49 protein-coding genes (1 of these 49 only partly in view) are annotated in these 57,671 nt (G+C 65.5%); 26 read left to right on the forward strand and 23 right to left on the reverse strand.

Annotated features, from left to right (window positions below; translation table 11 throughout):
* The 3 genes from NAM01S_RS24265 to NAM01S_RS24275 form a co-directional block, all read right to left on the reverse strand.
* On the reverse strand, positions 1-683 hold the 5' end (the start) of the coding sequence (locus NAM01S_RS24265; RefSeq protein WP_067789024.1) for a CocE/NonD family hydrolase. 1,072 nt of this gene lie to the left of the window's left edge; the window shows 683 of its 1,755 coding nt (coding positions 1-683); the start codon lies at positions 681-683; its stop codon lies beyond the left edge, outside the window.
* Between the two features lie 20 nt (positions 684-703).
* Positions 704-2,002, reverse strand: coding sequence for an amidohydrolase family protein (locus NAM01S_RS24270; protein WP_084483248.1), 1,299 nt, complete (start codon positions 2,000-2,002; stop codon positions 704-706).
* A 220-nt stretch (positions 2,003-2,222) separates the two neighbouring features.
* Positions 2,223-3,485 (reverse strand): MFS transporter, encoded by a 1,263-nt coding sequence (locus NAM01S_RS24275; RefSeq protein ID WP_067789030.1) that lies wholly within the window; start codon positions 3,483-3,485, stop codon positions 2,223-2,225.
* Positions 3,486-4,128: 643 nt separating this feature from the next.
* Between NAM01S_RS24275 and NAM01S_RS24285 the strand changes: the two genes are divergently transcribed.
* The 4 genes from NAM01S_RS24285 (at position 4,129) to NAM01S_RS24300 (ending at position 8,567) form a co-directional block, all read left to right on the forward strand.
* Positions 4,129-4,890 (forward strand): IclR family transcriptional regulator, encoded by a 762-nt coding sequence (locus NAM01S_RS24285; protein ID WP_084483249.1) that lies wholly within the window; start codon positions 4,129-4,131, stop codon positions 4,888-4,890.
* Between the two features lie 321 nt (positions 4,891-5,211).
* Positions 5,212-5,913 (forward strand): GntR family transcriptional regulator, encoded by a 702-nt coding sequence (locus tag NAM01S_RS24290; protein ID WP_067789036.1) that lies wholly within the window; start codon positions 5,212-5,214, stop codon positions 5,911-5,913.
* A gap of 906 nt (positions 5,914-6,819) precedes the next feature.
* The gene (locus tag NAM01S_RS24295) at positions 6,820-7,737 is read left to right on the forward strand and encodes a UTP--glucose-1-phosphate uridylyltransferase (RefSeq protein ID WP_067789038.1); all 918 of its coding nucleotides are present in this window, start codon (positions 6,820-6,822) and stop codon (positions 7,735-7,737) included.
* 182 nt (positions 7,738-7,919) lie between these two features.
* Complete coding sequence (locus NAM01S_RS24300) at positions 7,920-8,567, forward strand: MspA family porin (RefSeq protein WP_169810896.1); 648 nt, start codon at positions 7,920-7,922, stop codon at positions 8,565-8,567.
* A 444-nt stretch (positions 8,568-9,011) separates the two neighbouring features.
* Here the strand turns inward: NAM01S_RS24300 and NAM01S_RS24305 are convergent, their stop codons facing one another.
* Positions 9,012-9,215, reverse strand: coding sequence for a hypothetical protein (locus NAM01S_RS24305; protein ID WP_067789043.1), 204 nt, complete (start codon positions 9,213-9,215; stop codon positions 9,012-9,014).
* A gap of 457 nt (positions 9,216-9,672) precedes the next feature.
* On the opposite strand from NAM01S_RS24305, the gene NAM01S_RS37400 reads away from it, so the two are divergent.
* The 4 genes from NAM01S_RS37400 to NAM01S_RS24325 all read left to right on the forward strand — a co-directional run bounded on the left by NAM01S_RS37400 (position 9,673) and on the right by NAM01S_RS24325 (position 12,905).
* Positions 9,673-9,783, forward strand: a complete 111-nt coding sequence (locus NAM01S_RS37400; RefSeq protein WP_373862693.1) for a helix-turn-helix domain-containing protein — start codon at positions 9,673-9,675, stop codon at positions 9,781-9,783.
* Positions 9,784-10,360: 577 nt separating this feature from the next.
* A complete protein-coding gene (locus NAM01S_RS24315; protein ID WP_067789049.1) occupies positions 10,361-10,924 on the forward strand; it encodes a UbiX family flavin prenyltransferase in 564 nt (187 codons plus the stop codon).
* Positions 10,921-11,370 (forward strand): hypothetical protein, encoded by a 450-nt coding sequence (locus tag NAM01S_RS24320; RefSeq protein ID WP_067789052.1) that lies wholly within the window; start codon positions 10,921-10,923, stop codon positions 11,368-11,370. Before NAM01S_RS24315 ends, NAM01S_RS24320 begins: the two co-directional genes overlap by 4 nt.
* 17 nt (positions 11,371-11,387) lie before the next feature.
* Positions 11,388-12,905, forward strand: a complete 1,518-nt coding sequence (locus NAM01S_RS24325) for a UbiD family decarboxylase (protein WP_067789053.1) — start codon at positions 11,388-11,390, stop codon at positions 12,903-12,905.
* Between the two features lie 98 nt (positions 12,906-13,003).
* Here the strand turns inward: NAM01S_RS24325 and mhpA (NAM01S_RS24330) are convergent, their stop codons facing one another.
* From mhpA (NAM01S_RS24330) to NAM01S_RS24345, 4 genes are all read right to left on the reverse strand, one after another.
* Complete coding sequence (gene mhpA / locus NAM01S_RS24330) at positions 13,004-14,560, reverse strand: bifunctional 3-(3-hydroxy-phenyl)propionate/3-hydroxycinnamic acid hydroxylase MhpA (RefSeq protein ID WP_067789056.1); 1,557 nt, start codon at positions 14,558-14,560, stop codon at positions 13,004-13,006.
* Positions 14,561-14,574: 14 nt separating this feature from the next.
* Complete coding sequence (locus NAM01S_RS24335; protein WP_067789059.1) at positions 14,575-15,498, reverse strand: VOC family protein; 924 nt, start codon at positions 15,496-15,498, stop codon at positions 14,575-14,577.
* A gap of 31 nt (positions 15,499-15,529) precedes the next feature.
* Positions 15,530-16,384 carry a fumarylacetoacetate hydrolase family protein gene (locus tag NAM01S_RS24340; protein WP_067789061.1) on the reverse strand — a complete coding sequence of 285 codons (855 nt, stop codon included), beginning with the start codon at positions 16,382-16,384 and terminating at the stop codon, positions 15,530-15,532.
* 259 nt (positions 16,385-16,643) lie between these two features.
* Complete coding sequence (locus tag NAM01S_RS24345; RefSeq protein WP_157107884.1) at positions 16,644-17,870, reverse strand: PucR family transcriptional regulator; 1,227 nt, start codon at positions 17,868-17,870, stop codon at positions 16,644-16,646.
* A gap of 136 nt (positions 17,871-18,006) precedes the next feature.
* On the opposite strand from NAM01S_RS24345, the gene NAM01S_RS24350 reads away from it, so the two are divergent.
* From NAM01S_RS24350 to NAM01S_RS24390, 7 genes are all read left to right on the forward strand, one after another.
* On the forward strand, positions 18,007-19,494 hold the full coding sequence (locus NAM01S_RS24350) for a flavin-containing monooxygenase (protein WP_067789067.1): 1,488 nt from the start codon (positions 18,007-18,009) through the stop codon (positions 19,492-19,494).
* Complete coding sequence (locus NAM01S_RS24355) at positions 19,491-20,396, forward strand: alpha/beta fold hydrolase (protein ID WP_067789070.1); 906 nt, start codon at positions 19,491-19,493, stop codon at positions 20,394-20,396. Before NAM01S_RS24350 ends, NAM01S_RS24355 begins: the two co-directional genes overlap by 4 nt.
* 389 nt (positions 20,397-20,785) lie before the next feature.
* Complete coding sequence (locus NAM01S_RS24360) at positions 20,786-22,393, forward strand: AMP-binding protein (RefSeq protein WP_067789073.1); 1,608 nt, start codon at positions 20,786-20,788, stop codon at positions 22,391-22,393.
* Positions 22,394-22,709: 316 nt separating this feature from the next.
* Positions 22,710-24,269, forward strand: a complete 1,560-nt coding sequence (locus tag NAM01S_RS24365; protein ID WP_067789272.1) for an aldehyde dehydrogenase family protein — start codon at positions 22,710-22,712, stop codon at positions 24,267-24,269.
* Positions 24,270-24,741: 472 nt separating this feature from the next.
* Positions 24,742-26,280 (forward strand): aldehyde dehydrogenase, encoded by a 1,539-nt coding sequence (locus tag NAM01S_RS24375; protein ID WP_253799275.1) that lies wholly within the window; start codon positions 24,742-24,744, stop codon positions 26,278-26,280.
* 26 nt (positions 26,281-26,306) lie between these two features.
* Positions 26,307-27,101, forward strand: coding sequence for an oxygenase MpaB family protein (locus NAM01S_RS24380; protein ID WP_157107885.1), 795 nt, complete (start codon positions 26,307-26,309; stop codon positions 27,099-27,101).
* A gap of 604 nt (positions 27,102-27,705) precedes the next feature.
* Positions 27,706-28,878 (forward strand): PucR family transcriptional regulator, encoded by a 1,173-nt coding sequence (locus NAM01S_RS24390; RefSeq protein WP_067789086.1) that lies wholly within the window; start codon positions 27,706-27,708, stop codon positions 28,876-28,878.
* A gap of 318 nt (positions 28,879-29,196) precedes the next feature.
* On the opposite strand, the gene NAM01S_RS24395 is transcribed toward NAM01S_RS24390, so the two are convergent.
* The gene (locus tag NAM01S_RS24395; protein ID WP_067789089.1) at positions 29,197-29,433 is read right to left on the reverse strand and encodes an aldo/keto reductase; all 237 of its coding nucleotides are present in this window, start codon (positions 29,431-29,433) and stop codon (positions 29,197-29,199) included.
* Positions 29,434-29,776: 343 nt separating this feature from the next.
* Between NAM01S_RS24395 and NAM01S_RS24400 the strand changes: the two genes are divergently transcribed.
* Entirely contained in the window at positions 29,777-30,499 is a 723-nt protein-coding gene (locus NAM01S_RS24400; protein WP_067789092.1) for a response regulator transcription factor, read from the forward strand.
* Positions 30,500-31,143: 644 nt separating this feature from the next.
* Here NAM01S_RS24400 and NAM01S_RS24410 read toward each other — a convergent pair.
* Together NAM01S_RS24410 and NAM01S_RS24415 are read right to left on the reverse strand one after the other, a co-directional pair.
* Entirely contained in the window at positions 31,144-32,727 is a 1,584-nt protein-coding gene (locus tag NAM01S_RS24410; RefSeq protein WP_067789098.1) for a flavin-containing monooxygenase, read from the reverse strand.
* A gap of 20 nt (positions 32,728-32,747) precedes the next feature.
* Entirely contained in the window at positions 32,748-33,704 is a 957-nt protein-coding gene (locus tag NAM01S_RS24415; RefSeq protein ID WP_067789100.1) for an alpha/beta hydrolase, read from the reverse strand.
* Between the two features lie 669 nt (positions 33,705-34,373).
* On the opposite strand from NAM01S_RS24415, the gene NAM01S_RS35290 reads away from it, so the two are divergent.
* The 3 genes from NAM01S_RS35290 to NAM01S_RS35295 all read left to right on the forward strand — a co-directional run bounded on the left by NAM01S_RS35290 (position 34,374) and on the right by NAM01S_RS35295 (position 36,820).
* Positions 34,374-34,574 (forward strand): hypothetical protein, encoded by a 201-nt coding sequence (locus tag NAM01S_RS35290; RefSeq protein WP_157107886.1) that lies wholly within the window; start codon positions 34,374-34,376, stop codon positions 34,572-34,574.
* Positions 34,575-34,895: 321 nt separating this feature from the next.
* Positions 34,896-36,554 (forward strand): FUSC family protein, encoded by a 1,659-nt coding sequence (locus NAM01S_RS24420; RefSeq protein WP_067789274.1) that lies wholly within the window; start codon positions 34,896-34,898, stop codon positions 36,552-36,554.
* Positions 36,555-36,616: 62 nt separating this feature from the next.
* On the forward strand, positions 36,617-36,820 hold the full coding sequence (locus NAM01S_RS35295) for a hypothetical protein (RefSeq protein WP_157107887.1): 204 nt from the start codon (positions 36,617-36,619) through the stop codon (positions 36,818-36,820).
* A gap of 207 nt (positions 36,821-37,027) precedes the next feature.
* Here NAM01S_RS35295 and NAM01S_RS24425 read toward each other — a convergent pair whose 3' ends face one another.
* Positions 37,028-39,058: an ArnT family glycosyltransferase gene (locus tag NAM01S_RS24425; RefSeq protein ID WP_067789275.1), complete on the reverse strand. Its 2,031-nt coding sequence runs from the start codon at positions 39,056-39,058 to the stop codon at positions 37,028-37,030.
* A 432-nt stretch (positions 39,059-39,490) separates the two neighbouring features.
* On the opposite strand from NAM01S_RS24425, the gene NAM01S_RS24430 reads away from it, so the two are divergent.
* Positions 39,491-41,437: an ArnT family glycosyltransferase gene (locus NAM01S_RS24430; RefSeq protein ID WP_372511726.1), complete on the forward strand. Its 1,947-nt coding sequence runs from the start codon at positions 39,491-39,493 to the stop codon at positions 41,435-41,437.
* Between the two features lie 72 nt (positions 41,438-41,509).
* On the opposite strand, the gene NAM01S_RS36745 is transcribed toward NAM01S_RS24430, so the two are convergent.
* Positions 41,510-41,644 carry a hypothetical protein gene (locus NAM01S_RS36745; protein ID WP_255284331.1) on the reverse strand — a complete coding sequence of 45 codons (135 nt, stop codon included), beginning with the start codon at positions 41,642-41,644 and terminating at the stop codon, positions 41,510-41,512.
* Between the two features lies 1 nt (position 41,645).
* Positions 41,646-42,269, reverse strand: coding sequence for a DedA family protein (locus tag NAM01S_RS24435; RefSeq protein WP_067789103.1), 624 nt, complete (start codon positions 42,267-42,269; stop codon positions 41,646-41,648).
* 187 nt (positions 42,270-42,456) lie between these two features.
* Here NAM01S_RS24435 and NAM01S_RS24440 point away from each other — a divergent pair, with 187 nt between their 5' ends.
* Positions 42,457-43,374 carry a LysR family transcriptional regulator gene (locus NAM01S_RS24440; RefSeq protein WP_157107888.1) on the forward strand — a complete coding sequence of 306 codons (918 nt, stop codon included), beginning with the start codon at positions 42,457-42,459 and terminating at the stop codon, positions 43,372-43,374.
* A 311-nt stretch (positions 43,375-43,685) separates the two neighbouring features.
* Here NAM01S_RS24440 and NAM01S_RS24445 read toward each other — a convergent pair whose 3' ends face one another.
* From NAM01S_RS24445 to NAM01S_RS24485, 9 genes are all read right to left on the reverse strand, one after another.
* A complete protein-coding gene (locus NAM01S_RS24445; protein ID WP_157107889.1) occupies positions 43,686-44,435 on the reverse strand; it encodes a DUF8020 domain-containing protein in 750 nt (249 codons plus the stop codon).
* Between the two features lie 898 nt (positions 44,436-45,333).
* Positions 45,334-45,900 carry a carboxymuconolactone decarboxylase family protein gene (locus tag NAM01S_RS24450; RefSeq protein ID WP_067789109.1) on the reverse strand — a complete coding sequence of 189 codons (567 nt, stop codon included), beginning with the start codon at positions 45,898-45,900 and terminating at the stop codon, positions 45,334-45,336.
* Positions 45,897-46,340 carry a nuclear transport factor 2 family protein gene (locus tag NAM01S_RS24455; RefSeq protein ID WP_067789112.1) on the reverse strand — a complete coding sequence of 148 codons (444 nt, stop codon included), beginning with the start codon at positions 46,338-46,340 and terminating at the stop codon, positions 45,897-45,899. The genes NAM01S_RS24450 and NAM01S_RS24455 overlap by 4 nt, the downstream gene beginning before the upstream one ends.
* Before the next feature lie 10 nt (positions 46,341-46,350).
* Entirely contained in the window at positions 46,351-47,904 is a 1,554-nt protein-coding gene (locus tag NAM01S_RS24460; protein WP_067789115.1) for an FAD-dependent monooxygenase, read from the reverse strand.
* On the reverse strand, positions 47,901-49,031 hold the full coding sequence (locus NAM01S_RS24465; protein ID WP_067789117.1) for an alpha/beta hydrolase family protein: 1,131 nt from the start codon (positions 49,029-49,031) through the stop codon (positions 47,901-47,903). The genes NAM01S_RS24460 and NAM01S_RS24465 overlap by 4 nt, the downstream gene beginning before the upstream one ends.
* Complete coding sequence (gene mhpA / locus NAM01S_RS24470) at positions 49,028-50,617, reverse strand: bifunctional 3-(3-hydroxy-phenyl)propionate/3-hydroxycinnamic acid hydroxylase MhpA (protein ID WP_067789120.1); 1,590 nt, start codon at positions 50,615-50,617, stop codon at positions 49,028-49,030. The genes NAM01S_RS24465 and mhpA (NAM01S_RS24470) overlap by 4 nt, the downstream gene beginning before the upstream one ends.
* A 23-nt stretch (positions 50,618-50,640) precedes the next feature.
* Positions 50,641-51,165, reverse strand: a complete 525-nt coding sequence (locus NAM01S_RS24475) for an FAD-dependent monooxygenase (protein ID WP_067789122.1) — start codon at positions 51,163-51,165, stop codon at positions 50,641-50,643.
* A gap of 12 nt (positions 51,166-51,177) precedes the next feature.
* Positions 51,178-51,498 (reverse strand): VOC family protein, encoded by a 321-nt coding sequence (locus NAM01S_RS24480; protein ID WP_067789125.1) that lies wholly within the window; start codon positions 51,496-51,498, stop codon positions 51,178-51,180.
* A 28-nt stretch (positions 51,499-51,526) separates the two neighbouring features.
* Positions 51,527-51,838: a hypothetical protein gene (locus tag NAM01S_RS24485; RefSeq protein WP_067789128.1), complete on the reverse strand. Its 312-nt coding sequence runs from the start codon at positions 51,836-51,838 to the stop codon at positions 51,527-51,529.
* Between the two features lie 683 nt (positions 51,839-52,521).
* On the opposite strand from NAM01S_RS24485, the gene NAM01S_RS24490 reads away from it, so the two are divergent.
* The 5 genes from NAM01S_RS24490 (at position 52,522) to NAM01S_RS24510 (ending at position 57,650) form a co-directional block, all read left to right on the forward strand.
* Positions 52,522-54,321, forward strand: a complete 1,800-nt coding sequence (locus NAM01S_RS24490) for a bifunctional 3-(3-hydroxy-phenyl)propionate/3-hydroxycinnamic acid hydroxylase (protein ID WP_218018453.1) — start codon at positions 52,522-52,524, stop codon at positions 54,319-54,321.
* Positions 54,318-54,890, forward strand: coding sequence for a VOC family protein (locus NAM01S_RS24495; protein WP_067789132.1), 573 nt, complete (start codon positions 54,318-54,320; stop codon positions 54,888-54,890). The genes NAM01S_RS24490 and NAM01S_RS24495 overlap by 4 nt, the downstream gene beginning before the upstream one ends.
* Positions 54,887-55,822 (forward strand): fumarylacetoacetate hydrolase family protein, encoded by a 936-nt coding sequence (locus tag NAM01S_RS24500; RefSeq protein ID WP_218018454.1) that lies wholly within the window; start codon positions 54,887-54,889, stop codon positions 55,820-55,822. Before NAM01S_RS24495 ends, NAM01S_RS24500 begins: the two co-directional genes overlap by 4 nt.
* A gap of 365 nt (positions 55,823-56,187) precedes the next feature.
* Entirely contained in the window at positions 56,188-56,943 is a 756-nt protein-coding gene (locus tag NAM01S_RS24505) for a CoA transferase subunit A (RefSeq protein WP_174554854.1), read from the forward strand.
* Positions 56,944-56,993: 50 nt separating this feature from the next.
* Entirely contained in the window at positions 56,994-57,650 is a 657-nt protein-coding gene (locus NAM01S_RS24510; RefSeq protein ID WP_067789138.1) for a CoA transferase subunit B, read from the forward strand.
* The last annotated feature ends 21 nt before the right edge of the window (positions 57,651-57,671 follow it).

The raw sequence follows: 57,671 nt of genomic DNA on the forward strand, positions 1-57,671 counted from the left end.
TCGGAGAACTGGTCGTAGGTGCCCTCCCAAGGTGCGATGGCGGCCAGATGCGGCGGTTGCTGTGCGGCGATGGCCCACTGCGAGACCGCAGGGCCGGAGTTTCCGGCCATGCCGATCTTGCCGTTGCACCAGGGCCGTGCTGCCAGCCATTCCACGACGTCGTAGCCATCTCGGGCGTCCTGTGAGCCGTGGAAACAGATATCGCCCTCGGAATGGCCCACACCGCGGGGGTCCACGTTGGCGACCGCGTAACCGTGATGGCACCAGTAGCCGGGATCGGCGGACTCGAACTTGGCCATCAGCGAGATCGTGGTCGCCGGCACGCCTTGCACGTCCCAGTGGTCGAATCCGTCACCGGGGCGCTTGCCGAAGTAGCTCCAGGCGATGATCACCGGCACCGGAGTGGTGGTGTCTGGACGGTAGACATCGGTGTAGATCGTGGTGCCGTCCCGCAGCACCACGGGCTGATCCTGCTCGCAGATGATGCCGGGCGCGGCCTCGTAGGTGCGGGTGTGCAGCGGCGGGCAGTAGCCGAGATAGCCGTTCTTGATCAAGGCGTCGTCGCTGCCCTCACCGGGTGTCGCGGGTCGGCGCGCGGACCGGTAGACGACTTCTATCTGTTCGCCGTCGAATGTTTGTGCGGCCGTCGTGAATCGAGGTTCCTGCTCGATATCGGTCGACATTGCGTGTGTGCTCCCTTTTGCTAGTTCGTCCGCGAGTGGTCGATGACTACGGCGCCGTCTTGGATGACGTAGTGAGTGGCCTGGATGGTAGTGATGTCGGTGAGTGGGTTGCCGTCGACAACGAGCAGATCGGCGATCTTGCCCGGCTCCACCGTGCCCAGTCGCTCGCCGATGCCGAGCAACTCGGCATTGGTCTTCGTGGCAGCGGACAGCGCGGCCAGGGCGGGGATGCGTTGGCCGTGTACCAGCATCACGAGCTCGTGCAGGAGTTTCCACCCGTGCAGGCCAGCGGAGTGCGCGTCGGAGCCGACGCCGAGCGTCACGCCGAGCTCGAAGGCCCGGCCGATCAACCGATTGCCGTATTCCAGTGTCCGAGCGTCGGTTTCAGGTGTGGACGAGTGCTGATGCGCCGCCAGGGTGGGCACCAGGTAGGTGCCCTGCTGGACCATCAGCTCGAAGAGTTCGTCGAAAGCGTCCGCGTCTTGCGGCTCGTGGGCGCGCATGAGCAGGTGCTCGATATCATCCACGCCGCGCAAGACCGCCTGTCGGCAGTCGTAGAGATTCTCGACGTGGGCGGCCACCCGCAGGCCGTGCCGATGTGCTGCCTCGATCACCGCCTCTGTGATATGCCAGGGCATCTTCAACTCAGGATCCGGCGGGCGGCCGAAGAACGCGTTGTTGGAGATGATGATCTTGATTAGATCGACGCCTGCGGTGGCGAGTTCGTCGACCGATCGGGTGGCCTGTTCGGGTGTGGTGGGCATGCGGGCGGCTTCGGTAGCCGCGCATCGGTCTCCGCCCCAGACCGTGCCGTTGGGGTGACCGCCTTCGACCTGAAAGCTTGGTCCGCTGGTGAGAATCCTCGGCCCGATGAGGGCGCCGCGGGCGGTCTCGTCTCGCAGCCACAGCGCATCGTGCAGAAAATCGCCGAGGCTGCGCTGGGTGGTGACGCCGAAGCGCAAGGCTGACGCTCGCGCATCGGCGTAGTCATCGGTCGCGGTACGTCCGCCGAACGGCGGAGTGGCGCCGAGGCCAAGGCCCCCGAGATGTACGTGGGCATCGATCAGCCCGGGGAGCACCGTTAGCCCCCGCAGGTCGAGGATTTCCGCACCGGTCGGTGGTGTGGACTCTGGCCCAGCGGACACGATCCGGCCATCGGCGATCACGATGGTGGCGTTGTCGATCGCGGGACCGCCGGTGCCGTCGATCAACAACGCGTTGGTGAGCACGAGGCTGGCTGGTTCGGGCGTATGGGTCATACGTAGATCCCTTTCATCGGATCGCTTTTCCGGGTTCCAGTCTTGGCACCGGATCCGCATATAGGAAATCGATAATCAATATCGGGGTATAAACCAGACTGATACTGTGAGTCGCGAACTCCAGCCCGCCTCCACCGGCTCGTCGCGTTGCGGGCGTGGCGAGAGAAGCAGCAGGTGAATTGGGCGGTGAAGCCATGCGGCGTGATTCAGCTGCCCCAAACACACACTGTCACGGTTGTGGCGGCATTTCGGGGGCCAAGTGGCCGGTTGCGGGTCTCCGTCACGCGCGTGTCGCGATCGGCGCGATCGCGGTTTCGGGCGCGACCAAGGCGGGCAGGAACGCTAGGACGGCGACACCTGCGACTGCTGGTACGACAAGGGCGTAGAAACCAGCGCCCGATGCGGTGGCCGCACCGGTGACGGCGGCGACGAATCCGGGACCCACGATCGCGCCGATCCGCCCGATCCCGATGGTGACGCCGAGTGCGCTGCCACGCAGTTGCGTCGGATATGAACCGGCGATGTAGCCGTTGAGCAGGTTCTGGGTGCCGAATGAGCCCACTCCCGCCAGTGCCGACAAGGCGAGGATCAGCCACGGTACGCCCGCTACGCTCAAGGCCAGCAACGCGATACACGCACACAGCAGGCATGCGACGGTCGCGGCCTTGGTGCGACCCCGGTCGGCGATCACGGTCGCGGCCAACGTTCCCACGATGGCTCCGCCATTGAAGGCGATCGTGAACTCGAGTGCCGAGCGCAGGTCGAAGCCACGCTGCACCAGCAGCGTCGGCAGCCACACGGCGACCGCGGACACGAGCATGAGGACGAAGAAGCTGGTGCCGGAGAACAACGCGGTGGTCCGCCGCCACCTGGTTGTCCGCAGCGCCCGGAGCGGGCTTGCGGTGGGGCCCGCGCTTGGCTCGTGCCGGATCGTACTGTCGTCCAACACCTTCCAGCAGAACGGAATCAGGACCAATGCCAGTGCGCCGACCAGGTAGAGCGACTGGAACGGCCATGAGGGGAGTACCAGCCTGCCGACGAAGGGAACGATGATGCCGCCGAGGGCGACGCCGCATTGCGCGGTTCCGACATAGAGGGCCGCGCGATGCGACGGGGCGGTATCGGCTACGAACGTGACGGTGAGTGCGGTGAGGGCGCCGATGGCGACCCCGGTCAGCCCAAGTCCAAGAGCGAAGATCGCCAGGGTGGGTGCGCAAGCACTGATCAACATGCTCAGTGCCGCCCAGGTCAGGCCTGCAACCACCGGCTTGCGTCTGCCCCACGTGTCTGCGGCGCGTCCTGCGAGGAACGCGCCGAGCGGCATACCGGCCGCGAGAATGCTACCGAGCACCCCGATGGTGCCGGATGTGGTCGCCCACGGCTGGTAGTCGAGCAGTTTCGGGCCGACGGTGCCGAGCGTGCCGAGATCCCATCCTTCGATGAGCATGATCGCCACGCCCAGTGGCAGCACCCACGGCCGCGATAGCGGCCGATGGCTCGGGTCGGGCGAAGTGTCGAGTCTGGGTTCCCGATCGGTGTCCATGATCGAAATGCCTCTCTGGATAGGGAACACGTCGTCGTGTTCGCCATGTAGAGCTGAACACCGAAGGGCGCGGCAGGGAGGTCCGGCCGAGCGGCGAAGGAGAAGTGTGATTCAGTGTGATGCGATACGGTGTTCTGCACCACAGAACATAAACCTATGGACAGAACATTTCAAGCAACTTTCGAAAGTTGACTGAGGTTCGCTCTCTTCACCAAGGGCAGACCCAGGCGTCGTCTCGCGTGGTGCCGCGGCCGAGGTCGACGTGGTCGTCGTGGAGGGCAACCCGTCGACGAGTGATGAGGCGAAAGCTATCAGCATGGACGCCGGAATCTTCGCGCGTGTTGCACCGGCTGAGCCTCGGCGCGAGCTCCGACGCGGCGATGGCGCCGAGCATGGGCGTGCGATTCCACGAGCGCGGGGGCTGTCGCCCTCGAAGCGCGAGGCGCCTCGCCCTGCCCTTACGAAAAGCTTCGCTCCGACAATAGGATCGCGCGCCATATCGACGCGGGCCGGAATGTTCTGGAAGGTGGTGAGACATCTGCTCTGCAGACCTGGATTTCCGACCCGCCGGGGTAGCCTGTTCTGGCTAGCAGAACATCCGGCAATGGGTTGCGATCGCGCGGCCCGGGAGTGAGGAAGCGCCGTGGCAACACCCGCGAACTACCCGATCGAGTCGGTGGACAACGCCGTGCGGATTCTGTTGATGCTCAGGCATCGGCGGTCGCTGCGTGCGGCGCGGGTCGCCGACGAACTGGGGGTGGCCCGCTCCACGGCGTATCGCATGCTCACGACGCTGCAGGCTCGTGACATGCTTCGGCAGGACGTCGTGTCCAAGGAGTTCGGACCAGGGCCGGCCCTGGTGGAGTTGGGGATCGCCGTGATCGGCGCTGCGGATTTGAAGGCGGAAGCACGGCCGACTCTCGAGCGTCTGGCTGAGCGGACGGGAGAAACTGTTCATCTGTGTGCTTTGGAGGGCGCCTACACGCTGTTTCTGGACGGTGTCGAAGGCAGCCATGTCATCCGCGCAGGTCTGCGCATTGGGCAGCGGCTTCCGGCTCACTCGACATCGGCGGGCAAGGTGCTGCTCGCCGCGCTGGACCCGGCGGAAATCCTTCAGCGTTTTCCCAAGGCCAAGCTCACCGGCGGAACCGACCGTGCGCTGAAGACTCGCCGCGCCCTGGAAGTCGAATTGGAGGAGGTCCGGCAGCGCGGGATCGCGCTCAATCTGTCGGAGTCCGAGTCCGATCTCAATGCCCTGAGCGTGGCGATCCGCGACAGCCGTGGCGTCGCGCGTGGGGCGCTGACCATCTCGGGTCCCGCGTATCGCCTTCCCGCCGAACGGCTCTCGGAGCTGACAGCGGATCTGTTGTCTGGAGAGCGGGAGATCGCCGCCCGCCTCGGCTGAGGCGATGCTTCGAGCCCTGCCTGGCCCTTGGGTATGCGCAGTAACGGCAGGGGCGGCAGTCGCGATCTCGCGCTGACGTCCGTTCGGCGCGGTTCGGTATTCGACATCTGATGCCATGACATCGGAGTAGTTGAGTCCGACTATCTCCGCGTTCCTAGGACTCGCGGATCTGCTGCTCATGATCAGCTCGGTGGCTGGGCGATCAGGGCCCGAGCGGACGCGATACCTGACGAGTCGGGTATGCGTCTCGGGTAAAGTTTCGAAAGTAATGGACAATTTTCGCAAATGCAATGAGTTTTCGTATAGTGCTACCGTGGGTGCATGGTGAAGAGTGGCGGTACGACCCGCACCGACGGCATCTACCAGGCGATGCGCGCCGATATCCTCGGCGGGCGTCTGGTTCCCGGGGCGCGGCTGAAGTTTCCGGAGCTGTCGGAGCGGTACAAGGTCAGCGTGGGCGCGACCCGCGAGGCATTGACCAAACTGGCAGCCGAAGGGCTGGTCACGGCGAAGGCGCACCAGGGCTATCTGGTGCGCCCGTTGTCGCATGAGGATCTCGCCGACTTGACGCAAGCGCGGGTTGAGATCGAGTCGCTCGTGTTGAAGCTGTCCGTGCTCGAAGGTGACGTGCGCTGGGAGGCAGACGCCATTGCGGCTCATCATCTTCTGGAACGGACGACCTACCGCGACCCGGCCGACCCGAACCACCCGACCGACGAGTGGTCGGCGGCGCACCGGTCCTTTCACCAGGCCCTGCTGGCCGGGTGCCGCAACCGGCGGCTGCTGGATACCGCGCTGGCCCTGCGTCAGGAGGCCGAACTGTATCTGCAGTGGTCGGTGTCGTTCGGCAACGAGCCCGACCGCGACGTGCCCGGAGAGCATCGCGCGCTGCTGGAGGCGGCGGTCGCTCGTGACGCCGGGTGCGCGCAGGAGTTGCTGCGGGATCACATCGCGCATACCGCGCAACTGTTGATCAGTTGCGCACCGGATGAGCCGAATTCGGCGGAGGTCGCTAACGAGTAAAAAGTCATGACGGCGACCGATTCGGCCACCGCCATCGCGGACCTCACGTGGTGTATTCGCGTGTCCGGAAACCTCGACACACTCGGGCAGCCGGCTACCGATGTCGACGTCGTTTTGTGTGCCTGTCTTACAACTGATCGTCCCCTAAATCATCCTCGCGGTCCACATCGGAGGTCAGAGAAAACGTGGGGCACAATCGACGATTCTTCGGGACCGCGGAAACGGCACATGCCGTGAACAAGTCGTTCGCCGGTCAGGCCGGTGCAACTTTGAACCCGCTGCGCCAGTCGGCCGAGGTCTGCGGTCGTCAGGTCGCAGTCCGCATCAATGGGGACTGCCAAGGTCATTGCCTTGGTCCATAGCGTCTCCCTCTTCGGGACCGCCGAATGAAGCCCAGCCGTAGCGGGATCGCCGTTCCCGTATGAACGGCTCTACCGCTCGAGCCTCTGACCGGCCGACTCAACGACATCGCGAGAGTACCATTGTGCCCCAGCTAATTTCGGCGAGCCATCAACGCTGGAAGCGCAAGACTTCAGCCGCGCCCAAGCCTCCGCACTGGCTTGCACCAGGCCGGCTGGCCTGTTCGGCTCGGGAGCTGGCAGGCAATCACCGTATCGGCCCGATCAGGCTGACTCTGCAGTGGCCGATCACTGGGCTATTTCGATCCGAAATGGCCGTCCGCGGGGAACTTGCAGTGGCCGCTGTCACGACAACCGACAGTCGACCAGCGTAATCTCTGCGTATACCACTGTCGAGGCTGGCGAGTTCCTGATATTTCCTAGTGCCCGCTGTGTGGTTCACGTCCGATCCCGAGGTGATTCAAAAGGTCACCACAGGTTGCCTTCCTAGCGTCACTTGTGTAGATCGCAACGCGCTCAGGGAGCGCCCATCCGGAAGGACATTTGCATGGAGATGACCTCATCCAACATACAGCGGCAGTTCCGTACGGCGGTGGTCCCGGCAGCCGGGCTGGGTACCCGGTTCCTGCCGTTGACCAAGACAGTGCCGAAAGAGTTACTCCCGGTGGTGGATACGCCCGGTATCGAGCTGGTCGCCGAAGAGGCCGCGCAGGCGGGTGCAGATCGGATGGTGCTGGTGACTGCTCCCGGAAAACACAGTGTCGCCGCGCATTTCGAAGAGGATCGGGACCTCGAAGACCTGCTCGCTCGGCGCGGCAAGTTCGACCTGCTGGAAAAGGTGCGCAACGCGCCCAAGCTGCTCGACGTCGACACCGTCATGCAAGAACGCCCGCTGGGTCTGGGACACGCCGTCCTGCAAGCCGAATCGGCTTTGGCTGCCGACGAGTCGGCGATCGCGGTTCTGTTGCCGGATGATCTGGTGTTGCCTCGCGGGGTTCTGGAGACAATGGCTGGGGTGCGTCGGCGCTATGGCGGCAGCGTGCTGTGCGCGATCGACGTGCCGCGCGAGGCAGTAAGCGCCTACGGTGTGTTCGATGTCGCCCCGGTCACTGATATGGACCCTGATGTGTTGCGCGTCAGGGGAATGGTCGAGAAACCGGACGCGGCGGACGCGCCCTCCACCCTGGCCGCTGCGGGTCGCTATCTGCTCGACCGCGCGGTCTTCGACGCGCTGCGCCGTATCGAGCCAGGTGCAGGCGGAGAACTGCAGCTCACCGATGCCATCGCTGCGCTGATCAGTCAAGGGCACACCGTGCACGTGGTGGTGCACCGTGGCGGCCGCCACGACATCGGCAATCCGATGGGATTTCTGCGTGCGTCGATCGAGCTGGCGTTGCAGCGCGAGCAATACGCCGACTCGCTTCGGGACTGGCTGCGCACCCGCCTGGACTCCCCGGCACGATGAATTCGCGTCCATGCGGTTGTCGGCCGAGCGGGCAACCGCATGTGCGTTACCAGCTTCGCCAGAGGTTCGCCAGAGAGTAGGCGATCAGAATGCTTGCGACACGAGTTCGTCCGCTTTCGATCGTTCCAGCGTTCCAGCGGCGTCGGCTGCTCTGCCCGGCGAGCGCACCCCTGTGGAGCTTGATGATGACTTCCAAACATGTTCTGATAACGGCCGCCCTGTGCACGCTGGGTGCCGTTACGGTAGCGCCGCTGCCGTCCGCGGAGGCGGCCGAGCCGCACGAGAGGAATTATCGCATCGACGGCGGTCCCGAATACAGCGTGGGTCAGCGGGACACGGTGACGCGGCTAATGCCCGCTCTGAACGGGATGCCTACGAATCGGGAACTGATGGTGGACAGCACCTTCTACGGCAGGGTGGAGGACTCGGCGGCGGGCACGCTGAAAGCGGGCTACCTGGTGGCCTGTGTGATGGAGGCGGAGCCAAAGGCCAATGCCGATGCCGAGGGCACGGTGGAAGGTAATGGGGAGGTGGGCGTAAATGTCGACCCCGACGAGGTGACACCAAGCCTCGATGTGAAGCTCAAACCATCGGTGAGCGGCGGCGTGGGCGTAGAGATCTCGCTGACGCCTGGCAAGATCGCCGATGTCGGCTCCGGCTCGAAGGACCTGCGCGGGGGTTCGAGGGGATCATTGGTGAACCGAGACTTCTACATCCAGGTTTCCGGTTGTGCGGGACCGTTGCTGGTGCGCCCCTACGCGAAGACTGAAGTCCATTCACCGGATGTGGATGCAAGCGGAGCTGTGTTCGGCGACCCGATCATATTGTGAGCGAGGGAGTCGTATCCATCCGATCTCGCCGTTGGCGACTGCTGCTGGAACTGCCCGCCGGCGAGCTGTCTGTGCAACCCGAACCCGCCGATCGACATCACCGACGTGTCTGAGCTCGAGGCGAGAGGTGCGACGGCGAATGGCCCGACAGCGGCCGTCGGCAAACGAATGCTGCTGCGCTGCAATGGGTCTCGCAGTTCGGTGTTCTTCGACAAGTCCGACAAACCAGAGTCGGCGCCCATCGACGGAAGGTCGGGTGTACCAGTGGCACCGTCAGACATCGCCGCCGAGGGCTCCCCGCCGGAGGGCATTCCGTCCGCGGCCGGGCCGTTGAAGACCCAACTGGAGGGGCCGGAGGGCGGCGCCGCTGTGGCTGTGAGCCGCGGCTTTCGGCCGCGTACGCCCCTGCACCCACGAGACCGAAGAGTGCTGCGGCGATGGCGATCATTGTGGTCGTACGGCCGGTCGATGCCAACGGACCAGCCCGAGCGCTATCACCATCGCACCGAACGCGATCGTCCAGCGCAGCCACGGCTGCCAGTCAGGTGTGCGGTCGAGCAGCACGACCGACCGACCCGCCGCCTTCTGGGAAGCCCCGAGGCGCAGCATGTGCGGGTCTGGGGCGGTCGCTTTCGCGGCTGTCGTCATCGGTGTCCCTTCGGTCGCCCGGTGTCCTGGCGCCGGCATCGGTCGCGGGATCGAGACAAGGAGTCTGGAACGGGGTGCGCAGCCGCCGGGAAGCGGAATTGGGCGGTTCGGCCTCTCCCGGCGGCTGCGCGGCCTTCGGGCAGGTTCGAGGGCTCTGCTCGCTGGTCTGCCGCCCGCATCGACGACCCTGGCCGGCACATTCAGCGTCCAGGCCGCAACATGGTAGAACCTCGGGTGACCCTGTGAATCATCTGTGAGCAGACGTGCGCCGTTGGGTATCGCAGCTGTTCGGAGACGTAGTCCAGGGCGGTGGCAATTCGGTGCTCGAAGTAGATGCCGTGGCAGAGCAGGAAGGACCGGACCGGGCACACCATGGCCAGGAACTCCAACGGCGTCGGCCTTCTCGCGAAAGTCTCGCCTCTACAAGGTGTTCGGCCCGGAATCGCAGGCGTCGACCGTGTCGGAGCTGTCCAAGCGAGCTGGCCTACCGATGCCGACGGTGTCGCGCATGATTTCAGAGCTGGTCGAACACGCTGGGAGGGTGCGTGATGGCGATACACGGGGGTAGGAATCGGATTCGGGTGTGGAAACTGATGATGACGCGTACGGCGCGACATCACTCCAAGTCTTGTGATGCGTTATGGCAATCGTCGACGGTTGCGAGTGAACTCAGACGCGTAGGTGTTCACAGTCAATTTTGAAGTTATTTGCAGCCATTGGTCAGTGTTATTGCGAAGAAATCGATGCAGAATGGACTCGTCGATATGACTTGGGATGTATCGACGGGAATTCACCAACGGAAAGGGTTGTTTGCTATGGGATCCGCTGTACTCGACTTGGGGAGTGCTGTTCTCAACGGTGCTTTGTGGACCGGAAGCGGCGTGGTGCACGGGCTGCTTGGGGCGCTCTTCTCTGGGTCCGCTGGACTCTGATGCAACACTGATCGGGAGTCTCGTAGCTGCATACGGGCTCGCTTCAACCCCGCCGAATCTCTTCGGCGGGGTTGTTCTCGGTATGCAGACTGACCTCGTTCACCCTCTGATTCTGGTTGTTTTGACCAGGCGTGGGCTGGGTGTACAGCGCTATTGTCGCCACGGAAGCACCGGACGGACAATGCAGTCTGCGGCTGTGTCGAGGAGCGGCTCATGGATACCAAACGCTTAATCGTGGGTGTATCAGGCTCCAGCGCACCGCAGTTGGCGTACAAGCTACTGCAAACTCTCGCCACCAGAGACGATGTCGAAACGCACTTGGTCCTGACTCGGGGTGCGGAGCTGTCGATCAAGCTCGAAATGGGCATGTCCGCAGGTGAATTCGAGGCACTGGCCGATGTCGTGCACGATGCCTCCAACCTCGGAGCTTCGATCTCTTCGGGCTCGTTCACGACGTGCGGAATGGTGATCATGCCGTGCTCGATGAAGACCCTCGCGGCCATCGCCTCGGGTGTGAGCGCGGATCTCGTCGCGCGTGCCGCGGACGTCTGCTTGAAGGAACGCCGACGGCTGGTGCTGGTCACCCGCGAGACACCACTCAATCTGATCCATATCCGCAACATGGAGACGGTTACCCTCGCCGGGGCGACGGTGCTCCCACCCGTGCCGGCGTTCTACCACAAGCCGCGCACCATCGATGATCTGCTGGCGCAGACCACGGGAAAGGTGCTGGATCAATTCGGCATAGAGCACAACCTGTTCCAGCGGTGGACATGAGCATACCCGAGGAGGTGCAGCAGGCCATCGCCGGACTGCCCGCCATCGGAGCCTGGAATCCGATGTTCTCGTTCCTCACTATAGACGCGGGCGGGTTCCCGCATGTGTGCCTGTTGTCTCGGGCGGAACTGGACACCGACGGTGAGCATGTCTTCGCCGTGCTGGCGAGCCGCGGCTCCATCGGCAACATCGAGCGCACGGAGACGGCCACCCTCATGGTCGTCGGTGAGGAGACCGCGCTCTATCTGAAGTTGAGGGTCCACAAGCGTTTCGAGGAGGACGACCGTCGAGGATTCGTCCTCGTGCCCGACTCGATCAAGCGCGACACCCTGCACACCCCGTTGCGATCGCCTGGCTATCTGGCGACCGAAGCCGTGGCGGCGAGCGAGAAATGGGACCGCACGGCCCGGCTTCTCGCCCGCATGATCGCGGTGCTCGAAGTCTGAACGAAAGGGAACTCGACATGAAGCGCTTTCCAGACCTGCGGTCGTTCTTGGACGCACTGGACAAGATCGGCGATGTCAAACGCATCAATCGCATAGTCAGCGCCGATCTCGAGGCCGCCGCGATAACCCGTCGATGCCTCGAAACCGATTCCCCGGCACCTCTGTTCGAGAGCATCGAAGGCGTGGCTCCGGGATTCCGACTGCTCGGTGCGTCCGCGGCGCTGTCCTCGGTCCCGGGTAAGCCGTTCGCTCGCCTTGCACTGGCGCTGGGGCTGCCTGCGGAAGCTACCGCAGCCGAACTGGTCGAACACGTGCTCGCCACCGCGGAAAGGCCGCCTGTCGCACCGAAGCTGGTGGAGTCGGATGCGGCGCCGTGTAAGCAGAACATCCTGCTGGGCGACGAGGCCACCCTCGACAAGTTCCCCATCCCCAAGTTGCACCAGCACGATGGAGGCAAATACCTGAACACCTGGGGCATCGTCATCACCCGCACTCCGGATGGGAGCTGGACCAACTGGGGCATCTCTCGCATGATGATGATCGACGGCCGACATTTCACCGGGCAGGTCGCGGTCCCACAGCACCTCGGTTTGATCTACGAGCAGTGGGCTGCACTGGGCAGGCCGATGCCCTTCGCCATCGTCCAGGGCGGCGACCCGGCAATCCCCTTCTCCGGCGGAATCCCGCTCGGGGACACCGGCGTTCCGCTTGCCCAGCGACGACTGGGCACGTTCTCCGCCCCTGTCGACGAGGCCGGGTGGGTTGGCGCCCTTACCGGTGAACCAGTCGAACTCGTCAAATGTGAGACCGTCGAACTCGAGGTGCCGGCCACCGCCGAAGTGGTGATCGAAGGCTTCGTTGCCCCGGAGCGGACGGAACCGGAAGGCCCGTTCGGTGAGTTTCCCGGCTACGCGGACTGGAGTGCGCCGGTCGCCGAACAGCTCAAACCTCGGTTCACGATCACCGCGATCACCCATCGCGACGATCCGATCTGGCCGATCGTGCCGGAGGGCCGCCCGGTCGATGAAGACCACACCGTGACCGGGGTCGGCTACTCGGCGGAAATCCTCGGCGCGCTGCGGAAAGCTGGCCTTCCCATCACCACGGTCTGGATGCCGCTGCGCATGGCCGCGCACTGGGCGATCGTGATCGTGCCGCGCGACTGGCGAACGACTCTGCCCGGCACTGACTCCGGTCAGCTGGCGCAGCGCGTGGCCGAAGTACTGAACACTGTGCGCTCGGGACGGTTCGTCGCCCAGGTCGTCCTCTTCGACGATGACATCGATCCCTCCGACGACACCGATCTGCTGTGGGCGATAGGAACCCGCATGCATCCGCTGCTCCGCACCTACGAATCACAGGGACTGGTGTATCCGATGCTCACCTGCTACACCGCGGAAGAGCGCGCGACCCTGCTCGGCTCGGTCGTCGTTCGAGACGCCCTACTGCCGAACGGGCCCATCGAGCACAGTTCGTTCGCGCAGGCGTATCCTCTCGAGATCCAGCAGCGGGTGCTCGCGCATTGGGACGACTGAACAGGAGCGCTCGCGGTCAGCGAGTGGCTGTCGCGCAGAACGAAATTGCCGACGCTTCGGGCGTCGGCAATTCCTTGCTGTCGGGGTCCGGTGAGTTGTCAGTGTGCGATCCGGAGCTGAACCCGCAGTTGATCGATGAGATCGGCGAGCTCAGTGGCGTCGTGGGCGGTACCGAAGAGGTAGAAGTCCGGCCTGACGATCGCCGCGACGTGGCGGTGTTCCCGCATGTGTGGCAGGTAGCCGTGGTCGATGTCGGTATATCCGGTGTCGCTCGGGTCGCTCGTCAGTGGCACCAACGTCGCACCGATATCGTCGAGGAACAGTCGGTGCTCGGGACTGAGCACCGACAGATCGAGACCGTCGATGAGGACGGTGAACCCGAAGCCGGTGAGATCGTCGAGCGGGGCGGTCGTGTCACCGTGGCGAACCCGGTACTGCGGGCTGAGATGCCCAACCGCCCCCGCCCTCCGGCCGTCCGGAAGACATTGCAGCACACCGTCTCCGAGCACCGGTGGGGCCCCGGCGGGTAACACCTGCGCCGGATCCGCCCCACCCGCGATCATGCGCCGATCCCGTTGCGCTGCCGCCTGTTCATCGAGAACGCAGATCACCTCGCCCAGTGCGATGGACATGTCGATCGCATGGCGCACATGAGCGCTGCGCTCGCTGCTGTAGGTGTCGAGCAGGTCTGGATGAGCCGTGCCCCGCAGGACCAGATCCAGCTTCCACGACAGGTTCAGTGCGTCACGCAGTCCGGAGCACATGCCTTGACCCGCGAACGGGGGCATCAGGTGGGCGGCGTCGCCGGCCAGCAAGAGCCGGCCGGCGCGCCAGGTGTCGACCCAGCGGGCCTGGAAGGTGTAGACGGTGTGTCGCTCGAGTGTCGTGTTGCCGGGATGCCGACCCCACGGCTCGAGCAACTTCCACGCCGTCTCGACGGTGTCGAGATCGGCGACGGTTTCGCCAGGGAGCCTCATGAACTCCCAGCGGCGCCTGCCAGGTCCGCCCGACACGATTGTGGTCGGCCGGGCCGGGTCGCACAGCTGCCAGTTCATCGGAGACCAGTCACGCTGCTCGTGCGGGACGGTGTCGACGATCAGCCAGTCGAAGAAGAAGCCGAGGTCGGTGGTGGCGGTCGGCATATGGCGGCGCACGAGACTGTTCGCCCCGTCCGCGCCGATCACCCAGCGAGCCGCAATTCGTGTGCCGTCGCAGGCGGTGAGATCGACATGACCGGGGTGTTCGGAGACTTCGCTGACTTCGGTCCCGCGACGCACCGTGACGGTCGGCAGCGCCTCGGCGGCTTTGGCCAGGACGCGCTCCAGTTCGGGCTGCGAAAAGAAGTTCGCTGTCGGCCAGCCGCTTTCGCCGGTCCCGCTCCAGTCGATGCGCACCAGTGCGTCGCCCTCACGGTTGCGCCATTCGTAGAAGTCGGGCACCGGATCGGTGATGGCCATGACTTCGTCGGATATCCCGGCTGCTTGGAAGATACGACCGATCTCGTGATCGAAGTGCACCGCGCGTGGTTTGTCGTAGGGCTGCGGCCAGCGTTCGAGCACGACCACATCATGTCCGCGGCGGCCGAGCAGAATGGCCAGGAGTTGCCCGACGGGGCCGAATCCGACGATAGCGACGTCGTGAATCTTGTTCGACATGAGCGAATCTCCTGCTAACCGGCGTGGTGGGCGCCGGTCATCAGCGCAGCGAGGTCTTCGGGGTGCAGAAAGGAGGGCGGGGGCGGTGGACCCCAGTTGAACAGGCCCTGAGCGCCTTCGAATGCTTCGGGCGTCCAAAGTTGGTCGTCGATGATGCAGTCCATGTCGGAGTAGTACTCGGAGAAATTGCCGGCGGGATCCTTCAGATACCAGAAGAAGTTCGAACCGGCGTGATGGCGTCCGAGTCCCCAGACATGGCGTTCGGGATTGCCTTCCAGCATCGCGGTCGCGCCGCGGCCGACCTCGTCGACGTCGTCGACCTGCCAGGAGGTGTGGTGCAGGAAGTTCACCGGGGCTTGCAGGACCAGGACGTTGTGATGGTCGGTGGAGCAGCGCAGAAACGCACCGTGACCGGCGATCTCATCGGAGAGCTTGAAACCAAGGCCCTCGGTGAAGAATCGGCGCGTGGCGTCGAGGTCGACGGTGCCCACCACGGCGTGTCCAAGCTTGCGTGGCCGCACTGAGCCGGTACGCAGAACGCCTGGGGCCCGGGCACCTTGCCGTGCCAGGCGGCCCGGCCCGTTGTAGGCGGTGGCGGGCACGGCGGGCTGGTGGATGCGGTCGGCTATGCGTACGGCCGCGCGGAATCCCGCGATCGGTTCGTGCGCCGCGACTGTGTCAGCGGTGCGTACCAGCGGCACGCCGAGCGCGGTCAGTCGCGCCTGCACCGCGTCGAGATCGTCGGAATCGTCCGCGCCGACGACGAGTTCGATCAGCCGCCGGGAGGGTGCGGGGACCACACGCAGCTGATTTCCGCCGTCGGTGGTCGCGAGCCAGCCGTCGGCCGTGGGGGAAAGCCCGAATTCGGTGTAGTAGTCGTGCGTCGCGGTCGGGTCGGGTACCCCGATCGTGACCGAGGACAGTCGGTGCAGCGCCATTGCGGCTCCTCGTCGAGATCTTCTGTGGGACTTAGCGGTCGGTGACCATGAGGTGGCGCATCTCGCCGATGCCGCGCACGTAGCTGACGAGTTCGTCGCCGGGGGCGAGGAACCGCTGCGGAGTGCGGCCTATGCCGACGCCTTCAGGGGTGCCGGTGAAGATGACATCACCGGGCACCAGGGGAGTGATGGCCGAGAGCCGGGCGATGAGCTCGGGAACCGGGAAGATCATGTCGGCGGTTTTGCCCTTCTGCATCTGCTCGCCGTTGATCAGGCAGCCCAGCTCGAGGTCATCCGGGTTGTCGAACTCGTCGGGCGTGACCAGCAGTGGGCCGATCGGGCCGAAGCCGGGGAAGGACTTGCCCATACTGAACTGCGGAGCCGGGCCGACCCGCTGACGGTTGCGCTCGGAAATATCCTGTCCCACAGAGACTCCGGCGACGTGGCTCCACGCGTTCCCCGCCGCGATCCGGTGGCCGCCGCGGCCGATCACGACGACCAGTTCGACCTCCCAGTCCACATTGCCGGGCGGTAGGACGATGGTGCCGTAGGGCTTGCCGAGCGAGGTAGCGAACTTGGTGAAGACCGGCGGCTCCTCGGGTACCGCGAAATTGGATTCCGCGGCGTGATCGGCGTAGTTCAGCCCGATGGCGAAGGTCTGCCGCGGCTGGGGCGCGGGATTGCCGAAGTCCTCCGGGGCGATCTCGGCCAGCGGTGTGCCCACGCAGTCCGTGAGTCCCGCAGCAAATTCGCGCAGTTCGTCCCAGCGGTCGTACGCGCCCTGGACTCGCGCGCCGAACCTGCCTTCGCTGGCTCGCTCGACATCGACCGCCAGATCGGACGGGGTGACGAGGGTTAGCCGGTCGGAGATGTTGGCGAATCGCACGATGTGTACTCCCTGACTGTAAAGAGGCGGGCCGAGATCGGGCCCGATGTGGCGAGGAACACTTTCGAAAGTAGCTGACATGTTTCGATAGTGCAATCTTCTTTCGTAAGATCGCCCTGGGTCGCGAGCTATCGCGAGACACGAGCCCGGATGTCACCCGCGTCAGGGGATGCGCCCAGGACGCGGGTCCCACCGGCGAAGCGGTACCGAGAGTCCGACGCATGCGAGGAGATTATCTGCGCCACAATGAGATTTGTGATCAGTCTGTGGTCGCTTGCCAGCGCAGGACCTCCAGGGCGACAGCGATCCGCAAGGGGTCCGTTTCCAGCGGGCGCGGGAGTAGCTCGTCGGCGCGGGCCAAGCGGCGCACGATCGTATTGCGGTGGGTGAACAATGCGGCGGCCGCTGCCGACGCATTGCCCAAATGCTGGAGATACGTCCGTACCGTCTCGCGTAGTTCGCTCGACGCGTGAGCGAGATCTCCGAGGACCCGGCCGACGTACTCCTCGGCGCGGGTTTGGTCCTGGGTGACCAGCGACGCCAGCTGAATCTCCTCGAAGGTGGCCAGCGGGGCGGGCGCGCCGATTCGGGCGACGAATCGGCGGACTTCGAGGGCGTCGCGGTGAGTGCGCCGGAAGCCTTCCACGCCTCGGGCCGGTGTGCCGACCGCCACCCGGATCTCTGGAAACGTGTGCAGCGCGGCCGCCAGTTTCTGATGATCCGGCAGGGTGTCGACGGGAAGCCATACCCATAATGTCGTCGCGCTTGCCACGACGGTGAGTCGCTGCAAGGCTCCGCACGCACGCATCAGCGTCTCTGCGGCCTGTTCGAGGTAGCCGAGATCGGCGTCGCGGTCGGCAGTCCACACCAGTGCCGCAAGGTGTTTGCCTCCGAGGCGGTACCCCAGCACGCCTTCCGCGCGGGTGAGTGGCACCGGTGCGCCCTCGAGGATCAACGCCACCATTTCACGTCGATCGGCCTGCGAACCCCGGGTCAGCTCGTCGCGCTCGGCATCCATGTGCTCCGTGACCGCCTTGACGGTGTCGTTGACGAACGTCGCGATCGAGGCCGCGGTAATCGACAGCAATTCCGCCAGTTCGTCCGGGTCTCGGGTCAGCCCGAAACACAGCTGCATCCACTGCTGCCATGCGGTGTTCTGGCCAGTTCGGTAAAAGTCGAGCGCCGCTTGGTCGACGCCACGGCGGACGAGATCGCGGGCCACGGAGAGCTGGGGCGTGCTGGCATTGGCGGGCACTGGTTGGCCGGGTGCGCGGATATTGGCGGTGGCCCAGGCGAGCACGTTGTCATAGTTGGACCGGCGCATCGCCGCGACAAGGTCGGGGTCCGTCGTGATCTGGGTGAGTGCGCGGGTGGCCGGCTCTGCCTCGTTCATCAGCTGCACCCAGTCGTCCGGTGCCCGCGCGATCAGCTCGGCACCCTGCCGGATGAGATCTGCGACGCGGGCGGACGGAGCGGGCCACCTCATGCTCGGAAGCATACCGAGGCGAAGTGCACTGTGCACCATTCAGAGGCTGAAATCGAGCACGTACGCCCTTCACTGCCTGGGCTTTGCCAACCACCATGGACAGCGACCGAACTCAGCTCAACGAGGAGCGCTCTATATGACTTCGATTTCCGAGGAACACGTCGATGTCCTCGTCGTCGGTGCCGGGATCTCCGGCATCGGTGTCGCGCGCTACCTGCTCACCGACCAACCCGGGACGACTTTCGTGGTGCTGGAAGGACGAGCCGCCTTGGGTGGCACGTGGGATCTCTTTCGTTATCCCGGGATTCGCTCCGATTCCGACCTGTACACGTTCGGCTACCGATTCAAGCCGTGGACGGACGCGAAATCGATCGCGGGCGCGGACCGCATCCTGGCGTACCTGTACGACACCGTGCAGGAGTACGGCATCGACCGCTATATCCGTTACCACCACAACGTGATCGCCGCGGCGTGGTCCACTGCCGACGCACGGTGGACTGTTCAGGTAGAGCGCTCCGACACCGGGGAGCAGCTGACGCTCACCGCCAACTGGGTCTTCGGGGCCACGGGCTACTACGACTACGACGCAGGCTACACACCACATTTCGAAGGGCAGGAGCGGTTTCGGGGCCCGATCGTCCATCCACAGCACTGGCCCGAGGATCTCGACTACACGGGCAAGAAGGTCGTGGTGATCGGCTCGGGCGCGACCGCGGTGACACTCGCGCCGACCATGGCCGACACCGGCGCCGAGCACGTGACCGTATTGCAGCGCACCCCGACCTACGTCCTCCCCGTGCCGTCGGTCGACAAGATCGCCAGCATGCTGAGCAGGCTCCTCGGCGCCGAGCGCGGCTTCGCGGCCACGCGCGCGAAGAACATCCGGATGCAGCGTGTGATCTGGAGTGTCTGCCAGCGATTTCCGGCCTTGGCGCGCCGGCTGATCCGGTCGGCCAACAGAAGGGCTCTGCCCGAGGGCTTCGATGTGGACACCCACTTCAATCCCCCCTACAACCCCTGGGACCAGCGCCTCTGCAGTGTTCCGGACGGTGATTTCTTCCGAGCCATCCGCGACGGACGAGCCTCGGTCGTCACCGACCGCATTCGTACGTTCACCGAGAACGGCATTCTGCTCGACTCCGGTCAGGAGGTCGAGGCGGACTTGATCGTCACGGCGACCGGTCTCAACCTGAAACTGCTCGGCGGCATCGCGATCAGCGTCGACGGTGAACCGCTGCAGGCGCGGGACCACATCGTCTATCGGGGCATGATGCTGAGCGGCGTACCGAACCTCGCCTTCGCCATCGGCTACACGAACTCCTCCTGGACGCTCAAGGTCGATCTGCTCTGTGAGCACTTCTGCGCCGTGTTGGCCTATATGCAGCGGTACCGATACAACCTGTGCGTGCCAGAGGCTCCAAACATGCAGACACGGCCGATGCTCGACTTCGCAGCAGGATACGTTCAGCGAGCACTCGACAAACTGCCCCGCCAGGGCGACAAGTTTCCGTGGAATATGTCGATGAACTACCTGGACGACGCACGGCACATGCGTCGTCACCCGGTCACCAACGAGCACCTCCGCTTCGCGCGCGTGCCGGTTCGAGAGGAGATGTCGGCATGACCGACCAGACCTGTGATGCCGGCCGCGGCATCACCCTGTGCTTCCGCACCTACGGCGACCCCGCCGACGAGCCGCTGATGCTGGTCGCCGGGCTCGGCTTGGATCTCACGGCGTGGCCAGTCGGCATCGTCGATGGGTTGACGCGCAACGGCTTTCATGTCGTTGCCTTCGACAACCGCGACGCCGGCGCGTCGACCCGCATGGCCACCCCGCCGCCTGGCTTGCTGCGACAACTATGCGCCCGCCCCCGCCCCGACGCCTACGATCTGGGCGATATGGCCGCCGATACGCTAGCACTGCTCGACCACCTCGAGATCGGGCGAGTTCACCTGGTCGGCATGTCCATGGGTGGGATGATCGCCCAGACGCTCGCCGCCCGGTATCCGCACCGGGTGCGGTCGCTGACCTCGATCTTCTCGACCACCGGGGACCGGCATGTGGGCCAACCGGCGCGCTCGACGCTGCTCCGGTTGCTCAGGCCACCGGTGCGAACGGTCGAGCGATCCGTCGCCCGGTACGTCAGCATGCTCGACCACATCGCCTCGGCCACATACCCGTACGACCGTGCGCGTGAGGAGGCGTGGGCGACCGACCTCTGGTATCGCAGCGGCGTCGGTGCGAGCGGACAGCACCAGGAGAGTACCGCCCGCCAGATCAGCGCCATTCAAAAATCGGGTGACCGCACCGACGAGGTCCGCACGATCGACGCACCCACACTGGTCGTGCACGGCGACAGGGATCTGATGGTTCACCCCAGCGGCGGGGAGGCCACGGCCGCGGCCATCAATGGTGCGCGCCACGTGGTCATCGCGGGTATGGGCCACCATCTCCCGCCAGGTTTGGATCAACGACTAGTCGAGCTGATCACCGACCACGCGAAATCCGGACCTGTCGCGAGATGAGCGGGGTACCGCTTCCGCGTGCTGTAGGCGTCTGGTTTGTCGCGAACTACCCGGTCGAAATCGCTGCGTACGCGTGCGTCCATTGGTGACACCCGCCCGTACAAGATGGGCCTTACTCGTATTGGATCCGACAGCGGCTGCCGGACGCGATAGTTGATCGAGTAGCCAGGGCTGCTCCAACTCGATCCGCCGACGCTGTGCAGATCGACCATCCCGGTGTCATATGAGTGGGCGATGCATACTTTCGATGAAGTGTCGACTCGCCGAAGAATCATGATTCGAACCACAACCCTTCTGCTCGACGTCGAAGTCGCGGCCGAATCGACCGGGAGTGAAAGCTCCGGTCGCGACCCGTGCGCGATTCGTTCGGGTAGCGCGTCGGAGGAATCATGAGCTTTGCAAGTCCGTTCCCTGGTATCGATATTCCCGATGTCGGTATCTTCGATTGTCTGTTCGGCGACCTCGGCCCAAGTGATCTCGAACGGGTCGCGCTGATCGACGGCGCGTCCAGCGCGAGGCTGACCTATGGCGAACTGATCGAGCGTATCGAAGGATTTGCTGGAGGGCTGAGCTGCATCGGATTCGGTATCGGTGACGTCGTCGGTGTGCTGTGTCCGAACATCCCCGCGTTCGCGGTCGCGTTCCATGGCATTCTGCGTGCGGGCGCGACAGCCACCACCATCAATGTGCTGTTCACTGCCCCGGAGATCGCCAAGCAGTTGCAGGCGTCCGGTGCCAAGGGACTGATCACGGTGAGCGTATTCCTGCCGCAGGCGAAAGAAGCGGCAAGATTGGCCGGTATCACAGACGATGCATTGATCGTCCTCGACGGTGGCGTGGGGCATCGCTCGGCAGTCGATCTGCTCGCGCTCGGTGCGCTACCGCCGAAACAATCCTTCGATCCCGCAACGCATGTGGCGGTGCTGCCGTTCAGCTCGGGAACCACCGGAAGCCCGAAGGGGGTGATGCTGACACACCGGAATCTGGTCGCGAACGTGTGTCAGATCGACTCGATGCAGGACATCGGCTCCGGTGATGTGATTATCGCGGTTCTGCCGTTCTTCCATATTTATGGCATGACGGTATTGCTGAACGCAGCACTGAAGGCCCGTGCCCGATTGGTCACCATGGTGCGATTCGAGTTGGCAGACTTTTTGGCAGCGATCGAGAAATACCGGGTGACGCACCTTTTCATCGCGCCTCCGGTCGCACTCGCGCTGGCGAAGCATCCGATGATCGACGCCTTCGACCTGTCCTCCGTGCGTAAGGTGGTCAGTGGCGCCGCGCCGCTGGATCAGGAGCTGGGGGAGGCGGTGGCCGAGCGGTTGGACGCCGCGGTCGTGCAGGGCTTCGGGATGACCGAACTCAGTCCCGTGAGCCATGGTGTTCCCACCGATCTGGGTGTCTCGATCGCCGGCCGACCGGCACCGATCAGCGCGAGTGGCTGGCCGGTTGCCAACACCGAGAACAAACTCATCGATCCCGCCACTGGGGCCGAGATCGCCCTCCCGGCAGACGGGTTGAGCCGGCCTGGTGAATTGCTGGTCCGTGGTCCGAACGTCATGGCCGGATACCTGAACAATCCGAGCGAAACCGCCGCCACGATCGAGCCCGACGGCTTCCTACGCACCGGAGATCTGGCCTGTGTCGACTCGACGGGGTGTGTGTTCATCGTCGACCGCATCAAAGAGCTCATCAAATACAAGGGCTACCAGGTACCGCCGGCGGAACTGGAGGCATTGCTGCTGACCCATCCCAGCATCGCCGACGCCGCGGTGGTCGCCGCCGTGGATGGCGACGGAGAGGAGATCCCGATGGCGTTCGTAGTCACCCAGCCGGGCGCGCAGCTCGGCGAGGATGAGGTGATCCGGTTCGTCGCCGACCAGGTCGCTCCGTACAAGAAGGTACGCCGCGTGGCGTTCATCACCGAGATCCCGAAGTCCGCGGCCGGAAAGATATTGCGAAAGGATTTGCGGCAGAGCGTCATTCAGTCATGAGGTGGATCATGGGTCCCGATTCACGCTGCGAATCCTGACGCAACCACCGATGGTGTTTTGAGCGATCCGGACGACATCGAGTGATAAAAGCGACCGGTCGGCGGCAACCTCCCACACCCATGTGCCTCCGGCGCAACGGACTTCGACGTGATGTGCGCGACGCACTTGTCGGTCGAAGTCGCTCGGAGCGGCTATCTCGAAATCACTGGCGATGCGGGCTCCCGACAACATCGCCGCATCATCCCGCTGCGACGCCGAACCCGGTGCCAGCTGCCCGACTAGAGCCCCATGACCAAAGGAGATCGGTGTGACCGCGATGGATCGAGATGTTCGAAGCGCACACAGCGTCGACAATTCCCGTGCGGATTCCGAAATCGAGGTGCGCAACCCGGCCGATGGCCGCGTCGTGAACCGGGTGCCCGTGCGGTCCGCGCTGTCGGTCGCCGCGGCAGCCGCGCAGTTGCGGGAGCAGCAGGTGCACTGGGAAGCGATCGGACCTCGGAAGCGGGCCGAGTGGCTGTTCCGATTGCAGGACTGGCTGATCGACAACTCCTCCCGGATCACCGATGTCCTGCAGTCCGAAACCGGGAAGTCCCGCTATGACGCGGCAGCCGAAGTGCCGACCACCGTCGACCTGATCAGGTACTGGGGCACTCGGGCGGCAGGCTTCCTCGCCGATGAACGTCCGAAATCGTTCAGCGGCCTCGGTATGACCAAACACCTCACCACCACCTACCGACCCTATCCGGTGGTCGGTGTCATCACGCCGTGGAACTTCCCGCTGGCCATGATCAGCCTTGACGCGATACCGGCGCTCATGGCCGGTGCCGCGGTGCTCGTCAAACCGTCGGAGGTCACCCCGCTGAGCGCCCTGGAATTGGCCCGAGGGTGGAGAGAAATCGGGGCGCCGGCGGTGCTGTCTGTAATGACCGGACTCGGTGATACCGGCCGTGCGGTTGTGGAGAACGTCGACTACGTGCAGTTCACCGGGTCGACCCCGACAGGCAGGGCGATCGCGCAAGCCTGTGCGCAGAAACTGACGCCGTACAGCTTGGAAATGGGCGGCAAGGATCCCGCGATCGTGTTGGCCGACGCCGATATCGAGCACGCCGCGCGGGGAATCGCATTCGGCGGAATGTTCAATTCCGGTCAGGTCTGTGTGTCGGTCGAACGTGTCTATGTGGAGGCGCCGATCCACGACCAGTTCGTCGCCGCCCTCACCGAACAGGTTCGATCCCTGCGTCAGGGACACGACGGTGTGAAGTTCGCCTACGATGTCGGTGCCATGGCCACCGCGGCACAACGTGACATCGTGCAGCGCCACGTCGACGACGCGATCGCACACGGTGCTACCCCGACCGTCGGCGGAAAGGCTGGGCCTGCAACCTTTTTCGAGCCGACCGTGTTGGTCGACATCGATCAGTCGATGGTCTGCGTACGCGAGGAGACCTTCGGTCCGACGCTGCCGGTGATCAAGGTCGCCGACGAAGAAGAAGCGGTTCGGCTGGCCAACGACTCGGCCTACGGCCTGTCGGCATCTGTCTGGACGCGTGACCGGGAGCGCGGCGAGCGGATCGCCCGACAGTTGCAGAGCGGCGCGGTCAACATCAACGACGTCATGACGAACGCATTCATTCCGGCGGTTCCGATGGGCGGCTGGAAGGATTCCGGCGTCGGCGCTCGATCCGGAGGCGCGGCCGGGATCCGCAAATACTGCCGCCCCCAGACCATTACGGTTCCGCGCGGACCAGCGAGGAAACGTGAACTCCAGTGGTATCCCGCCTCGCGGTGGCGGCACCGAGCCGTGTTCGGATTCGGGCAGGCCCTGGCTGCCCGCGGAGCACGGCGGCTCGCACTGCTGCTTCGACGGCCGTGAGCAGCGATCGCGTCAGCAAACGACGACAACGTCCTCGCCTAGGTCGCGGTTCGCCAAAGGGCCGATCGCGGAATCGTTCGCCCAGACAGACCGGGAGCCTGTGGTCTTCGATGCGAAAGCGCACGAGGTCGTCGTTCTCGATCACTGTGGAAGTCGGTGAATGGCCATGAAGGGGGCCGGGTGGTCCCTCGGTCTGTCCGAGGAAATGGGTGGCGCCCCCGCGCCGATGCCGATGGTGTGGGCCATCCGCGAGATGATTCATGCGGCCAACTCGGCTGCCAGCGTCTTCGATCTCAGGCCCGCTATGGCGCAGGTCCTGTTCGAAATCGGGAATTGTGCCCAGTGCTCGAGTTAGGTCCGTACAGTCTCGCGTAGTTCGCTCGACGCATGGCGAGATTCCCGAGAACCGCACCTAACCGCCAGCAGGATTGCGGAACGCATACCGAAGCGATGATCGCTGTGCACTCTGCCCATGGCAACTGATCTCGATCGGAGACATAGTCGTTCACCGATGGAACACCAAATAGATTCGACAGTGGCTCCGCCGCCCGATGTAGCCGAGTTCGACCAGCTCTACATCGGCGGCCGCATGACCGCTCCCGCGGGTGCCGACACCATCGAGGTGGTCTCCCCGCACACCGAAAAGCTGATCGGCCGTGTCCCGCATGCCTCGCGTGAGGACGTCGACCGAGCGGTGGCGACAGCGCGCGCGGCATTCGACGAGGGGCCATGGCCCCGAATGACCGTCGATGAGCGCCTTGGCGTCTGCCAGCGTTTTCGCGATGCGTTCGCGGCACGCATCGAGCAGTTCGCCCGGCTCATCACCGCTCAGAACGGCGCGCCCTACAACGTGAGCATGGCGTTCCACACTCGCGCGGCCGTCCTGCTGTGGGATGCGCAGATCGCGATCGCCCGCGACTTCCCGTTCGAGGAGCGTCGCCGCGGCGGGCGCAATCCGCTGCTGGTGCGCCAGGAGCCCGTTGGTGTTGTCGCCGCGATCATTCCGTGGAACTCCCCGCAATTCCTCGCGGCGGGAAAGCTTGCTCCCGCTCTGCTCTCCGGTTGTAGCGTTGTTCTCAAGGCGTCACCGGAAACACCCTTGGATGCTTACCTCCTCGCGGAGGTCGCCGACGAGGCCGGGCTCCCGCCGGGAGTTCTGAGCATCCTGCCCGCCGATCGTGAGGTCAGCGAATACCTGGTCGGACATCCCGGTGTCGACAAGGTGTCGTTCACCGGTTCGGTCGCCGCGGGCAAGCGGGTCATGGAGGTCGCGTCCCGCAACCTTACCCGGGTGACGCTGGAGTTGGGCGGGAAGTCCGCGGCCATTGTGTTGCCCGACGCCGATCTCGATGCTGCGGTGGCGGATCTGATGATCGCGTCGTACGGCAACAACGGTCAAGCGTGTATCGCGCGCTCCCGTGTCCTCGCGCCGCGCTCGCACTACGACCAGATCGCCGAACGTCTCACCGCGGCCGTCGGTTCGCTGATGGTCGGTGACCCGAACGAGCGGAGCACGCAGATCGGCCCGCTGGTGACGCAGCGGCAGCAGCGGCGCAATCTCGACTATATCCGCATCGGCCGAGACGAAGGCGCGAAAGTGCTGGCCGGTGGCGGCATTCCCGCTGGGCAGCCGACGGGCTGGTACGTGGAGCCGACGCTGCTCGGCAATGTCGACAACAGCATGCGGGTCGCCCGCGAGGAGATCTTCGGTCCGGTGATCTGCTTGCTGTCCTATGAGGACGAGGCCGATGCCGTGCGCATCGCCAACGACTCCGAATTCGGCCTGTCGGGCAGTGTCTACACCGGCGACATCGAGCACGGCATCGAGATCGCGCGCCGGGTGCGGACCGGAACCTTCGCCGTGAATGGATTCAGCCTCGACGTGAACGGTCCCTTCGGCGGGTTCAAGAACTCCGGTATCGGCCGCGAATACGGACCCGAGGGCTTCGCTGCCTACCTGGAACCCCAAACGGTGTATCTGCCGGTCGGCTACGACGTTTCCGCTCGGTAGCCATGCAGCGGGAACAAGGAGGAGACGTGAGTCGAAATACAGACCCGGCCGCTGCCGGTACGACCGAAGTTCGCCCGGCGAAGCGGTCGACCGTCAGCGCCGTTGTCGACAACGCGATGTACACCATCGGATTGATGAGAGTCTGTGGGGGAGTGGAGGATTCCGCTGCCGTAGATCGCGGCGGCACCGGCAAGATCCATCGACGCGCCGACAACAGGGCCGATGCGACGACCGACCATTTCCGTTTGTGGATGAAGCATGGCGCCGACAGTCCGGAGACCCGGGCAGCGGTGGCGAAGGTCGCGCGGATGCACGAGCACTATGCGCAGTCCTATTCGATGTCCAACGAGACCTTCGTGCGCGGGATCGCGTTGTTCGCAACCATTTTCGACGAGGTGACCCAGACCGTGGGCCTGAACATGGTAACCGAGAAGCGCAAGGCGGCCCTGGTCACACACTGGCTGGCCATCGGTGAACAACTCGGGGTAAAGGATATGCCCCGCACCTGGGCGGACATGCAGCGTGTCAACTTCGAGTACGAGCACGATCCCCGGCATTTCCGGGCAACACCGGAGGGTCGCCGGTGTGCGGATTCACTGATCGACCAGTTCAACGATCGATGGCTGCCGCGGCCGTTGCACCCGGTCGGCCGTGCGATCCTGCTGTCCCTGCAGCCCGATCACGTCTTGGAAGCTGTCGGGCAGAAGAAACCGCCTGCACCCGTGGTGGGCCTTGTTCGTCGCACCATCCGGTTGTCGGCACAGGCGGGGATGCGTGCGGCGAAACGACGACGACGGCGATCGGCGGCGACCGGACGCTGAAAGGGCTTGTGGAGGTGTCATTTCGGCGTTGCCGTGGTGCGCACATCCGACGGCGTGACCCCAATGCGGCACGAAAGCGCGCGGGTGAAATGGGGTGCGTCGAAGAAGCACCGGCAGGTGGCGATCCTGAGATGACTCAGGCCCGGATGTAGCAGCTCGCGGCGGCGCCGGACAAGCGCTGGCGCCGGACGAAACCGGAGACGGTGGTCCCGCCGTCGACAAGCGCGCCTTGCAGGGTCTGCGGCGACACGGGGTGGACGGCCGCGACGGACTCGGCGGTGCGGGGTCCGGACCGAAATATGCTCGTGGTTTCCCGGCTGAGTACGACCGGGTCTGCCACGTCGAGTTCATCGCGGCTTTTCCGAAGTACTCGGCCGGAAGATCCCGTGCGGGGACCTGCGCGCGCACGTCGCGTTGAATGCGGACACGCGGAGGGACCGAGCGGTGTGGGCTTGCGGGTGCGGTAGCGTGCCCCAAGACACCGTTTCCATCCGTGACCGGTATTCGAGGCGAAGTGCAGATCAAACCCCCCAGGAAAGTGCCTAGGTACTGGGAACCCCCGTCGGAGCGAATCGCCGAGCTCATTCGCACCGGGGTAGGCCGCATGCTCGACAACCCGAAGGAGGTCTACCGGGCTGTCGACGAGGCTGTGCTTTCCTCATCGGGCTCGCAGTCGGCGGCCTCGGAACCAGGGCTGCTGGAGGCGTTGCTGGCTTCGATTCGCGCCAACTTCAGCCATTGGGCCACCGCCAACTTCAAGACGCCCGGTATGCCCGTGACGCCGAACCTCGGCCCAGAGAACGTTGATCTGGCCCGGGAGTTCGTCCGGCACGGATTCGACAGCGGGATATTGACCAATTTCCACGCCGGCCAGAACGCCGCTGTCCAGACCTGGACCACCATGGCATTCGAGCTGACCAGCGATCCGGACGAACTGCGTGAGCTGATCGCCGTGGTGAACCGGTCGATCTTCGCATACATCGACGACACGCTCGCCGCGCTGTACGAACTGATCGACAACGAACGCGGTCAGAACCCCGATGTCGACCATGCCGCGCGTATGGAGGCCGTGGAGTTGGTGTTGCAGGGCGCGCCGATCAGCCTCAAGCGTGCTAGTCAGCGTATTCGCTATGACCTGGGCCGCCGTCACCTGGCAGCTGTCGTCTGGACCGACGACGCCGGGACCGACCCGGGCCCGCTCGAGCGAGCCGTGACCGCCCTGGCGCAGGCCACCGGCTCCGTGCGGCCGCTGACGATCCTGGCCAGCTCCACAACTATGTGGGTGTGGGTGTCGAGCACGGAAGAGTTCCGGATAGCCGACATTCTCGAGCGCCTCGACGTTGGACCTGGTGCGAGGGTGGCGATTGGCTCTACCGGTGCCGGGCTACAGGGCTTCCGGCGCAGCCATCTCGACGCCGTCACCACGCAGCGCCTCATGCGGCGGCTGTCCGTCGATACCCGAATCGCCACCTATGACGAGATCGAGGTGGTCGCTCTCGCGACCGCCGACATGGAACGCGCGATGGAGTTCGTCGGCCGGACCCTCGGGTCGCTGGCGACCGACGATCCGGAATTGCGTGAGACGCTGCGGATGTATCTGCGCGTGGGATCGAGCACCACACACGCAGCGAAAGCCCTCTTCGCGCATCGCAATACGATCGTCAACCGGCTCGAGCGTGCCCGTGGGCTGTTACCCCAGCCGCTCGAGGGGCGCACTCTGCAGGTCGCGCTCGCGCTCGAGATCATGCAAGTGATCGGCGGTCCGCCGAGCGACTGAGGCTGCGGCCCGGCCGGATGTAAGTCGGCACAGCGATTGGATGCTCGCGGCCATTACGCACTCGCCGCCGCCACCGTAGCCGTGACGCATTACGGCCTCAGCGGTGGCGCCGACTACCTCGGGAGCGTTATGGATCGAGTTTGCCGGATACCCGGAGCGGATTCGGCAGTTGTCGCCCACATCGGAATTCGTCGAACCGTAGCTCCGCTTGAAGGGTCGATCGCGCCAAACAGTACACGCGCCGCGCAACATCCGACACGGAGCGGCGAATCGTACTGCGGTTCCTATGTGAGCCGGGCGAGATCCGAGGATCGGAGCTCAGCCTCGCGGCATATGCGCGGCGGGATAACGTTCGTTCCACGCGCCGCGGGGCAGGATCTCCTGGATTCGGTCCAGGTGAGGCTGGTCGAGTGTGACCTCTGCGGCGGCAACATCTTCCTCGAGCCGCACGGGGCTGCGGGTGCCCGGGATCGGAACGATGTCGCGGCCCTGAGTGAGCAGCCAGGCCAGTGCCAGCTGAGCGACGGTGCTCGCCGAACTCGACGCAGGTTCCAACGTCGCGCAGGGCGTACCAAGGCCAACGTCGAGCTGGACGGCACCCGCCGTCGAGCCGCACGCGATAGTGTCGAAGACTGTGCCGTTTCCGCGGCCGACTCCCCCTGGCGCCTACGTCGCCAGCTGGATAAATGCGGTCCCCGCGGCTACCAACAAGGTGTGCGTCCGCGAAATCGTCAGCCGGTGAAGTTCGCCATGATCGAAAATATCATCGCCGCCGCAGACTGGCGGCAGCCGTGATGCTCAGGCGAACCTCTGGCGGATCTGACAGTTTCCTGTGAGCTGGGGTTGTACCGTGGATGTGGGTGCATAGGGACGCGGCGGGGGCGCCTATCCTGAAGCTGTGAACTCACGTGTCACGTCAACCAGCCCGACTGTTCTGGTTGTCGACGACGAACCGGACATCCTCGATCTGCTCTCCTCCGTCCTGCACATGAGCGGCTTCGAGGTCCGTGTCGCCACCACCGGCGCGGACGCTGTGACCTCGGCAGCCGAGTGCCGTCCCGACATCGTGGTGTTGGACGTAATGCTTCCCGACAGCGATGGATATTCCGTCGCGCGGCGACTTCGCCAGCAGTGCGATTCCATTCCGGTGCTGTTCCTGACCGCCCGCGACTCCGTCGAGGACCGGATCGAGGGTCTGCGCGCGGGAGGCGACGACTACGTGTGCAAACCGTTCAGCCTCGAGGAGGTGCTGCTGCGCGTGCAGGCCGTCCTGCGGCGAACCCAGGACCACGGGTCGACGGATCCCGATTTGCTGCGCTACGCCGACCTGCATTTGAATGCCGATGCGCACACCGTCACACGTGCGGGGCAAGAAATCTGGTTGTCCGCCACCGAGTTCCGTTTGCTGCACTATCTGATGCTGAACGCCGATCGGGTCGTGAGCAAACAACAGATCATCGACCGGGTGTGGGGCTCGGAGGACGGCCGTGACGGGCGAGTGGTGGAGACGTTCATGAGTCAATTGCGCCGCAAGATCGATATCCGCGATCCCGCGCTCATCCATACGGTCCGCAACGTCGGCTACACGCTGCGGTCGGGCGGGTTCCGATCGGCGTCGTGACGGTCCGGACGGGGGTCGGTTCGTTGCCAACTCCTCACACGAACTCTGTACGCCGTTGTCATCGGTGCGTGGCTACTCGGAGCTGTAACGGCACGACGGTGCCCGCACCCAGGCGCGCACACGTGAGCTCATGAGCCGGATCCGAGCCGAGTCCATGCGTATTCGAGAGCTCGTCGACGATCTGCTGTTGCCGAGGTGATTCGACGGAGGGACGTCCGCTTGATCTGACCGAGGTGGATCTTGCGGCTGTGGCCGCAGGCGTGGTGCGCTCGTCGGTTTCCGGACGGTCGGATTACGCGCGCCAGCGCCGACGAGCGAATCCGAATCCGAATCCGGCGATCAGAATCGAATTCGGCAGGTCGCCACGAAACTCGTCAACAGTGCGCCCATGCACACACCGAGCGATGCCGACATAGCAGTCGTTGTCGGCATCGACGAAACTCATCGCGATCGATTGTTCGACCGCGTTCATCGAGCGAGCAGACGGTCTCGCGCAAGCAGTTTCGGTCTCGGTTCGGCCATCGTGGCGGCATGGGGGAGGGCACACCCGGCACGCGTGCATTCTTCACCGGCGCGGTCAACGGGAGTGTCTCCCGTGCTGTCTCGCCTGCGCGAGGATTCAGGGCACCGGCGGTCGGATCTCGTTATGTTCGGGCGGCCGCGCCTTTACGCTTGCCTGCACGACGAGTGCTGGTCTCGTTGACGTCGGCGGCCTCGGTCGTGGTCGGCCTCCATCGGTCGAAACGGTAATCATTCAAGTCGAAATGACCGCTACGCCAATATGTTTCGATGGTGGTGACTGGTCTCAGCGGGACGTCTCCGTTCCTGTCGTAGTAGTAGCTGTTGGCTCCTCGACAGCTGTCTTGCCAGAAGACCTGCCGCTTGCGGCGGCGCATCATTTCCTCGAAGTAGCGTGAATTGGCGTCGCCGGTGATCTCGACGCGGGTGGCGCCGACTCGGCGGGCCTGATCCAACGCACGCACGATGTGCTTGGCGCACACCTCGACCAGCGTGAAGTACGACGAGCCGTTGTAGCCGTAGGGCGCGAACATGGCGAACAGGTTGGGGAAGTGCGGAATGCTGACACCTTCGTAAGCCTGTACGCGCTCCTTGGCCCAGAAGGCATCGAGGTCGATGCCGTCGGTCCCCACGCATTCGTAGGGGACGCCGGGCGTGTACGGCAGTTTGAAGCCGGTAGCCAAGATGATCACGTCCAGTTCGTGCTCCACCCCGTCGACGGTGCGGACCCCCGTCGGGGTGATCCGGTCGATCCCCGCGGTCTCCAGATGCACGTTGGTCCGGTTGAACGCGGGCAGGTAATCATTGGAGAAACTGGGTCGCTTGCAGCCGAAACCGTACTGGGGCGTGAGCTTTTCGCGCACGCCAGGATCATGGACCTGCCGGGCGAGCATGCGCCTGGCGGACCATTCGGCGTACTTCGTGATGGGGAAGAGCGTGTGGTAATGCACGGCCAGCGGCAGAATGGTTTCCACGAATCCCTGGCTGATGATCCGCGCGAGCATCTCGGTGCCGGGCAAATGCGCCAGCGTCCACTGCATCCGCGGCGACAGCGGCCGGTCGTGCTTCGCGATACACCAGATCGGCGTGCGTTGAAAGACGGTCAGCTGCGTCACTTCCGGCGCAACGGCCGGAACCACCTGGACCGAGGAAGCGCCGGTGCCGATCACACCGACGCGCTTACCCTTCAAGTCGAGCGTGTGGTCCCAGCGCGCCGTGTGCACGATCGGCCCTGTGAAATCGTCGATACCGTTGAAGCGCACCTCATTCGGCTCGGAGAGCACGCCGGTGGCGTTGATGACGTATCGAGCGGTGAACTCACGCCCGTCGGTGCTGGACAACCGCCAGCGGTGCGCGGCCTCTTCGAAGTGGATCCGCGCGATCTTCGTGTCGAAAATGAATCGTGATCGAAGGCTGTACTTGTCGACGCAGTGTTCGGCGTAGGCTTTCAGTTCCGCACCCTTGGCATAGACGTGCGACCAGTCCGGCTTCTTCTCGAACGAGAACTGATAGCTGAAGGATGGAATGTCCACGCCGATACCGGGATAGGTGTTCCAATGCCAAGTGCCGCCGGCGCCGTCACCGGCTTCGATGATTCGGAAGTCGTGCATTCCGGCCTCGTCCAGCTTGATTGCCACGCCGATGCCGGAGAACCCCGCGCCGATGATCAGGATTTCGTGATCTACCGGTGGTAGAGCTGAGTTCGTCATTGATTTGCTCCTTGGATTGCTTACTTGGCGGCCAGTGTGCGGCTGAAGAAGTCGATGTCTGCGGCGGCCGTGCGTTCGAACCATTCACCGCTGAACGAGTCGAAGTGCCCGGTGGGCATATTGCGGAACTCGACGTGCGGGGCTCGTGAGAGCAAACGGCGCTGAATCCAGGCGGGCGCCACGCGGTCCTGGCTGGCGATCTGGGCGAGCAACGGCGCGGTGATGCGGTCGGCGCGGCGGCCCGGTCGGAACAGCGGCAGGGTGATCAGCTCGGCCGCTGTCACGTCGTTGCGCCACTCGCCCAGTTCGGAATGGCTTGCGACACTGTGTGGTTCGAGCCATTCGAGGCCGTCGACGCCCTCGAAGATGGAGAAGAACGATCGATAGTCCGCCTCGCCGACGATCAGCGCACCGCTGCCGGGCAGCCCTACCGCCGGAACCGGGATCGGAGGTCGGCCGAGCCGACGACCAACGAGATCGCGGAGTATCGCCGAGGCTGAGCGCAGCCGGTCTGCCACCGGCGTACCCGGTGTAACGAACAGTCCGTCGACGAGCGGCACGATCACATCCACCGCCGCGATGCGGGAGTCGCGCGCGGCAACCTCCAGCGCCAACCCGCCACCGAGCGACGAGCCGAACAACCCGATTCGTTCAGGGTCGATACCGGACAGCCCGCGGGCATAGCTTACGGCGGCTTCGAGATCGGCGATCCAGTCGGCCAACCGCAGCCGACCGCGCGGTGAACCAGGGCTGGCGCCGAATCCGCGCGGGTCGAAATCCAATACGGCGCAGCCTGATTCGACGATCCGCATCGCGCGGCGACCATACTGGCTGAGATGTGTTCCGCCGAAGCCGTGCGCGATGACGACCAGGCCGAGGGATTGACCGTTCGTGGTGGGGGGCCGGTACAACCAACCACGGCATTCACCGTCGCCGGATGGAAAGCTCACACCTTCTTCGATGTACTGCAACCTCATGTCATTCCATTGGTCGAGGAGAGTTTCCGACCTGAAGGTGAGTATCGACGCGACGCTTCCAGGCCGATTCCTTGGCGTCGAGATTGGTTAGCGCGATTTCGAGGACCCTGCGGGGGCATCAGGCGCTCGGTGGCTGCGCTGATACCGTGCCCGCCGCCCATGTGCGCGACCACGGTGTCGCTGATAGAGGACATACTGGGCGACGGTAGTCACCAAACCTCACCGACCGAATGGACCGAATGCACAGAAGTCGAAAGATCGATGTGCAGAATAGCCATCGAGAGAAGACCCGGGTGGCTCGATTACGGTTCCTCATTGCATCGGCCGGTCTGCTGCCGGAGTCGCTGTGGGATTGTCCAGCATTGCCGCCGATCGCGTGACTACACAACTGCACCGAAGGCCTTCGCCGCTTCTGCCCGCCGGACTGGTAATGCGTGGCGTGTCCTGCCCCGTGGTGATGGTGGACAATTGGGCAGGCGGTTGGACGGCATGGGAAGCGGCGCGACAAGGTCGCGCCAGCTCTGTCGTGTCCCGGGGTCCGGCCGGTCTCTGGGTGCCGGGGGAGGACGCGAGACCGATGCTGCGCGGGATCGCGGAGGGCGCCGGATCGCGGCCACGACAGCGGCCGTCGATCGTAAGAGATTGGATGGCGGCCAGACGATCGCAATTATGGTGACGATTGCGTTCGACAGTAATAAAACGATTCATTTCCACAATATGGCGCACGGTAGCATCGGCATGTCGATGGATATGTGGTCGTCCACCGTGACCGAATACCGCACAGAACTCTGCGATAGTTGCGCTGCGACGTCGGCGATCTGGTCAGCGCTGCCCTGGAAGTCCACTTTGAAGGCGCCGGATTCGATGTGAAGATGGCGAAAAGGTTTGGGCTGATGCTGCGCTGTCATTCGTATCACGGCTCTGTAATATCTTGCGGGTGAGGGCCTTTCGCGGAGGCCGAGCGACGGCATGCGTCATCGACGATGATCGGCTTCCCGATGAACCTCACGAGATGGCTGGCGTCTTCCGTGTGTCGCGTCGCGTGACTTCGGACCAAGGTTGATTGATTCTGCCTCGGGGGTGGCCGCGCAGGAAGGGCGCAATTGCCATATCGAAGACTTCTGCTGGGGCAATGTGCACAGTTTGTCTCGGGAGGGATGGACCGGCGTGCCCCTCGTGTTCTATGGGGACGTGACCTCCGCTAACCCCGACCCACTCCCTCGGATCCCGCGCGCTCGCGCACTGCTGTTCGGGTTCGTCCATGCGGGGCGTCGATGGAGCGCAGGGCTGCGGTCGGCGGCGGCGCTCGGGGTGCCCGGCGCGCTCGTCGTCGCCTCGGGCCATCCTGAGCTCGCTTTGTTCGTCACCTTCGGTGCGTTTGCGGTGCTGTACGGGGAGGGGCGCGTCTACCGCGTGCGTGCGTGGGTTGTTCTCACCGCGGGCGCGGGGTTGCTCGGGGCCGCGGCGGTCGGGGGCCTGGTTGGCGAGCTGCTGCCGGGCCGTGACGGCTTCACGCTGGTCGTCGAGATTGGTCTGCTCACGGCGATCGCGATGGGCGGCGTGTTCGTGATCGACGCGACGCGACTGGGTCCGCCGGGGGCATTGTTCTTCGTGCTGGTCTGCGCCGGGGCGCTGGTGGCGTCGGCGTCGGGCACCGGCATCGGGGCGATCCTGTGGTGCACCCTGCTCGGTGTTCTGGGTTCGGTCGCGGCGTCCATGGCTGGTGCCATGGTGGACCCGAGCAAGCCGGAACGTCTGGCGGTGGACGCCGCGGTGAAGGCGGTACAGGAATACGCCGACGCCATAGCAGCGGGTGGGGCGACGCTCGCCGCACGACATCGAGCGGGCGAGGCGGTGGCCAACGGCTGGGCCGCGATCCACGACGCTGGTGTGCCCACGCGCGCAGCGCGCTCACCGCATATGGTCGCGATGACAGCCGCGCACCGCGCGCTCGCCGCGGCGGACTCCGATCCGATCGAGGAACTGCCGGAAGGGATGATCCCGCTGGCGCGGCCGCCGCTGAGCTATCGGCTGAGCCGCGCGTTGTCGGTGCACTCGCATGCTTGCACCACCTCAGTGCGGGTCGGGGTCGCCTGCCTCGTCGCCGGTGGGCTGGGCAGCCTGGTCGCCGCGTCGCATCCGCACTGGGCGATCCTGGCCGCGCTCATCGTGCTGCAGGCGGGCCCGGACCGGGTGGGCGGCCGAGTGCGCGCTACCCAGCGTCTGATCGGCACGGTGCTGGGGCTCGGTCTGTTCGCGGTGCTGTACGAACTCTCGCCCACCGGGTACGCGCTGGTCGCGGTGGTGGCCGCCCTGCAGTTCGGGATCGAGCTGTTCGTGACGCGCAACTACGCGATTGCCGCGGTGTTCATCACCCCGGTCGCGCTCCTGGCCGGGGATGCGAGTGCGGGCGACATTGGAGTCGTGGTAGGAAATCGGTTGGCTGAAACCTTGATCGGTGTGGTCGTCGCGGTCCTTGCACTGCATTTCGTGCTGGCTAAGGCGGATCGGCGAAATCTCATGTGGACCGAGCAGAGGATGCGCTCGGCGGCGCGTGCCCTCCTGGCCGCGTTGCGCCTGTCCCCTGTCGATCAGGCGCCCTTGGCTTTGCGCCGGGATCTGCACTATGAATTGATCGGCGGAATGCGCAGCGGAATCGATGCCGCGCACAACGATCCCGGCTGGACGCACAGGCATTGGCCCGCGCACGCGGCGCTGCTGCGATCGGGATACGACCTGTTGGCCGCGTGCTGGGCAGCGCCTGCGGGAGAGCGCCTGGACGATATCGGGCGCTGGGACGAAGAGTTCCGTCCGAGCCACGAGCCCGAATCGGATACGCGGACAGCGTGATTCAGGTCATCCGGGTCACGGACACCCGGCCTGGGGCTCGGTCGTGGACGTCCCCTTTGCGGGTGATCGCTGCTGTAGCACTGGTCGGTGCGATGGCGGTCGCGCCGGTCGCGTTCGCGGGCAGTGCCATCGTGCAGCCCGCGCCGCCGGGTTGCGACCACGGCCCCGGCGGCCCCGAATCCGTGTCCTCCTCCGCCGCCTCACTGATCGAGAACCCCGTGCGCGATGGGCTCGGCCCTCGCGCACGGGGCCCCGGCTCACCCTAGAGGCTCAGGCCGCCCCAGGTAGGACCGCACTGCCCGCACGAGGATTGGCCGATGAATGTGAGCCGGAGCCCCGAAGGATATTGATCCCGTGCTTGCCGAGGCAGGCGTCCAGTGCTCCTGCCGGGTCGGTGGTGGCAGTCGTCGACGGGGCCCCGATTCCAGCACGGTGTGGCCGTGCCGAAATTGGGGCCGCCGGTCGGGGTTCGGTCAGATCGGTTGGGACAGGTCGTATACCGTGGCGCGGCCGGCCGTGGTCGAAGCGAAGTTGGCCTGTACCCAGGCGGTGATCGCACTCGCCGCACCGTCGGAACCGCCGAATCCGCCCATGCCCGCGACGAAGTAGCCGATTTCACCGTCTGTCACGTACCGCTGGAACTGTTCGAGGGTGGGGGAATCGTCGCGGCCTATGAAACCGCCGATCGACATGACCGAGGTTCCGCTGCTCAGCGCCAGATCGGCGGCGGTGGACGCGCCGACGGCGGCGGCGGACCAGCGACCGTCGGTGTTCTCCAGCAGCGCTCGCAGTTCGTCATTGTTTCCGAGGTCAGCCGACATGCCGCCGAGTACAGAGCCCAGGCCTTCAGGGAGTTCGCCGGTCGAAGGGGCGCCCGAAGTCTCGTCGTTCGAAGGGGTTCCGCCGCTCGGCAGTTCACCGGTGGGCAGGGCGCCGCCGGGGAAGCTGCCGACGGGCATCCCCCCGAAGGTTTCGCTGGTGCCGGGCCCCGAAGTCGGATTGCCGCCGCTGTGGCCGTGGCTCGCAGTCTCGACGGCGTAGGCCCCCGCGCCGCCGAGGCCGAAAAGCAAACCGACAGTGGCGATTACCACGGTGTATCGGCGGGCCAGGCCGAAACCGACGGCCAGCGTGATCGCGGCTACCACCGAGCCGAAGAGAACGGTCCAGCGCAGCCACGGCAGCCAGTCCGGGGTGCGGTCGAGCAGCTCGAAGGACCAGAGACCGGTGACCACGGCCATGGCCGCGAGCGTCAGTCGCGCCCCGGGATTGGTTCTGCGCAACCACAATTCACGTACCGACAGGGCGACGATAGCACCGATCGCGGGTGCGAGCGCCACCGTGTAGTAGGGGTGCACGGTGCCGCTCATGAACGACAAGACCAGTCCGGTGACGAGCAGCCAGCCACCCCAGAGGATCAGTGCGGCGCGGGTGCGGTCGGTCCTGGGTGCGCGTCGGGTCAGCCACAACCCGGCGAGCAGTCCGATCAGAGCCGCGGGCAGCAGCCAGGAGATCTCGCCGCCCATCTGGCCTCCGAACAGCCGGGTGATGCCGCTCGCGCCACTGAATCCGTTGCCCGCGTGCCCGCCCCCTCCGCTGCCTCCGAAGAGCCGGCCGACGCCGTTGAACTCCACGGCCAATTGCCACAGGCTGTTGTTGGTGGAGCCGCCGATGTACGGTCGCGCCGACTCGGGCCACAGCTCGACAAGCGCGACATACCAGCCGCCTGCGACGATCATGGCGGCGCATGCGACGAGCAGCCGCCCGATACGCTGCCAGAACCCGCCCGTCGCCCCGATCAGATACGCCAGACCGAGGCCGGGCAGGATGAGAAACGCTTGACCCATCTTGGTCAAGAACGCGAATCCGACTGCGACGCCGGCCAGTGCCAGCCATCCCGTCTGCACGGAAAGCCAACGGGTATCACGAGATTGGATGGCGCGCACAGTGCAATAGGCACCCGCCACGAGCAGCAGCACGAGCAGTGCGTCGGGATTGTCGTACCGGAAGATCAAGGTCGCCACCGGCGTGAGGGCGAAGATCGCCGCCGCGAGCAGGCCGGTACCCGGGCCTGCGCACCGGCGCACGGTCGCGTACAGCAACGCCACGGCCGCGACACCTATCAGCGCCTGCGGCAGCAGGACCGACCATTGGGAGAATCCGAGGAGTTTGCCCGACAGGCCCATCACCCAGAGCGCGGCGGGTGGTTTGTCGACGGTGATGGCGTTGCCCGCGTCGAAGGAGCCGAACAGCAACGCCTGCCAGCTCTGCGAGCCCGCCTGTGCGGCGGCGGAGTAGTAGGTGTTGGCCCAACCGGAGTTCGTCAGATCCCACAGGTAGAGCGCCGCGGTGCCGAGGAGGAGCAGGAGGGCTCCCGGCCGCGCCCAGCGTGGTTGGGTCGACGGTCCGACGATCAGCCGGGTGATCCGATCCCGTTGGCCAGGCGCGACGGCGCGATGTCGCTCCCGGTCTGTCTCCGGTTCGTGCTGTCTCAATGCCGATGTCATGCTCTTCCTTCGTTCCGCCGGGCCATCGGTGGCCGGTGCGTGCTCGGTGTTATCGCCGGTCGTGTACGACATGCGATATGCCCGGAGACATGGAGGGTCCTCGCGTGCGATCCGGGTGCGGCGTACATACGATGGTGGAACCCGAACCTCCAGGGCGACCTCGGTGTAGCTGGGAGGTGGCTCAGAGTCGTCGCACGGTTCGCTGAACGTCAGCTGTGTGCGATGTGGCGCGATGACACGGACTCGCAGCACGGATCTGGCGCCCGCTGTGGTCGCGGTGGCGCGGGGCATCACTCGCGTGATGGGCGGCGGTTCGCCGACGTGCGGATGAATCTCCCGCCATCAGCACAGCCGATCTTCCCTGATCACACCGGCAGCAACTTCCCAGGCGATGTGCAGCTTCGTCCGAGGTCCGCGGTCCAGAGTGGCCCGGTGACCGATACCGTGACAACACCGCCGCCGGTCGAGACGGCGCGGCGCGATGACAGCCTGCCGCGATGGGAGCGGACCGCGTTGGGCGCTTTGCTGCTCGGCACCGCCGTCGCCTATCTCTGGAACCTCGCGGCCAACGGCTGGGCGAATGCCTTCTATTCGGCTGCCGCGCAGGCCGGTTCGCAGTCGTGGACGGCGTTCCTCTTCGGCTCCTCCGATGCGGCGAATTCGATCACGGTCGACAAACCGCCTGCGTCGCTGTGGCTTTCGGGGCTGTCGGTGCGTGTCTTCGGATTGAGCAGTTGGAGCATTCAGGTCCCGCAGGTGTTACTCGGGGTGGCGACGGTCGCCCTGCTATGGGCGATCGTGCGACGCCAGTTCGGTCCCACAGCCGGATTGCTTGCCGGACTGGTGATGGCGCTGACGCCGGTGGCGGCCTTGATGTTCCGGTACAACAACCCGGATGCGCTGTTGGTCTTCCTCATGGTCGCGGCGGCATGGGCGCTGCTGCGTGGCATCGAGGATGGGCGCACCCGCTGGCTGGTGCTCGCGGGCGCATTCATCGGAATCGGGTTTCTCACCAAACAACTTCAGGTGCTACTCGTGGTCCCCGCTTTGGCGCTCACCTACTTGATCGCCGGTCCGCCCAAAGTAGGCACGCGCGTTCTGCAATTGTTCGCGGCAGGCGCCTCGATGGTGGGCGCTGCGGGGTGGTGGGTGTTGATCGTGGAATTGCGGCCGGAATCGGCTCGGCCGTGGATCGGCGGTTCCTCGCACAATTCGATCCTGGAATTGACATTCGGCTACAACGGGATGAACCGGTTGAGTGGCGACCGGGGGGCCGGATCGAACGGGGCGGGTCTGACCCGGTTGTTCGGGGAGGCGCTCGGCGGCCAGATCGCCTGGCTTGTCCCTGCTTCGCTGGTGCTGTTGGTGTCCGGAATCGTTCTGTGTGGCAGAGCAGCTCGCACGAACCCGCGGCGTGCGGCGTTTCTGCTCTGGGGTGGGTGGTTGCTCACCACCGGGGCGGTTTTCAGCTTCATGACCGGAGGCTTCCACGAGTACTACACCGTCGCGCTGGCTCCTGCGGTCGCCGCACTCGTCGGCGGGGGCTCGGTCATGTTGTGGCGGCAACGCGAACAGCGTTGGGTGGGTGTCGTTCTCGCGCTCGCCGTGGTTCTGACGGCGGCGACCGCCTGGATGGTTCTCGGGCGTACGACGAATTTCGTGCCCTGGCTGCGATGGGTCGTACTCGCGGCCGCCTTGGTGGCGACGGTGGCGTTGCTGTTCCGGGTGTCCCGTCGGGTGGCGGTCGTCGCAGTTGCGGCCACCGCGGTGACCGGACTGGCCGGGCCGGTCGCGTACGTGGCCGATACGATCGCACGCCCGCACACCGGCGGCATGCCGATCGCAGGTCCCAGCGTTCCGCACGGCGGGCTGATGCTGGGCGGGCCGCCTGGACCGAACGGCAACGTGCCCAGACCGCAAAGTAATCCGGGTGTGCCATCCGCCCCGCCCGGTGCGCCTGGCGCCGTTCCGCAAGGCGGCGCCGGCGCCGCGCGTGAGGTTCCGGCAGGCCGGCCGGACGAGGCGCGCAAGCCCGGCGACCGGGTGCTCGCGCTGCTGAACGCCGATGCTGATGCCTACATGTGGGTGGCGGCCACCATCACCGCCGGCAATGCCGCGAGCTACCAGCTGGCCACCCAGCATCCGGTGATGCCGATCGGCGGTTTCATCGGCGGGGACCCCTCGCCCACCTTGGATCAGTTCCAGCAGTACGTGCGTGAGGGCGTGGTGCACTATTTCATCGGCGACGCCGATAGCCGCGCGCCCGGATTGGGCCGCTCCGAATCGGAGAGCACGAAGATCGCGCAATGGGTCAGGGCGAACTTCGCGGCCACCCAGGTCGACGGCGTCACACTGTACGACCTCACCGCCGCCCGCTGACCTTCCCGCGACAACCGGGTCAGCTCGGGTCGCCGCTTTGCGCCGCCGCTGGCGCGCCAGCTCGTACCGTTGTCATGAAACGCCTTCGCTGGTGTCGTTACTTCGCGTTGTCGACGACGCGACCGCCATGGACGACTTGGTGGACGGCGCCCATGGTCCGGTGCCACCGATCAGCACGGCGCGCGTCAGCGCCAGAATGTCGTTCATCTCAATTCCTTTCGTCGACGAGGTTCGGCCGCTTCGCGTCGCGTCGACGCCGCAGCCGGGCGATCAACGCGACCGCGAGCGTCACCGCGAGCAGCGCCAGACTGATCGGGCCGACGTACTTGCTGAAGATGGGACCGGCCAGATAGCCGCCGATCACGAAGATCGCCACCCAGGCCGTCGTGCCCGCCGCGCTGAATGCGAGAAAGCGTGGGAACGAGTACCGCGCGGCGCCCATCAGCAGCGGCACCACCGCGCGAATCGGCGGCACCCAGCAGGCGATCGCCACCGCCAGCTCGCCGCGGCGGAGCAGGAAGGCTTCGCCTTTGGTCAGCAACCGGCCGACAATTCTGGAGTCCTTCTGCGCGCGTTCGACTCGGTCGTCGATGCGGCGCCCGACCTGAAAGGCCAGACTCGGGCTGACGACCGCGGTTACGGCTATCGCGGTGAAGACGAGCGGTAGCGAGAGTTGACCGCTCGCGGCGAGGACGCCCGCCAAAATTAGAAACGGCTCGCCAGGCAGCAGCATGCCGATCGGAAACCAGAACATGACGGCGACGAGCGCCACGAGTGCCAGGTACAGCGTCGGGCCGTGCAGGCCGTCGAGAATGCTGGTTATGTCGCCCACGGTTACGCCTCCGCCTCCGTTGCGCATGCCGAGGGAGATATCGCGCCCGCTAGATGCGGGGTGTGGTGAGCGCCGTCGATCGATGGAAGAACCTCGGTGGTCATGACGCCGATCCTGGATGCCGGTCAGGTATATGAGAAGTCAATAGTTTGTATTCGGTGATAAGCGCCGTGGATATCATTAGGTGGTGACCACTCCGCGCCCCGATATGAATCTTCTGGTCGCGCTGCACGCGCTGCTCGAGGAGCGGCATGTGAGTCGTGCCGCAGAGCGTATCGGTGTCAGCCAGCCGGCGGCGAGCGCGTTGCTGGCGCGATTACGCAGGAAGTTCGGCGACGAACTGCTGGTGCGCGTCGGCAACGGATACGAGCTCACCCCGCTGGCGGTGCAACTGAGCGAACAGGTGGCCGGGGTCATGCAGCTATCGGATCGGCTGTTCGCAACCAAGTCCCACTTCGATCCGTCCACCACCGAGCGGGAATTCGCGCTGGTGATCTCGGATTACGCCGTCGCGGTGCTGGGCCCAGCACTGTTGTCGGCGTTCGAGACACAGGCGCCGCACGCGGTGTTGCGGTTCCGGCAATTCGGCTTCGCCGTTCCTTCCGATACCGAGATGCGCTCGGTGGACGGGCTGATCGCGCCACGCGGCACGCTGCCGGCCGGATTGCACGGCATCGAACTCTTTGCCGACGAGTGGGTGGCGATCGTCGATCGACGCAACGAACATGTGGGGGAGACGCTGGATTGGCGGCGGCTCGACGATCTGCGATGGGTATTCGGCCAGCACGACCGACGTCAGATGCCTTTGGTGATGCGCAGGCTGGCCGAGCGCGGTGTACAGATTCAGCCGCACGCGGTGATCGACAGCTTCTTGGCACTGCCGCGATACGTTCGCGGCACCGATCGGGTCGGCGTTGTCCAACGAAGATTGACCCGGGACTTGGCGTGGCCGCCGGAGCTGAGGGTGCTGCCCTTCGATGCCGGGCCAATCAACGACGCGCTGTGGTGGCATCCGATCCACGCGCACGACTCCGGCCACCGATGGTTCCGCGAGCTCGTCGGTGATGTGGGCCGATTACTCGACGCTGACACCGCCGTCGAGTAGGACATCTGTGGCTGCCAGCAGCTTCCCAGTCAGGCAGCGGGTTGGCGGCAGCTTCAGCGGCGATGATCGCTGAGTCGGGAGCCGGTCGGACGTTCGCTGTGATGCCCGACCGGCCCGTATCCTGCTCGCGGCGCTCACCATTGGCATGGCATGGTGTGGGTGGCCCCGCCGCCGTGCTGGAGGCGGGGCCACCCGAATCCGGTGCCGCTGGGGGATGCGTTGGCTATCGCGGGCAAGTGCGGTGACGAGTGCGTACGAAACGTCGCAGCGGCCCCGGCGTGCTGGGACGGGGCCACCGCGACGTGGATCTCTCAGACGGCCGGAATGCCCTGTTGTGCAGCATCGGAAACCGGTGCGGGCGGAGCGTTCAGCTTGTTCTGCATCTGCGCGAACGCGGCGATGCCGACCGGAATGCCGAGGGCCGCGGCGCCCAAGGGCGAGAGTACCGCGCCCAGCATAGCTGCGCCCCCCACGCACCCGGTCAGTGCCGCGGGGACCGTCAATGTGCCGAGGCTGACCAGAGTGAACAGAGTACCGCCGGTGACGGCGCCCGCGAGGCAGCCAACGGTGAGCCCGGTGAGCCCGCCGACCATCCCGCCGACACCCGCCGCGAGGGCGAATTGCCCAGCGGCAGCACCGAGTGCCTGATCGAACCGATCCTGCGGGCTCGGCGATCCTGGTGCGTTCACGGGGGTCGCCGCGTTCACTAGCGCGGAAGCGGGCATTGTTTCGGACGTGGACACCGATCCGGCCACCGTTTCATCGGCGGCCAGCGGCGGTGTCGAGAACGAGGTGCCGGCAATGGTGGCGCCCGACGCGTCCTGGACCTGGAACTGAGAACCCAGAGCCGTCAGCTTTCCGAACGGGGTGTCGATGACAACGGACTGGTCGGCCAGATTGCTGGTGTACTGGACGCCGGGGAGGACTTCCGTTGTCAGGTTGGTGATTTCGGGCGCCTGTGTGGCGGCCGGATCGGCATGTGCCGTGCCTGCGGCCGCGGCCGTGGCTATCGCCGCTATCGTGGCGGCCACGAGGGCGGATTTCTGCGTCGAGGTCATCATCGGCCTCATCTCCATCTCTATCTCTTACACAACTCGGCAGTGTCACCGTCGCCGCTGTCCTGTTCTGTCAGGAGGCAACGCCGGTGATGCCGCGACGGTCGCGGTTCTTGCTGCCGAGAGATCTCGGTCGAGGCGCTGCTTGGCCCTCGACGATTTCGCGCCGGACCCGGTCGTGGTCGTCAACGATCGGGGTGGGTCGAACGGTGGATGCGCGGGACGGCCGCCGCGCACGTGCGCGGCATCCGTTGAGTCCATCGATACCGGTTGCCCCGGTGCGGGTTTGTCCTCGGGAGCGTGCAATCCGGGTGGGTGGTCGTTGAAGGCTCGGTCCGCACGCCCACTGTGACCTGCTGGACATTCATGAATGTTCTGTTGTTTAGATCACGTTTCGCACAGTAGGCGAATGCGAGGTGCCGAGTCAAGAACTTTCGGGCGGCAAATGTACTGGAGGGCAGTCGGGTGTCTGCTGAGCGAAATCTTTGCTGTGGCGGCCTGTGTAGGAGGTTCTTGCTCGCAGAACAAGGCCGGAGGAGTGGCGGCGCCCCTTCGCTCGCGAGGAGACCGTGACCATACCCAAGGCTATTCCACCGCAGCGGTGGACAACGCGGCGCGAATTATGTTGATGCTCAGGCATTATGCCCCTGCGCGCCGCCGGGGTGGCCGACGAGTTCGGCGTCGCGCGCTCGACGGAGCACCATATGCCGACCACCCTGCAAGCGGGCGACCTGCTGCGCCAGGACACCGCCTACAAGTAACCTTTCGTTCGATTCACTCTGGGCGCCGAAGTATCCGCGGTCTCAATGGTTCGATGCCACGACCGCGCAGCGCCACGCTGAGCGGCTCGAGCGACACCGGACTGCGTGATAGCGCACTATTTCGATCACCAGCGACTCGTGGATCACTGGATGGGCGCGCCGATGCTGAACAGACCCATGAGCTGCGCGAGGCTGCGGTAGTAGCCCGCCAGCACCGTCACCTCGATCACGGCCGTCCGGGCGAGGACGTCGTTCTCGGGTCGATTGTCGGGTGTCAGGATCGATGTGTCGGCGCTGCACGCGGCGAGGGCTGCGACGGCGGCCTCCCGGTCGTTGGCTGCGACGAAGTGTCCCGTACGTAGCCCGTCGATCTCGTCGTCGGTCAGCCCGGCGGCCCGGCCGACCGCCTCGTGTGCGTAACGTTCGAAAGCGCTTGCGGTGCAACGTGCCACGGTCAGGATCGCGATCTCCCGTTCCCGAGCGGTCAACGAGGTCCGGTAGCGCAGCGCCGCACCGAGTGCCTGGAGCGGTTCACCGGTCTCGGGTACTTCGACCATCAGCCCGAATGGACCGAGCAGGCGGCCGTCCGCGTCGGCGATCTGGAAGTGTTGCGGGCTCGTAGTCCGCGGGCCGTGCACGATCGCGTCGTACACGGCGCGCTGCCGCGCGGTGAGCGCGTCGCGGCCCGGCTGCTCGTCCGTACCGGTCATCGCGCCAGATACATGCGATGGAACCAGCCCTGGGGAGCGGCGCCCTCGACGACGATGGCGCGTCGCTGGATGAGCCAGGCGCCGCTGGGTTGCCTGCGGAACGTGTCGTGCCAATGCCCCCAGTGATCCGGGGCCGCCTCGTCGGTGACCGCGAGGAAGGAGGTCTCGGTATCGGCCGAGTCGTCGCCGGTGAAGCGGATGTCGACGGTCGTGATGTGGTGGCGAATGAACGCGGCCTCGCCGCCGCGCACCACCTTGCCGAGTTCGGCGGGCGGGACCGAGGTTCCATCTGGCAGCACTAGTTCGGCGTCCGGCGTGAACAGCGGCAGCATGTCCGCGAAGTCCAGCTTGTCGCGGGCGGTGTGGGCGTATCGGTGCACGACGGCGTGGATTAGCGCACGGTCGTTGGCGCGGGCGATGGTGAAGCTGGTGTCTGTCATCGGTGGGTCGTCACTTCTCGGTCATGGCGGCGGTCGCCGGGTGGAAGTCGTTCTGTTCGCGCAGCCAGCGGGAGACCTGAGCGCGGGCGGTTTCGACGCTGGGCGAAACTACGCTGGCCCAGGCCAGGTAGGTATCGGGCCGGACGAGCAACATCGTGACACCGTCGAGCGCGGGCGGACGCCGCACCGGGTGTGCCTCGACCAATCGAATCGGCATGCCAGGGAACTCGACGTCGCGCAGCGCCCGGGTGCCGCTGATATCGATCAGCACGAAATGCTGGTCGTGGAGCAGTTCGTAGAGCCGGATGGAGTGCCCGTCGCGCAGCATCAGTTCGAAGTCGGCCACGGGGCGGCCGACCTGTGGATGACTGCCGGGCTCGCACGGGTAGCGGGATTCCAGGCCGTTGAGCTCGAGATGCAGCCGCGCGGTGACGTCGGGAAGCGTGAGGAAGTGTTCCTGCAACGCCGACGTCAGGGCGAGTCCTTCGGGGCTGAAATCGAACTGGATGGCGACTTGGACATCGACCGTTCGGAGCAGATCGAGGCTGATCGGACGACGTTCGGATTCGTAAGTGTCCAGGAGACTTTCGTCAGCGAAGCCGCCTAGGACGGCGCCGATTTTCCAGCCGAGGTTGAACGCGTCCTGCAGGCAGTAGTTCATGCCGATGCCGCTGGCCGGGTAGTGGATCCGAGCGGATTCGCCGACCAGGAATACCCGGCCGTGCTGGAAGCGCGCGGCGATGCGCTGGGCGTCGGTGTAGCGTGAGGCCCCGCGCAGCACGGGTATACGGACCTGCTCTTCGAGGATCTCGCTGACGTAGCGGGCCACCTCGTCCGCGGTCACCGGTTCGGATTTCGCCTTGGCGCGGCCCTCGGCGTGGACCACGGTGAAGCGGGTGAGACCCGGGCCGAACAGGAACGTGGTGAGCCAGCCGTGCTCGTTGTGGCCGACCCGCAGCCCGCCCTGCCATGGGAACTCGAGTTCGGCATCGGCGATGATTCCGGTGAAAGTAGCGTCTCTACCTTCGAAATCTATCCCGGACAGCCTCCTGACCGCGCTTTGTCCGCCGTCGGCGCCGACGACGTAGCGCGCTCGGGTGGTGCGGGTGAGGCCATGTGGGTCGGTCGAGGTCACCGTCACGCCGCCGTCGCTCTGCGCGAGATCGGTGACCTCGTTCCCGAAGCGAAGGTCCACGCCCTGCTCGGTCGCCCAGCCGCGGAGGATGAGCTCGGTCTCGTGTTGGGGGAGGAACAGCGTGAACCGGAATCGGGATTCGCGGGAGCTCCAGTCGACCGGATGCATGCCGCCCCAGATGTGCCAGGTCTGGAACGGATGCGGGTTGATCTCGCAGGTCCGGCGGATGAAGCGGTCGGCGATGTCGCGGGCGTCGAACAGCTCGAGCGGTCGCGGCAGCAGGGTGCCCGCCCGCGAGATCGGGTCGGCGCTGCGCTTTTCGAGGACGCGGACGCTGGCGCCGCTCGCGGCGATCTCGGCGGCCACGGTGAGACCGGAGGGGCCGCCGCCGACCACGAGCACGTCGACATCGGTAGGTGTATCAGTCATGGATATTCTCCTGGAACGCTGCCATTGGTCGCTGTCGTGTCGTAGAGCCGATCGGCGAACCAGTCCGCGACGAGAACGTGCTTTTCGTGGGAGTGGTTGTAGAGGCAGTGATCCCCATCGACCCACTCGTGGAAGCGTTTGTCGGCACTGCCTGCCGCGTCGTGCAGTGCGCGCGCGTTCTCCACCAGAAAGACCCGGTCGGGCGTACCGTGCAGCACCAGCAGCGGACAGGTCAGCTGTCCGAGCAGCTCGGGAGAGAGCGTGAACTGCTCGAGTGCGTGCCTGGCTCGGTCGGGGTCATCGATGCCGAGCAGCGGCATCACCTTGCCGGCGAAACGGTGGTACCTGTCGAGGATCTCGGCAGGCCGGATGGTGCCGCCGTTCACGCAGCACGCGGCGATCCGATCGTCGGTGGCCGCGGTGAGCGCAGCGAGATAGCCGCCCATGCTGTTTCCCCAGATACCGACCGTGGACCGGAGTCTGCGGTCGGTCAGCAAATAGTCGATGACGGCCGAGAAAGCCTTGGCGACGGCAGAATCCATATGCAGGCCATGGAACAGGCGGGTCTCGCCCTGGCCGGGTCCATCCACCAGGAACGCTGCCACATTGCGCGCGAGCAGGTATTCGGCGCCGACGTGATACTCCTCGCGCCATCCGTCGAATCCGCCCATGACGATGACCACCGGTGGTGCCGGGACGTCGGAGGGACGCAACAGCCAGCCGCACAGCGCGCCTCCGTCGTAGGGGATCTCGACGTGATCGACCGGCGGGTCGCTGAGCTCTCCGGCCCGGCCGTAGTGCCCGATCAATGAGCGGTACATGTCGCGCTTGCGCGGATCGCTGTCGGCAAGCGGCACTTGACCGACTCGGTAGCAAGCAGACGCCCGCAGGTGCCAGTCGCGTGCGGTGGTGAAATGACCCTGTGCAGCGGCTTTTCCGGCGCGTTCGGCGTTGAGTTCGCCGAGTGCCGCGGCGGCGTCCGGCCACGGCCGTCCTGTGTCGACCGCTGCGTAGAGGTCGACGACATCGGCGTAGTCCATGCCGTTGCCGATCAGGCGTTGCATCGGCATCGCGCGTTTGTGCGCTTCGGCTTCGGCCCGCCAGGACGAGTCGGCGCCCGCCGTCATCCGACGGCCTCGGCGGGCACGAGCGCGCCGAGCTTGGCCTCGAGGTCATCGACCAGGGAGGCGATCGCGCCCGGATCGGAGGTCGCGGCGAAGACGTAGAAATCTGGTCGATAGAGGATCGCCGCCAGACCGTGCTCGGCGAAATACGCCGCATAGTATCCGTCGACGTCCACAACCTCGCCGCCGGCGCCCGGCGCGGAGAGCGTCACGATCTTGCCGCCGAGATGCTCGAGCGCCGCGGTGCGCTGAGCGTCGAGGTGCCCGGCGACGCCCGGTGCGAGAAGTAGGACCCAGCTTGCACCGAACACGTCGTCGAAGCGGCCGGTGAACTCGGCGGTCGCGATACGGCCCTGGGGAGCAAGGGTTCCCGCGACGCCTGTGCCGGAATCGGCGCCGAGTAGCCCGCCCGTGAGGTGCGGGAACGGGGCGGGTGGCGGGACGTCGCCACGCCGGAACGCCTCGTCGCGGGCGGCGGCGACGTCCGGGTCGAAGGTGCACGAGACCCGCCCGGCTTCGATGGACATCCCGATCAGCGCGGCGACGTGCGGTGCGCGCTCGGTCTGATAGGAATCGAACAGGCCCGCGCCGCCGATGCCGCGCAGCGCCAAGCTCAACCGCCAGGCGAGGGCCTTCGCGTCGCGCACGCCCGAGCACATGCCCTGACCCATGAACGGTGGCATGACATGCGCCGCGTCGCCGGCCAAAAAGATGCGGCCGTCGCGCCAGCGGTCGGCCAGCTTGGACTGGAAGGTGTAGACCGCCTGCCGGACGAGCTTCGCGTTTCGCTCGCTGACGCCATAGGGCGCCATCAGTTTCCAGGCCACGTCGGCGTCATTCATCTGCTCAGCGGATTCGCCCGGAAGCAGCGCGAATTCGAAGCGGCGGTGGCGCTTGCCCAGCTGGAACAGGCAGTGCGGCCGGGCCGGATCACAGATCTGGCCGTTGTCGAAGCCGAAATCCAATGGCTCGAGCGGCTCCAGGTCGCAGACCAGCCACGTCTCGCGGAAGCCGAAATCGGTTTGGGTACTGCCGATGTGCGCACGCACGGTGCTGTTCGCGCCGTCCGCTCCGACGAGGTATTTGGCACGGACTGTCCGGGCGTCGTCGCCGAGGACCTTGTGATGGCCGATGAAGTGGACGGATCGGAACTCGACCTGGACGTGGTCGGTGTGGCGTTCGATCGACGCAGCCTCCCAGCCTCGGAACACGTTGACCGAAGTCAGGTCTCGGACCTTGTCATCGAGGGCGTCCTCGATGTATGGCTGGTACATGATGTAGTCCGATGGCCAGCCCGAGATGCCGTCTCGATCCCAGTCGAAGGTCATCAGCGTCTCACCCTCGGCATTGCGGAAGACGTACTTGTTCGCGCGGAACATGTCCTCCTCCAGGCGTTCGGCGATGCCGATCGACTGGAAGATCCGCATGATCTCGTGGTCGATGTGTCCGGCGCGGGCGCGTCCGTACAACGAGGGCCAGCGCTCGAAGACCGCTACTGTGTGCCCGGCCGAGCCGAGCAGCGCGGCCATGGTCTGACCGACCGGACCGTAACCGATCACTGCCACGTCGTAGATTTCGTTGTCTGACATCGTTGTCTCCTGGGTCGGAATGGTTACGGCAGGGCGCCGAGGCCGGGCAGTGTGGTGGTAGGCGTGGACTCGGGTGGCCTCGGCACCGTGCGCAGCTGCTCGCGCAGTTGGTCCACGAGGTCGCGCAGTTCCTCCGGGGTGCGGGCCGCGCCGAAGAAATAGAAGTCGGGCCTGACCATCGCCGCGGTCCAGCCGTGTGCGCGCAGCCAGGGCAGGTAGCCGTCATCGCTGTCGGCGTAGGTGCAGAGCCGTCCTCCCGTGGAGATCGGGCCGACCGTCGCATCGATCTCGTCGAGGAAGGACCACCGGTCGTCGGGCAACGCGGTATCCGCGCACACTCCGTCGGTGAGGAGCGTGAATCCAGCTCCGGTCAAGAGATCGAGCAGCCCGACGAACCCGCCGTGGCGCACCGCCCTCGGTTTGTCGTAGGGCTGGGGCCAGCGTTCCAGGACGAGAACGTCGTGACCCCGTCGGCCGAGCACCGGCGCCAGCAACTGCCCGACCGGGCTGTCGCCGACTACAGCCACATCGTGGATGGTTTCCGGCATCGATACTCTCCGCTATCGGGCGTGGTGCGCGCCGGCTATGAGGGCGGCGAGGTCTTCGGGGTGCAGGAACGACGGTGGTGGCGGCGGGCCGGACAGGTCGATGGCGCGCAGCCGGGCGGCGACCGCGTCCAGGTCGTCGGCATCGTCCGCACCGACCACGATTTCGACGAGGCGGCGGGCCGGCGCGTGCACCAACCTCAGCTGGTTGCCGCCGTCTCGGGTGCCCAGCCAGCCGCCGGGTTCGGGTGAGAGCCCGAACTCGGTGTAGTAGTCGCGGGTCGCGGCCGGGTCGGGCACACCGATCGTGACCGAGGAAAGTCGGTGCAGCGTCATTGCGAGCTCCTGGTTTTCGTTGTCCAGCTCAGTGGCCTGCGACCATCAGGTGGCGCATCTCGCCGACATGGCGGACGTAACTGACCAATTCCTCCCCGGGGCCGACTACTTGGCGGTCGCGTTCCGAGATGTCCTGTCGCTCCGACGTTTCCGGGATGTGGCTCCAGGCGTCGGACGCCGCGGGGTCCAGACCCGCGGCGACCTCGAGCAGCTCGTCCCAGTGCTCGAAGGCGTTTTGGATCCGCGCACCGAATTTGCCGCCGGTGGCTCGTTCGACGTCCACCACTGTGTCCACGGGGGTGGCGAGCGCTAGTCGGTCCGCGATGTTGGCGAAACGCACGGTGCGTACTCCCTGGTTCAGGAGGGCGGCCCTACGCCGCCCGGGTGGTGTGCACTGAATCACTTTCGAAAGTACCAGCTATGTTTCGATACTCCAAGAAGATTTCGTAAGAACTGGTGGTCGGGTCCGATGGCAGTGAGCCGGGTGCCGCGGTCCTGCACATGCCGTGCGCATTCCTCGACGCCGTCGAGCACCGCGCCTCTGTGCCCTCTGGCACCGCTGAGTGCAGAGCCCTCTCGGTGTCCAGCCAGGTGATTCGAGCACTGCGTGCGCCTTGCGTCGCAGCTCGACTGACCGGGCCTCCGGATATGCCCTGAGCGACATATCGAGCGAGAAGATGCTGCCGGAGCGGGCCGATGTTGGACTCCATCGCGCCTCGTGGCGTGTAGTCCAGCAGTGCTGGCCTCGACGTATCGAGCGCGCATGCATTCCCCAAGGGCGTGTTCGCGAAATTGACTACGATGTCGCGGCGCATAGTCGAACTGCCTCTCTCGTGCCGGTGAACGCGGCGTGCGTCCGCCCCGAAGTCGCAGCACCTATGGTCCCGGAGGTGATCGGCGCGGATGGCTGAAAGGGGGTGGCGGGATGGTTCGAAGACTGCCTCTACTTCAGGCTGTTGTTCTGTTTCGCGGAACATATACCGCTCATGGGAACGGGTCAAGCGCTTCGTCTGCCAGTCGATCTTGGTTGACCAACCCGCGTTGTTGTTCTATTCTACAGAACGCCGTCTATTCTACAGAATAGGTCGGTGTGGCGGCCGGGTCTCGCTGTTCAAGCATCCCTGGCGCGGTTCCCGCGCTTGGCCCGACGTCCCCCCATTTCCCTTCAGATCGGAACTCGGGTATATGAACTCCCCACCAGCGCAATCGGAATCGTCGTTCCGAGTGGCGATCGCCGGTGGCGGCCCGGTCGGATTGACCGCCGCCAACCTGTTGGTCGCAGCCGGCGTCGACGTCGTGCTCATCGAACGCAATCCGACGACCAGCGACGAGGCCAAGGCGATCAGCATGGACGCCGAGTCCCTGCGGATCCTGCGCGGTTTCGACGCCGACGGGCAAGTGGACGCCGTGATGGCCCCTGGCACCGGCGTGCGCTTCCACGGACGCCGGGGCAAGCGGTTGTTCCAGGCCCGCGGCGCGAGCCCGTTCCCTTACGGCTACGCGGTGAAGAGCCAGTTCTCCCAGCCGGAACTGGAACGGGTGCTGATGCGGCGTCTGGAACGCGAACAGGGCGCCGAGATCCGCATGTCGACCGAAGTAACCAGGTATGCGCAGGATGCGGACGGAGTGACGATCACCGTTGGGCCCACCGGTGGCGCGGGGGAGGAGACGCTGCGCGCGGACTACCTGCTCGGTTGCGACGGCGGCCGCAGCACCGTGCGCAGACTGGCGGGAATCGGCATGACGGGCCGGAGCTTCGATGACGTGTGGTTGGTCGTGGACACCATCGGCGACCATCACGACGATCGGTGCAGCGTCCATATCGGGACGCCCGAGCGTCCGCATGTGATCGTGCCCGGTGCGGACGGACGGTGCCGGTACGAATTCCTGCTGCGCCCCGGTGAAGGCAGCGCACGGGAACATCCACCCTTCGAGCTGGTGCAGCGATTACTGGCGCCCTATCGCCACATCGTGCCCGATCAGGTTGATCGCTCAGTGAACTACACGTTCAGCGGTGTGGTCGCCGACCGGTGGCGAGATCGCCGGGTGTTGCTGCTGGGCGACGCCGCCCACATGATGCCGCCGTTCGCGGGGCAGGGCTTGAACTCGGGCATTCGCGATGCCGCCAACCTGTGCTGGAAGCTCGCGTTGATCGGCCGGGGCCGGGCTGCCGACACCGTGCTCGACACCTATGAGTCCGAGCGCAGGCCGCACGCGGAGGCCGTGGTGAAAGCCTCGGTGCGGCAAGGACAGGTCGTCATGACCACGAGCAAGGCAGCGGCGATCGTTCGCGACAGCGTCGTCGCACTGCTGCTCCGAACCCGGTGGGGGCGAGGCTACCTGGTCGGCATGAAGTATCTACCCCGACCGAAGCTCGTGGAGGGACTGGTGCTTCGCGACGGCGCGGCACCGCATCCGTTGGTCGGCTCGGCGCTCGATCAGCCGCAAGTCTTGCGCGCCGACGGCTCGATGGATCGACTGGACGCCGCACTCGGCCCGGATTTCACACTGCTCGGCGTCGAGGCGACCGAGCACGACTGGGAACTGGTCACCGCCGCCTTCGCCGATCTGCCCGTGTGCGGCGTCGATGTCGTGCTCGGCGATCGACGACCTCGGTCCAACGGGCCGAGGCTCGCGATCGGTGACGCGGACGGCGCACTGGAATCGCTGCTGCGTGGTGTCGCGGGCCGGTTCGTGCTGCTCCGGCCGGACCGCTACGTTGCCGCCGAGTTCTCCGCCGACAAGGCCGATATCACCGCGACCATTCTGAGCTGTCTGCTCGGCGCCGGACGCGAACCTGCGAAGAAAGGTGATCACCGATGAATCCTCAAGCTGAGCCGAGCATCGCCGAACTCGGTCACGTCGGCATTCGCTGTCACGACCTCACACGGCAGCTCGATTTCTACACCCGCACATTGGGATTGACCGTCACCGACCACGACGAGAAGCTCGGCATCTGGTTCCTGTCGGCGCGGCCCGACACCGAACACCACGAGCTGCTGCTCGCCTCGGGCCGCACGGCGGCGCCCGATGTGCAATTGATCCAACAGGTTTCCTTCCGCTGCGATTCGCTGGAGAGCGTCATCGGCTACTTCCGGCGATTCCGCGCCGAAGGGGTCCGGCTCGACATGGTGGTCTCGCACGGTAACGCGGTCGGGGTGTACTTCTACGACCCGGAAGGTAATCGCTGCGAGGTCTATTGGCAGACGGGGCTCGAGGCCCGCCAGCCGTTCGTCGAACACATCGACCTCGACACCGACGTCGATGAGCTTCTCGACCGCATCCACGCCTCGGTCGACCGCCACGGCACGACCGGATTCACCGAAGCCTCCTACGTGGCGTGGACCGAAGGGAAGAACAACAACGCGAACAACACAGGAGATTCGCAGTGAAACTGACCCGCATCCGCACGAGCGACGGCAGCGTCCGCGTCGGCATCGTCGAATCCGACGGTATCCACCTGTTGGCGGATCTCGACGACATCCTGCTGCTCCTCGGACACCCCACGCTGTCGCTCGCCGAGGCCGCTCGTGCCGCAGGGACTACCGGCGAAATCATGAATCCGGCTGAAGTGCAGTACCTTTCGCCGATCGCCACACCGCCGACCATCCGCGACTTCTATGCCTTCGAACAGCACGTGCGCGCGGGGCGCGCCTGGCGTGGGCTCGATATGGATCCGGAGTGGTACAGGATTCCGGTCTTCTACTTCTCCAACCCGTACGCCGCGACCGGTTGCGGTGAGATCTCGATCCCGCCCGGCTGCGAGCAGTTCGACTTCGAACTCGAGGTCGGGGCGATCATCGGCGGCCACGGCAGCGATCTCACGCCAGACCGAGCTGAGGACCTGATCGCCGGATTCTGCATTCTCAACGACTGGAGCGCCCGCGATCTCCAGAAGCGGGAGATGACTCTGTCGATGGGACCCGTGAAGGGCAAGGACACCGCCACCGGTCTCGGACCCTGGATCGTGACACCCGACGAGCTCGCCGCGCACAAGGAGGGCACCGGCTACCGCCTCGCGATGCGCTGCGAGGTCAACGGCAAGAAGTACACCGAGGCGGTCTGGTCGGACGTGTACTGGTCTTTCGCCGAGATGATCGCCTACGCCTCTCGCGGCACCGAGGTCCGGCCCGGCGACATCATCGGCTCTGGCACGTGCGGCACCGGCTGCATCAACGAGCTATCCCGCACCCATAGCCCGGAGGAGTACCCGTTCCTCAGCCCCGGCGACATCGTCACCGCGACCATCGAAGGCCTCGGTGTCCTCGAGAACCGCATCGTCGCCGGAGCCCCCGCCCGGCCCCTGCGTCCGGGAACGATCTGAGCCGGGGGCTCGATCCTGCGGCGCCACCGGGCGCCACGATTGGCGAGGCTCGGTCCTGTCTCCGCCGGGGGTTTGCGCGCGAGTTCCGGCGACTGCCGAACGAGCGCGACATCTCCAGCCCTTTCGCGGCGCCCTCGTGCGGCCGTTGTCGCACCTTCCACAACGCGCTGCTGGCGGGCTGCAACAACCGCAGGCTGCTCGAGACTGTTCGGGCGCTGTTCGAGGCGGCCATGCGCCGAGAAGCCGAGCGCGCCGAGGACCTGTTGCGCGATCACATCGCGCACACCGCGCAGCTGCTGATCGGTTGCGCGCCCGACAAACCGAATTCGGCGGAGGCCGATATCGAGTAAGGAGTCACACCGGTGATGGACAAGACGATGACCGATCCGGCGGCCGCGATCGCCGACATCCCCTCCGGCGCGTCGCTCGCCGTCGGCGGTTTCGGCCTCTGCGGCATCCCGGAGGCGCTAATCGAGGGGCTGGAGGCGGCCGGGGTCACCGATCTGAAAGTCGTGTCCAACAATTGCGGTGTGGACGACTGGGGGCTCGGGAAGCTGCTGGCCGCCGGACAGATTCGCCGCATCACCGCGTCCTACGTAGGGGAGAACAAGGAATTCGCGCGGCAGTACCTCGCCGGGGAACTCGAGGTCGAACTGACGCCGCAGGGCAGCCTCGCCGAACGTCTGCGCGCGGGCGGGTGCGGCATCCCGGCCTTCTACACGCCCGCCGGGCTCGGCACCCCGATCGCCGACGGCACCATGCCGCTGCGCTACGCGCCCGACGGGACGGTGGCCGTGCACGCGCCCGCGAAGGAAATCCGGATCTTCGACGACCGCGAATACGTGCTGGAGTCCGCGATCACCACCGACTTCGCGCTCGTGCACGCCGCGCTCGGCGATCGGCACGGCAATCTCGTATTCAACGCCGCGGCAGGAAATTTCAACGCGCTGTGCGCGATGGCGGGACGGATCACGATCGCGGAGGTGGAGCAGCTCGTCGAGCCCGGGGAGATCCCGCCCGGTCACGTGCACGTGCCAGGGGTGTTCGTGCAGCGGGTCGTCCCTGTCGGCGCCGTGGAGAAGCGCATCGAGAAGCGCACGGTCCGCACGGCCGCGATCTGATCAGAGACCCGTTCCACCCAAAGAAATTCAACGACGAGTGAGGTACACCCATGCCATGGACCAGACCTGAGATGGCCGCCAGGGCCGCCCGCGAATTGACCGACGGGCAGTACGTCAATCTCGGCATCGGGCTGCCGACACTGGTGCCGAACTATGTGCCCGACGACATCACCGTCGTGCTGCACAGCGAGAACGGCATTCTCGGTGTCGGTCCGTATCCTATTGCGGGAGAGGAAGAACCGGATCTCATCAATGCGGGCAAGGAGACAGTGACGCTGCGCGGCGGCGGCTGCTACACCGATTCCGCGCTGTCGTTCGGCATCATCCGCGGTGGTCACCTCGACGTCGCGATCCTCGGGGCGATCCAAGTCTCGGCGGGCGGGGATCTCGCCAACTGGTCCATCCCCGGGAAGATGATCAAAGGCATGGGCGGCGCGATGGACCTGGTGCACGGCGCGGGCCGCGTCATCGTGCTGACCGAGCACAATGCCAAGGACGGCAGCCCCAAGATCGTCGAACAGTGCACACTTCCGCTGACCGGAGTCGGTGTGGTGCATCGGATCATCACCGATCTCGCGGTGCTCGATGTCACCGTCACCGGATTGACGCTGCGGGAGCTCGCTCCTGGGGTCACACTCGACGAGGTGCGGGCCAGAACCGGAGCGCCCGTACTGACGTCCTCGGAAGCGCTGATCTCGGGACAGTAGTCCGGCCATCGGAGGAATCGG

Source organism: Nocardia amikacinitolerans NBRC 108937 (genome assembly GCF_001612615.1).
Taxonomy (GTDB): Bacteria; Actinomycetota; Actinomycetes; order Mycobacteriales; family Mycobacteriaceae; genus Nocardia; species Nocardia amikacinitolerans.

Excerpts from the sequence above, each read along its gene's own strand:
- NAM01S_RS24270 (WP_084483248.1), bottom strand. The coding sequence starts at position 2,002 with ATGCGGATCCGGTGCCAAGACTGGAACCCGGAAAAGCGATCCGATGAA.
- NAM01S_RS24275 (WP_067789030.1), bottom strand. The coding sequence starts at position 3,485 with ATGGACACCGATCGGGAACCCAGACTCGACACTTCGCCCGACCCGAGC.
- NAM01S_RS24290 (WP_067789036.1), top strand. The coding sequence starts at position 5,212 with ATGGTGAAGAGTGGCGGTACGACCCGCACCGACGGCATCTACCAGGCG.
- NAM01S_RS24295 (WP_067789038.1), top strand. The coding sequence starts at position 6,820 with ATGGAGATGACCTCATCCAACATACAGCGGCAGTTCCGTACGGCGGTG.
- NAM01S_RS24300 (WP_169810896.1), top strand. The coding sequence starts at position 7,920 with ATGATGACTTCCAAACATGTTCTGATAACGGCCGCCCTGTGCACGCTG.
- NAM01S_RS24305 (WP_067789043.1), bottom strand. The coding sequence starts at position 9,215 with ATGACGACAGCCGCGAAAGCGACCGCCCCAGACCCGCACATGCTGCGC.
- NAM01S_RS24315 (WP_067789049.1), top strand. The coding sequence starts at position 10,361 with ATGGATACCAAACGCTTAATCGTGGGTGTATCAGGCTCCAGCGCACCG.
- NAM01S_RS24320 (WP_067789052.1), top strand. The coding sequence starts at position 10,921 with ATGAGCATACCCGAGGAGGTGCAGCAGGCCATCGCCGGACTGCCCGCC.
- NAM01S_RS24325 (WP_067789053.1), top strand. The coding sequence starts at position 11,388 with ATGAAGCGCTTTCCAGACCTGCGGTCGTTCTTGGACGCACTGGACAAG.
- mhpA (WP_067789056.1), bottom strand. The coding sequence starts at position 14,560 with ATGTCGAACAAGATTCACGACGTCGCTATCGTCGGATTCGGCCCCGTC.
- NAM01S_RS24335 (WP_067789059.1), bottom strand. The coding sequence starts at position 15,498 with ATGGCGCTGCACCGACTGTCCTCGGTCACGATCGGGGTACCCGACCCG.
- NAM01S_RS24345 (WP_157107884.1), bottom strand. The coding sequence starts at position 17,870 with ATGAGGTGGCCCGCTCCGTCCGCCCGCGTCGCAGATCTCATCCGGCAG.
- NAM01S_RS24350 (WP_067789067.1), top strand. The coding sequence starts at position 18,007 with ATGACTTCGATTTCCGAGGAACACGTCGATGTCCTCGTCGTCGGTGCC.
- NAM01S_RS24355 (WP_067789070.1), top strand. The coding sequence starts at position 19,491 with ATGACCGACCAGACCTGTGATGCCGGCCGCGGCATCACCCTGTGCTTC.
- NAM01S_RS24360 (WP_067789073.1), top strand. The coding sequence starts at position 20,786 with ATGAGCTTTGCAAGTCCGTTCCCTGGTATCGATATTCCCGATGTCGGT.
- NAM01S_RS24365 (WP_067789272.1), top strand. The coding sequence starts at position 22,710 with ATGGATCGAGATGTTCGAAGCGCACACAGCGTCGACAATTCCCGTGCG.
- NAM01S_RS24375 (WP_253799275.1), top strand. The coding sequence starts at position 24,742 with ATGGCAACTGATCTCGATCGGAGACATAGTCGTTCACCGATGGAACAC.
- NAM01S_RS24390 (WP_067789086.1), top strand. The coding sequence starts at position 27,706 with ATGCTCGACAACCCGAAGGAGGTCTACCGGGCTGTCGACGAGGCTGTG.
- NAM01S_RS24410 (WP_067789098.1), bottom strand. The coding sequence starts at position 32,727 with ATGACGAACTCAGCTCTACCACCGGTAGATCACGAAATCCTGATCATC.
- NAM01S_RS24415 (WP_067789100.1), bottom strand. The coding sequence starts at position 33,704 with ATGAGGTTGCAGTACATCGAAGAAGGTGTGAGCTTTCCATCCGGCGAC.
- NAM01S_RS35290 (WP_157107886.1), top strand. The coding sequence starts at position 34,374 with ATGGTGACGATTGCGTTCGACAGTAATAAAACGATTCATTTCCACAAT.
- NAM01S_RS24425 (WP_067789275.1), bottom strand. The coding sequence starts at position 39,058 with ATGACATCGGCATTGAGACAGCACGAACCGGAGACAGACCGGGAGCGA.
- NAM01S_RS36745 (WP_255284331.1), bottom strand. The coding sequence starts at position 41,644 with ATGAACGACATTCTGGCGCTGACGCGCGCCGTGCTGATCGGTGGCACC.
- NAM01S_RS24445 (WP_157107889.1), bottom strand. The coding sequence starts at position 44,435 with ATGATGACCTCGACGCAGAAATCCGCCCTCGTGGCCGCCACGATAGCG.
- NAM01S_RS24450 (WP_067789109.1), bottom strand. The coding sequence starts at position 45,900 with ATGACCGGTACGGACGAGCAGCCGGGCCGCGACGCGCTCACCGCGCGG.
- NAM01S_RS24455 (WP_067789112.1), bottom strand. The coding sequence starts at position 46,340 with ATGACAGACACCAGCTTCACCATCGCCCGCGCCAACGACCGTGCGCTA.
- NAM01S_RS24460 (WP_067789115.1), bottom strand. The coding sequence starts at position 47,904 with ATGACTGATACACCTACCGATGTCGACGTGCTCGTGGTCGGCGGCGGC.
- NAM01S_RS24465 (WP_067789117.1), bottom strand. The coding sequence starts at position 49,031 with ATGACGGCGGGCGCCGACTCGTCCTGGCGGGCCGAAGCCGAAGCGCAC.
- mhpA (WP_067789120.1), bottom strand. The coding sequence starts at position 50,617 with ATGTCAGACAACGAAATCTACGACGTGGCAGTGATCGGTTACGGTCCG.
- NAM01S_RS24475 (WP_067789122.1), bottom strand. The coding sequence starts at position 51,165 with ATGCCGGAAACCATCCACGATGTGGCTGTAGTCGGCGACAGCCCGGTC.
- NAM01S_RS24480 (WP_067789125.1), bottom strand. The coding sequence starts at position 51,498 with ATGACGCTGCACCGACTTTCCTCGGTCACGATCGGTGTGCCCGACCCG.
- NAM01S_RS24495 (WP_067789132.1), top strand. The coding sequence starts at position 54,318 with ATGAATCCTCAAGCTGAGCCGAGCATCGCCGAACTCGGTCACGTCGGC.
- NAM01S_RS24505 (WP_174554854.1), top strand. The coding sequence starts at position 56,188 with ATGGACAAGACGATGACCGATCCGGCGGCCGCGATCGCCGACATCCCC.
- NAM01S_RS24510 (WP_067789138.1), top strand. The coding sequence starts at position 56,994 with ATGCCATGGACCAGACCTGAGATGGCCGCCAGGGCCGCCCGCGAATTG.